Annotated in this window: 52 protein-coding genes (1 of these 52 running past the window's edge); 26 read left to right on the top strand and 26 right to left on the bottom strand. The window is 63.6% G+C overall.

What is annotated here, in order from left to right; genetic code table 11:
- The 3 genes from ACIQUI_RS08645 to ACIQUI_RS08655 form a co-directional block, all read left to right on the top strand.
- Positions 1 to 264 (top strand): transposase (locus ACIQUI_RS08645; protein WP_403197141.1); only part of this gene is annotated, 264 nt, incomplete at its 5' end.
- 196 nt (positions 265 to 460) lie between these two features.
- Positions 461 to 715, top strand: a complete 255-nt coding sequence (gene bamE, locus ACIQUI_RS08650; RefSeq protein ID WP_003249234.1) for an outer membrane protein assembly factor BamE — start codon at positions 461 to 463, stop codon at positions 713 to 715.
- The gene (locus ACIQUI_RS08655) at positions 712 to 1284 is read left to right on the top strand and encodes a lipocalin family protein (RefSeq protein ID WP_403197143.1); all 573 of its coding nucleotides are present in this window, start codon (positions 712 to 714) and stop codon (positions 1282 to 1284) included. The genes bamE and ACIQUI_RS08655 overlap by 4 nt, the downstream gene beginning before the upstream one ends.
- Before the next feature lie 114 nt (positions 1285 to 1398).
- Here the strand turns inward: ACIQUI_RS08655 and ACIQUI_RS08660 are convergent, their stop codons facing one another.
- A complete protein-coding gene (locus tag ACIQUI_RS08660) occupies positions 1399 to 2763 on the bottom strand; it encodes a formimidoylglutamate deiminase (protein ID WP_403197145.1) in 1365 nt (454 codons plus the stop codon).
- A 142-nt stretch (positions 2764 to 2905) separates the two neighbouring features.
- Here ACIQUI_RS08660 and hutC point away from each other — a divergent pair, with 142 nt between their 5' ends.
- From hutC to ACIQUI_RS08730, 14 genes are all read left to right on the top strand, one after another.
- Entirely contained in the window at positions 2906 to 3616 is a 711-nt protein-coding gene (gene hutC / locus ACIQUI_RS08665; protein ID WP_338747539.1) for a histidine utilization repressor, read from the top strand.
- A complete protein-coding gene (locus tag ACIQUI_RS08670) occupies positions 3613 to 4185 on the top strand; it encodes a HutD family protein (RefSeq protein ID WP_403197146.1) in 573 nt (190 codons plus the stop codon). Before hutC ends, ACIQUI_RS08670 begins: the two co-directional genes overlap by 4 nt.
- A gap of 257 nt (positions 4186 to 4442) precedes the next feature.
- The gene (hutU, locus tag ACIQUI_RS08675) at positions 4443 to 6116 is read left to right on the top strand and encodes a urocanate hydratase (RefSeq protein WP_403197149.1); all 1674 of its coding nucleotides are present in this window, start codon (positions 4443 to 4445) and stop codon (positions 6114 to 6116) included.
- Positions 6117 to 6223: 107 nt separating this feature from the next.
- Positions 6224 to 7756 (top strand): histidine ammonia-lyase, encoded by a 1533-nt coding sequence (gene hutH, locus ACIQUI_RS08680; RefSeq protein ID WP_403197151.1) that lies wholly within the window; start codon positions 6224 to 6226, stop codon positions 7754 to 7756.
- A gap of 153 nt (positions 7757 to 7909) precedes the next feature.
- Positions 7910 to 9313, top strand: a complete 1404-nt coding sequence (locus ACIQUI_RS08685; RefSeq protein ID WP_403197152.1) for an amino acid permease — start codon at positions 7910 to 7912, stop codon at positions 9311 to 9313.
- Positions 9314 to 9328: 15 nt separating this feature from the next.
- Positions 9329 to 10534 (top strand): imidazolonepropionase, encoded by a 1206-nt coding sequence (hutI, locus tag ACIQUI_RS08690; protein WP_403197155.1) that lies wholly within the window; start codon positions 9329 to 9331, stop codon positions 10532 to 10534.
- A 10-nt stretch (positions 10535 to 10544) separates the two neighbouring features.
- A complete protein-coding gene (gene hutG / locus ACIQUI_RS08695; protein ID WP_403197158.1) occupies positions 10545 to 11348 on the top strand; it encodes an N-formylglutamate deformylase in 804 nt (267 codons plus the stop codon).
- Between the two features lie 258 nt (positions 11349 to 11606).
- Positions 11607 to 12578, top strand: a complete 972-nt coding sequence (gene pip, locus ACIQUI_RS08700; RefSeq protein ID WP_391126347.1) for a prolyl aminopeptidase — start codon at positions 11607 to 11609, stop codon at positions 12576 to 12578.
- Positions 12575 to 13012, top strand: a complete 438-nt coding sequence (dtd, locus tag ACIQUI_RS08705; protein WP_403197162.1) for a D-aminoacyl-tRNA deacylase — start codon at positions 12575 to 12577, stop codon at positions 13010 to 13012. Before pip ends, dtd begins: the two co-directional genes overlap by 4 nt.
- A 323-nt stretch (positions 13013 to 13335) precedes the next feature.
- Complete coding sequence (locus ACIQUI_RS08710; protein WP_403197165.1) at positions 13336 to 15015, top strand: glucan biosynthesis protein; 1680 nt, start codon at positions 13336 to 13338, stop codon at positions 15013 to 15015.
- Positions 15008 to 17581, top strand: coding sequence for a glucans biosynthesis glucosyltransferase MdoH (gene mdoH, locus ACIQUI_RS08715; RefSeq protein ID WP_403197168.1), 2574 nt, complete (start codon positions 15008 to 15010; stop codon positions 17579 to 17581). Before ACIQUI_RS08710 ends, mdoH begins: the two co-directional genes overlap by 8 nt.
- A gap of 237 nt (positions 17582 to 17818) precedes the next feature.
- A complete protein-coding gene (locus ACIQUI_RS08720) occupies positions 17819 to 18616 on the top strand; it encodes a transporter substrate-binding domain-containing protein (RefSeq protein ID WP_403197542.1) in 798 nt (265 codons plus the stop codon).
- Between the two features lie 111 nt (positions 18617 to 18727).
- The gene (locus tag ACIQUI_RS08725; protein ID WP_391126339.1) at positions 18728 to 19690 is read left to right on the top strand and encodes an ABC transporter permease subunit; all 963 of its coding nucleotides are present in this window, start codon (positions 18728 to 18730) and stop codon (positions 19688 to 19690) included.
- On the top strand, positions 19683 to 20417 hold the full coding sequence (locus tag ACIQUI_RS08730; RefSeq protein WP_403197544.1) for an amino acid ABC transporter ATP-binding protein: 735 nt from the start codon (positions 19683 to 19685) through the stop codon (positions 20415 to 20417). The genes ACIQUI_RS08725 and ACIQUI_RS08730 overlap by 8 nt, the downstream gene beginning before the upstream one ends.
- Before the next feature lie 120 nt (positions 20418 to 20537).
- Here the strand turns inward: ACIQUI_RS08730 and ACIQUI_RS08735 are convergent, their stop codons facing one another.
- From ACIQUI_RS08735 to ubiE, 10 genes are all read right to left on the bottom strand, one after another.
- Positions 20538 to 22115: a methyl-accepting chemotaxis protein gene (locus tag ACIQUI_RS08735; RefSeq protein WP_403197171.1), complete on the bottom strand. Its 1578-nt coding sequence runs from the start codon at positions 22113 to 22115 to the stop codon at positions 20538 to 20540.
- Positions 22116 to 22216: 101 nt separating this feature from the next.
- Positions 22217 to 22924, bottom strand: a complete 708-nt coding sequence (locus ACIQUI_RS08740; RefSeq protein WP_403197173.1) for a 16S rRNA (uracil(1498)-N(3))-methyltransferase — start codon at positions 22922 to 22924, stop codon at positions 22217 to 22219.
- Positions 22921 to 23709, bottom strand: a complete 789-nt coding sequence (gene tatC, locus ACIQUI_RS08745; protein WP_012274575.1) for a twin-arginine translocase subunit TatC — start codon at positions 23707 to 23709, stop codon at positions 22921 to 22923. Before tatC ends, ACIQUI_RS08740 begins: the two co-directional genes overlap by 4 nt.
- Entirely contained in the window at positions 23706 to 24083 is a 378-nt protein-coding gene (gene tatB / locus ACIQUI_RS08750; RefSeq protein ID WP_403197176.1) for a Sec-independent protein translocase protein TatB, read from the bottom strand. The genes tatC and tatB overlap by 4 nt, the downstream gene beginning before the upstream one ends.
- A gap of 3 nt (positions 24084 to 24086) precedes the next feature.
- On the bottom strand, positions 24087 to 24359 hold the full coding sequence (locus ACIQUI_RS08755) for a twin-arginine translocase TatA/TatE family subunit (protein WP_403197179.1): 273 nt from the start codon (positions 24357 to 24359) through the stop codon (positions 24087 to 24089).
- Positions 24360 to 24524: 165 nt separating this feature from the next.
- Positions 24525 to 24860: a phosphoribosyl-ATP diphosphatase gene (locus tag ACIQUI_RS08760; RefSeq protein WP_403197182.1), complete on the bottom strand. Its 336-nt coding sequence runs from the start codon at positions 24858 to 24860 to the stop codon at positions 24525 to 24527.
- A gap of 1 nt (position 24861) precedes the next feature.
- The gene (gene hisI / locus ACIQUI_RS08765; protein ID WP_403197185.1) at positions 24862 to 25254 is read right to left on the bottom strand and encodes a phosphoribosyl-AMP cyclohydrolase; all 393 of its coding nucleotides are present in this window, start codon (positions 25252 to 25254) and stop codon (positions 24862 to 24864) included.
- Between the two features lie 71 nt (positions 25255 to 25325).
- Positions 25326 to 26945: a ubiquinone biosynthesis regulatory protein kinase UbiB gene (gene ubiB / locus ACIQUI_RS08770; protein ID WP_403197187.1), complete on the bottom strand. Its 1620-nt coding sequence runs from the start codon at positions 26943 to 26945 to the stop codon at positions 25326 to 25328.
- Positions 26942 to 27565, bottom strand: a complete 624-nt coding sequence (locus tag ACIQUI_RS08775; RefSeq protein WP_403197190.1) for an SCP2 domain-containing protein — start codon at positions 27563 to 27565, stop codon at positions 26942 to 26944. Before ACIQUI_RS08775 ends, ubiB begins: the two co-directional genes overlap by 4 nt.
- Complete coding sequence (ubiE, locus tag ACIQUI_RS08780; protein WP_403197192.1) at positions 27565 to 28335, bottom strand: bifunctional demethylmenaquinone methyltransferase/2-methoxy-6-polyprenyl-1,4-benzoquinol methylase UbiE; 771 nt, start codon at positions 28333 to 28335, stop codon at positions 27565 to 27567. Before ubiE ends, ACIQUI_RS08775 begins: the two co-directional genes overlap by 1 nt.
- A gap of 124 nt (positions 28336 to 28459) precedes the next feature.
- On the opposite strand from ubiE, the gene ACIQUI_RS08785 reads away from it, so the two are divergent.
- Entirely contained in the window at positions 28460 to 28735 is a 276-nt protein-coding gene (locus tag ACIQUI_RS08785) for a polyhydroxyalkanoic acid system family protein (protein WP_027610027.1), read from the top strand.
- Between the two features lie 12 nt (positions 28736 to 28747).
- Here the strand turns inward: ACIQUI_RS08785 and ACIQUI_RS08790 are convergent, their stop codons facing one another.
- Entirely contained in the window at positions 28748 to 33451 is a 4704-nt protein-coding gene (locus tag ACIQUI_RS08790; RefSeq protein WP_403197194.1) for a hypothetical protein, read from the bottom strand.
- Positions 33452 to 33628: 177 nt separating this feature from the next.
- Between ACIQUI_RS08790 and ACIQUI_RS08795 the strand changes: the two genes are divergently transcribed.
- Positions 33629 to 34048, top strand: coding sequence for a phasin family protein (locus ACIQUI_RS08795; RefSeq protein WP_403197197.1), 420 nt, complete (start codon positions 33629 to 33631; stop codon positions 34046 to 34048).
- 10 nt (positions 34049 to 34058) lie between these two features.
- Positions 34059 to 34835, top strand: coding sequence for a phasin family protein (locus ACIQUI_RS08800; protein ID WP_403197199.1), 777 nt, complete (start codon positions 34059 to 34061; stop codon positions 34833 to 34835).
- A gap of 121 nt (positions 34836 to 34956) precedes the next feature.
- Here the strand turns inward: ACIQUI_RS08800 and ACIQUI_RS08805 are convergent, their stop codons facing one another.
- The 14 genes from ACIQUI_RS08805 to gshB form a co-directional block, all read right to left on the bottom strand.
- Positions 34957 to 35571, bottom strand: a complete 615-nt coding sequence (locus tag ACIQUI_RS08805; protein WP_403197202.1) for a TetR/AcrR family transcriptional regulator — start codon at positions 35569 to 35571, stop codon at positions 34957 to 34959.
- 13 nt (positions 35572 to 35584) lie between these two features.
- A complete protein-coding gene (gene phaC, locus ACIQUI_RS08810) occupies positions 35585 to 37267 on the bottom strand; it encodes a class II poly(R)-hydroxyalkanoic acid synthase (protein ID WP_403197205.1) in 1683 nt (560 codons plus the stop codon).
- A 42-nt stretch (positions 37268 to 37309) separates the two neighbouring features.
- Positions 37310 to 38161: a poly(3-hydroxyalkanoate) depolymerase gene (gene phaZ, locus ACIQUI_RS08815; RefSeq protein ID WP_403197207.1), complete on the bottom strand. Its 852-nt coding sequence runs from the start codon at positions 38159 to 38161 to the stop codon at positions 37310 to 37312.
- Between the two features lie 61 nt (positions 38162 to 38222).
- The gene (gene phaC / locus ACIQUI_RS08820) at positions 38223 to 39902 is read right to left on the bottom strand and encodes a class II poly(R)-hydroxyalkanoic acid synthase (protein WP_403197209.1); all 1680 of its coding nucleotides are present in this window, start codon (positions 39900 to 39902) and stop codon (positions 38223 to 38225) included.
- Positions 39903 to 40170: 268 nt separating this feature from the next.
- Positions 40171 to 40548, bottom strand: coding sequence for a gamma-butyrobetaine hydroxylase-like domain-containing protein (locus tag ACIQUI_RS08825; protein WP_403197211.1), 378 nt, complete (start codon positions 40546 to 40548; stop codon positions 40171 to 40173).
- Between the two features lie 139 nt (positions 40549 to 40687).
- Positions 40688 to 42031, bottom strand: a complete 1344-nt coding sequence (gene hslU, locus ACIQUI_RS08830) for an ATP-dependent protease ATPase subunit HslU (RefSeq protein WP_403197213.1) — start codon at positions 42029 to 42031, stop codon at positions 40688 to 40690.
- Between the two features lie 76 nt (positions 42032 to 42107).
- Positions 42108 to 42638, bottom strand: a complete 531-nt coding sequence (gene hslV / locus ACIQUI_RS08835; protein WP_003249309.1) for an ATP-dependent protease subunit HslV — start codon at positions 42636 to 42638, stop codon at positions 42108 to 42110.
- 213 nt (positions 42639 to 42851) lie between these two features.
- The gene (locus ACIQUI_RS08840) at positions 42852 to 44123 is read right to left on the bottom strand and encodes a dihydroorotase (protein WP_391126286.1); all 1272 of its coding nucleotides are present in this window, start codon (positions 44121 to 44123) and stop codon (positions 42852 to 42854) included.
- Positions 44120 to 45124, bottom strand: a complete 1005-nt coding sequence (locus tag ACIQUI_RS08845) for an aspartate carbamoyltransferase catalytic subunit (protein WP_008099987.1) — start codon at positions 45122 to 45124, stop codon at positions 44120 to 44122. The genes ACIQUI_RS08840 and ACIQUI_RS08845 overlap by 4 nt, the downstream gene beginning before the upstream one ends.
- Before the next feature lie 12 nt (positions 45125 to 45136).
- Positions 45137 to 45655, bottom strand: coding sequence for a bifunctional pyr operon transcriptional regulator/uracil phosphoribosyltransferase PyrR (gene pyrR / locus ACIQUI_RS08850; RefSeq protein ID WP_403197216.1), 519 nt, complete (start codon positions 45653 to 45655; stop codon positions 45137 to 45139).
- A gap of 49 nt (positions 45656 to 45704) precedes the next feature.
- On the bottom strand, positions 45705 to 46130 hold the full coding sequence (ruvX, locus tag ACIQUI_RS08855) for a Holliday junction resolvase RuvX (protein WP_003249316.1): 426 nt from the start codon (positions 46128 to 46130) through the stop codon (positions 45705 to 45707).
- The gene (locus tag ACIQUI_RS08860) at positions 46130 to 46699 is read right to left on the bottom strand and encodes a YqgE/AlgH family protein (RefSeq protein WP_403197219.1); all 570 of its coding nucleotides are present in this window, start codon (positions 46697 to 46699) and stop codon (positions 46130 to 46132) included. Before ACIQUI_RS08860 ends, ruvX begins: the two co-directional genes overlap by 1 nt.
- A gap of 169 nt (positions 46700 to 46868) precedes the next feature.
- Positions 46869 to 47774: a TonB family protein gene (locus ACIQUI_RS08865; protein WP_403197222.1), complete on the bottom strand. Its 906-nt coding sequence runs from the start codon at positions 47772 to 47774 to the stop codon at positions 46869 to 46871.
- Between the two features lie 147 nt (positions 47775 to 47921).
- Positions 47922 to 48875 (bottom strand): glutathione synthase, encoded by a 954-nt coding sequence (gene gshB / locus ACIQUI_RS08870; protein WP_403197224.1) that lies wholly within the window; start codon positions 48873 to 48875, stop codon positions 47922 to 47924.
- A 234-nt stretch (positions 48876 to 49109) separates the two neighbouring features.
- Here gshB and ACIQUI_RS08875 point away from each other — a divergent pair, with 234 nt between their 5' ends.
- The 6 genes in view from ACIQUI_RS08875 to ACIQUI_RS08900 are tightly spaced (at most 47 nt apart) and all read left to right on the top strand, a layout consistent with a single transcriptional unit that may run on beyond the window.
- Positions 49110 to 49511, top strand: a complete 402-nt coding sequence (locus ACIQUI_RS08875) for a response regulator (RefSeq protein WP_391126270.1) — start codon at positions 49110 to 49112, stop codon at positions 49509 to 49511.
- A gap of 47 nt (positions 49512 to 49558) precedes the next feature.
- Positions 49559 to 49924, top strand: a complete 366-nt coding sequence (pilH, locus tag ACIQUI_RS08880) for a twitching motility response regulator PilH (RefSeq protein WP_403197227.1) — start codon at positions 49559 to 49561, stop codon at positions 49922 to 49924.
- Positions 49921 to 50475 (top strand): chemotaxis protein CheW, encoded by a 555-nt coding sequence (locus ACIQUI_RS08885; protein ID WP_403197230.1) that lies wholly within the window; start codon positions 49921 to 49923, stop codon positions 50473 to 50475. The genes pilH and ACIQUI_RS08885 overlap by 4 nt, the downstream gene beginning before the upstream one ends.
- A 47-nt stretch (positions 50476 to 50522) precedes the next feature.
- The gene (locus tag ACIQUI_RS08890; RefSeq protein WP_403197545.1) at positions 50523 to 52562 is read left to right on the top strand and encodes a methyl-accepting chemotaxis protein; all 2040 of its coding nucleotides are present in this window, start codon (positions 50523 to 50525) and stop codon (positions 52560 to 52562) included.
- Positions 52563 to 52571: 9 nt separating this feature from the next.
- Positions 52572 to 57521, top strand: coding sequence for an Hpt domain-containing protein (locus ACIQUI_RS08895; protein ID WP_403197233.1), 4950 nt, complete (start codon positions 52572 to 52574; stop codon positions 57519 to 57521).
- Positions 57514 to 57671, top strand: partial view of a chemotaxis protein CheW gene (locus tag ACIQUI_RS08900; RefSeq protein ID WP_403197235.1) — the beginning only. 316 nt of this gene lie beyond the right edge of the window; 158 of the gene's 474 nt are visible here — the first part of the coding sequence; its start codon is at positions 57514 to 57516; the stop codon falls past the right edge of the window. Before ACIQUI_RS08895 ends, ACIQUI_RS08900 begins: the two co-directional genes overlap by 8 nt.

Raw genomic sequence — 57671 nt, forward strand, 5'->3', positions numbered from 1 at the left:
GTAGTTCAGCAATCGGGAGAGTTCATAGGTCAGAGCACCATCTCGCGTACGGGCGCCTCAAGGCTGCGTGCGGGCTTGTGGATGTCAGGCACTGTCTCAATCAGGCACAACCCTGTCGTGAAGGACCTGGCAGAGCGGTTGAGCAGCCGGCACAAAGCCTACAAACAGATCGTCTGCGCGGCGATGCGCAAGCTGCTGCACCTGGTTTACGGGGTGGTGAAGTCGGGGATACCGTTTGACCCCAAAATCCCTCTTGCGGGGTGAGGGTCAAGACGGTATCTACAGGGGGCGGCTTTTTTATTGGCGGGTGATTAATGCTTTGTGATTAATCGCACAGTAGTGGCCATCCGACCAATGGTGTAGCGGCAAAGGGGGTGGGGTAGGGAACCCGGGAGGGATTTTTGCGTCGAAGGTCACTGCAGGCCACTCGCCTGTTTTCACCTCTCCAGGAGTGTCCTTCATGTCGTTGCGTTCCCTCGCCCTGTTGTCGCTGTGCGTCGTCCTGACTGCCTGCAGCAAGATCAACCAGGAAAACTATTCCAAGATCAAGGCCGGTATGAACAAGGCCGAGGTCGAGCAGTTGCTCGGTACGCCGACCGAGTGCTCTGGCGCGCTGGGTATGAGCAGCTGCACCTGGGGGGACGAGAAGAGCTTCATCAGCGTGCAATACGCCGCTGACAAGGTGCTGATGTATTCAGGGCAGGGCCTCAAATGAGGCGTGTGTACCTGCTGATGGGGGTATGCCTGGCGCTGCTGCTGGGCGGTTGCGCAGGCTCCGTGCACGACCCTCTGGCGCCGAAGACCGCCGGTAATGTCGACCTCAAGCGCTACCAGGGTAAATGGTTTGAACTGGCGCGCCTGCCGATGCGCTACCAGACCGGTTGTGAGCAATCCGAAGCGCACTACAACCTCAAGCCGGATGGCACCTTCGGCGTGCTCAACCGCTGCCGCACCATGGGTGATGAGTGGCTGCGTGCCGAGGGGCATGCGAGCATTCAGGAACCGGGGCATACCGACAAGCTGTGGGTAGAGTTCGATAACTGGTTCACCAAGCTGGTGCCTGGCGTGGCTCGGGGGGAGTACTGGATTCTGTATGTGGACGATCACTACCGCACGGCAGTGGTTGGCAGCCCGGATCGCAAATACCTGTGGATTTTGTCGCGTACGCCGACGTTGCCGGCCTGGGAGCGGGAGAGCCTGCTGTCCAAGGCGCGGCAACAAGGTTATGACACCAGCCGCCTGATCTGGCGGGCGTCCGATCAGCAAATCGTCAAGATGCACTGATTTTCTGGGGTTGCTTTGCAACCCTTCGCGGGCACGCCCGCTCCCACAGGGTTTAGCGCAGAACCTGTGGGAGCGGGCGTGCCCGCGAAGGGCTGCAAAGCAGCCCCAATACACCTACCCCAAAAGCTGGCGCAGTACCTCGGCAAAAGCCCGCGCGCTCTGCTCTTCCTGCGCATGCCGCCCCTGGCGCACCACCCACTGCCCATTAACCATGACATCGCGCACCTGGCGATCGCCACCAGCAAACAGCCAACGGTTAAGAATGGCATCGCCATCCGCCAAGGCGATGTAAGGGTCCTGCCCATCGAGCACCAGCCAGTCGGCACGCTTGCCCACGGCCAGTTCCCCGACCGCTTGCCCCAGCGCCTGCGCCCCGCCTGCCAGTGCCGCGTCATACAACGTGCGCCCAACCATCGGCTGGTCGCCGCGATGCAGGCGGTTGCGCCGTTGATCACGCAGCCGCTGGCCATATTCCAGCCAGCGCAGCTCTTCGACCACGCTCAGCGACACATGGCTGTCCGAGCCAATGCCCATGCGCCCGCCCTGCGCCAGGTAGTCCACCGCCGGGAAAATCCCGTCGCCCAGGTTGGCCTCCGTGGTCAGGCACAGCCCGGCCACCGCGCCGCTGCGGGCCATGGCAGTCACCTCATCCGGCTCGGCATGGGTGGCATGCACCAGGCACCAACGGTGGTCCACGTCCACATGCTCGTACAGCCATTGCAGCGGGCGCAGGCCGCTCCAGGCCAGGCAGTCGTCGACCTCCTTCTGCTGCTCGGCGATATGGATATGCACCGGGCATTGCTTGTCGCTGGCCGCCAGCACTTCGGCAATCTGCCCAGGCGTTACCGCCCGCAGCGAGTGGAAGCACAGCCCCAGTTGTTGCGCAGGTTGTGCGGCCAGCACCTGGGTCAGTTGCGCTTGCAACTGCAGGTACTGTTCGGTGGAATTGATAAAGCGCCGCTGCCCCTCGTTAGGCGCCTGGCCGCCGAACCCGGCGTGGCTGTAAAGCACCGGCAGCAAGGTCAGGCCAATGCCTGTGTCGGCCGCAGCCGCGCTGATGCGGCGGGACAGCTCGGCCGGGTCGGCATAAGCCTTGCCAGCCTGGTCGTGGTGCACGTAGTGGAATTCGGCTACCGAGGTGTAGCCGGCCTTGAGCATCTCGATGTACAGCTGGCGGGCGATGACCTGCAACTGGTCCGGGCTGATCTGGCCGACCAGGCGATACATCAGGTCGCGCCAGGTCCAGAAGCTGTCGTTGGGATTGCCGGCTACTTCCGCAAGGCCTGCCATGGCGCGCTGGAAGGCATGCGAGTGCAGGTTGGGCATGCCGGGCAGCAGCGGGCCGGCCACGCGCTCGGCACCTTCGGCCGAAGCGCCGGGCTCGATCCTGGCCACGTGGCTATCGCTGGCGACCTCGATACGGACATGGCTGGCCCAGCCCGTAGGTAGCAGTGCGCGTTCGGCGAAGTAGGCGGACATCGGTGAAATCCTGTTATTGTTAACTTGTATATACATATACAGGCGTTTGCCTGCCGGGTAAACTGCGGCAAGCTACCGCTCATTCCATTGCAAAGGACTCAACGCCGTGCCGACACCTCCTGTCTCCGCGCTGGTTGCCCAGATGGGCGAGGGCCCGGCGCCGCTGTATGCCCGGGTCAAACAGATGATCATCCAGCAGATCGACAACGGCAGCTGGCCACCCCATCACCGGGTACCCTCGGAGAGCGAACTGGTCAGCGAGCTGGGCTTCAGCCGCATGACCATCAACCGCGCATTGCGCGAGCTCACGGCCGAAGGCCTGCTGGTGCGCATGCAAGGCGTGGGCACCTTCGTGGCTGAGCCCAAGGGCCGTTCGGCACTGTTCGAGGTCAACAACATCGCCGACGAAATTGCCGCGCGCGGCCACCAGCATAGCTGCCAGGTGATCACTCTCACCGAGGAAGCTGCCGGCTCCGAGCGGGCCTTGGCCCTGGACATGCGTGAAGGCCAGCGGGTGTTCCACTCGTTGATCGTGCATTTCGAGAATGGCGTGCCGGTGCAAATCGAGGACCGCTACGTGAACGCGGCAATCGCCCCCGACTACCTCAAGCAGGATTTCACCCGGCAGACGCCTTACGCCTACCTGTCCCAGGTGGCGCCATTGACCGAAGGCGAGCACGTGGTCGAAGCGATTCTCGCCGAGCCGGAAGAATGCCGCCTGTTGCAGATCGAGCGTGGCGAACCCTGCCTGCTGATTCGCCGTCGCACCTGGTCCGGCCGCCAGCCAGTGACCGCTGCACGGTTGATCCACCCCGGTTCCCGTCATCGCCTGGAAGGACGTTTCAGCAAATGAGCCAGTTGCAGTTGTTGCGTGCAAAGGATTACCCGCGCATGCCGTGGAAGAACGGCGGCGGGTTCACCGAAGAGATTACCCGTGACAGTGGCGAAGGCCTGGACGGCTTTGGCTGGCGCCTGTCGATCGCCGATATCGAGGAGTCGGGTGGCTTTTCCACCTTTGCCGGCTACCAGCGGATCATCACTGTACTGCAGGGTGATGGCATGCGCTTGATGGTCGATGGCCAGGCCAGCCGGCCGTTGTTGCCGTTCGATGCGTTTGCCTTCAGCGGTGAGAGCCAGGTCAGCTGCAAGCTGCTGGGCGGGGCGATTCGCGATTTCAACCTGATCTATGCGCCGCAGCGGTACCGGGCAAGGTTGCAGTGGTTCGATGGCACCAGCCGGTTATACAGCTCGGCGTCGACGGTGTTGCTGTTCGCGGCCAGCAATCAGGTCGAGGTGGCAATTACCGGGCGCGAGACGCAGCGCCTGGGGTTGTATGACTGCCTACGGGTAGAAGGCAGCGATGAGTTGTTGGGGCTGGAAGTGCAGGGGCGCTGTTGCCTGATCGAACTCATTTCACGTTGAGATAGCCGGGGCTGCTGCGCAGCCCTTTCGCGACACAAGGCCGCTCCTACAGCGACCGCGTCTGCCTAGGATTACGCGGTCCCTTGTAGGAGCGGCCTTGTGTCGCGAAAGGGCCGCAAAGCGGCCCCGGCTTTTTCAGCCATTCAGCAGATCAGTCCGATTATTTTGGTTGTCCATGCTTGTACATACAAGTAAAGGTGTGTTTGTATATTGACCACGACATACCCGCCCGCGGACGACCGCAGAGGACCTTTCCCGTGACCGACAACAACAAATACCGTGACGTTGAAATCCGTGCCCCACGTGGCAACAAGCTGACCGCCAAAAGCTGGCTGACCGAAGCGCCACTGCGCATGCTGATGAACAACCTCGACCCACAGGTTGCGGAAAACCCGAAAGAGCTGGTGGTGTACGGCGGTATTGGCCGCGCCGCCCGTAACTGGGAATGCTACGACAAGATCGTCGAAACCCTGACCCGCCTGGAAGACGACGAAACCCTGCTGGTGCAGTCGGGCAAGCCGGTCGGTGTGTTCAAGACCCACAGCAACGCCCCGCGCGTACTGATCGCCAACTCCAACCTGGTACCCCACTGGGCCAACTGGGAACACTTCAACGAACTGGACGCCAAGGGCCTGGCCATGTACGGCCAGATGACCGCCGGCAGCTGGATCTACATTGGCAGCCAGGGCATCGTTCAGGGCACCTATGAAACCTTCGTCGAAGCCGGTCGCCAGCACTACGGCGGCAGCCTGAAAGGCAAGTGGGTACTTACCGCAGGGCTCGGCGGCATGGGCGGCGCCCAGCCACTGGCCGCAACCCTGGCCGGCGCCTGCTCGCTGAACATCGAGTGCCAGCAGAGCCGCATCGACTTCCGCCTGGAAACCCGCTACGTCGACGAACAGGCCGCCGACCTCGACGACGCCCTGGCCCGTATCGCCAAGTACACCGCCGAAGGCAAGGCGATTTCCATCGCCTTGCACGGCAACGCCGCCGAAATCCTGCCAGAGCTGGTCAAGCGTGGCGTGCGCCCGGACATGGTCACCGACCAGACCAGCGCCCACGACCCGCTGAACGGCTACCTGCCCGCCGGCTGGACCTGGGAACAGTACCGCGACCGCGCGCAGACCGAGCCGGCTGCAGTGGTCAAGGCCGCCAAGCAGTCGATGGCCGTGCACGTTCAAGCCATGCTCGACTTCCAGAAGCAGGGCGTGCCGACCTTCGACTACGGCAACAACATCCGCCAGATGGCCAAGGAAGAGGGCGTGTCCAATGCCTTCGACTTCCCAGGCTTCGTGCCGGCCTACATCCGCCCGCTGTTCTGCCGCGGCGTTGGCCCGTTCCGCTGGGCGGCTCTGTCTGGCGAGGCCGAGGACATCTACAAGACCGACGCCAAGGTCAAGGAACTGATCCCGGACGATGCCCACCTGCACCGCTGGCTGGACATGGCCCGCGAGCGCATCAGCTTCCAGGGCCTGCCGGCACGTATCTGCTGGGTTGGCCTGGGCCTGCGCGCCAAGCTGGGCCTGGCGTTCAACGAAATGGTACGCAGCGGCGAGCTGTCGGCACCTGTGGTGATCGGCCGTGACCACCTGGATTCCGGCTCGGTTTCCAGCCCTAACCGTGAAACCGAAGCGATGCGCGACGGCTCCGATGCAGTTTCCGACTGGCCGCTGCTCAACGCCCTGCTCAACACCGCTGGCGGCGCCACCTGGGTATCGCTGCACCACGGTGGTGGTGTCGGCATGGGCTTCTCGCAGCATTCGGGCATGGTCATCGTCTGCGACGGCACCGATGAAGCCGCCGAGCGTATCGCCCGCGTGCTGACCAACGACCCGGGGACTGGCGTAATGCGCCACGCCGATGCCGGTTACGACATCGCCATCGACTGTGCCAAGGAGCAGGGCCTGGACCTGCCGATGATCACTGGCTGATCGCCACGCTTTGGCTCGCACCCCGCAAGGGGTGATACTGAACAACAAGAAGGAGCGCGCAGGCACCCGACAACGGGCCTGCGGCTCCACGCGATTGGAGTAGTAACGTGACCGAACTCACCCTCAAGCCCGGCACCCTGACCCTGGCCCAGCTGCGCGCCATTCACGCCGCGCCGGTGCGCCTGCAGCTGGATGCCAGCGCCGACCAGCCGATCAACGACAGCGTTGCCTGCGTCGAGCAGATTCTTGCCGAAGACCGCACTGCCTATGGCATCAACACCGGTTTCGGCCTGCTGGCCTCGACCCGCATCGCCAGCCACGACCTGGAAAACCTGCAGCGCTCGCTGGTGCTGTCCCACGCCGCCGGTGTCGGCGCGCCGCTGGATGACGACCTGGTGCGCCTGATCATGGTGCTGAAGATCAACAGCCTCAGCCGCGGCTTCTCCGGCATTCGCCGTAAAGTGATCGATGCGCTGACTGCGTTGGTCAACGCCGAGGTTTACCCGCACATTCCGTTGAAGGGCTCGGTCGGCGCCTCGGGCGACCTCGCACCACTGGCGCACATGTCGCTGGTACTGCTGGGTGAAAGCAAGGCGCGTTACAAAGGCCAATGGCTGCCGGCCACCGAAGCGCTGGCGATTGCCGGCCTCGAGCCACTGACCCTTGCTGCCAAGGAAGGCCTGGCCCTGCTCAATGGTACCCAGGCTTCCACGGCCTACGCCCTGCGTGGCCTGTTCCAGGCCGAAGACCTTTACGCTGCCGCCATTGCCTGCGGTGGCCTGACCGTCGAAGCCGCGCTGGGCTCGCGTTCGCCGTTCGATGCCCGTGTACATGCCGTGCGTGGCCAGCGCGGCCAGATCGACACCGCTGCCTGCTTCCGCGACCTGCTGGGCGACTCCAGCGAAGTGTCGCTGTCGCACAAGAACTGCGACAAGGTCCAGGACCCGTACTCGCTGCGCTGCCAGCCGCAGGTCATGGGCGCCTGCCTGACCCAGCTGCGCCAGGCCGCCGAGGTATTGGGCATCGAAGCCAACGCCGTGTCGGACAACCCGTTGGTGTTCGCTGCCGAAGGTGACGTGATTTCCGGTGGCAACTTCCACGCAGAACCCGTGGCCATGGCCGCCGACAACATCGCCCTGGCCATCGCCGAAATCGGCTCGCTCAGCGAGCGCCGCATCTCGCTGATGATGGACAAGCACATGTCCCAGCTGCCGCCGTTCCTGGTGGAAAACGGCGGGGTCAACTCCGGCTTCATGATCGCCCAGGTCACCGCTGCTGCCCTGGCCAGCGAGAACAAGGCGCTGTCGCACCCGCACAGCGTCGACAGCCTGCCAACTTCGGCCAACCAGGAAGACCACGTGTCGATGGCCCCGGCTGCCGGCAAGCGCCTGTGGGAAATGGCCGAAAACACCCGTGGCGTGCTGGCCATCGAATGGCTCGGTGCCTGCCAGGGCCTGGACCTGCGCAAAGGCCTGAAGACTTCGGCCAAGCTGGAGCAGGCGCGCCAGGCCCTGCGCAGCGAAGTTCCGCACTACGACCGTGACCGTTTCTTCGCGCCGGACATCGAAAAGGCCGTGGAACTGTTGGCCAAGGGTAGCCTGACCGGTTTGCTGCCGGCGGGTGTGCTGCCAAGCCTGTAATGCCCCCTGGGGCCGCTGTGCGGCCCATTCGCAGCGCAAGGCTGCTCCTACAAAGGCGACGATGCTCTCTTGTAGGAGCAGCCTTGTGCTGCGAAAGGGCTGCAACGCAGCCCCCTGAATCTCACGACCACAAAAACAATTTAAGGACGTGACATGCAACAAGCTCAAGGTCTCAAGCGCGGGCTAAGTGCCCGCCACATCCGTTTCATGGCCCTCGGTTCGGCCATCGGCACCGGCCTGTTCTACGGCTCCGCCTCGGCTATCCAGATGGCCGGCCCGGCCGTGCTGCTGGCCTACCTGATCGGCGGCGCCGCGGTGTTCATGGTCATGCGCGCCCTCGGCGAAATGGCCGTGCACAACCCGGTGGCCGGTTCCTTCGGCCACTACGCCAGCACCTACCTCGGCCCCATGGCCGGCTTCATCCTTGGCTGGACCTACGCCTTCGAGATGGTCATCGTTGCCATCGCCGACGTCACCGCCTTCGGTATCTACATGGGCTTCTGGTTCCCGGAAGTGGCGCGCTGGATCTGGGTGCTGGGCATCGTGTTCCTGATCGGCGGCCTCAACCTGTGCAACGTCAAGGTGTTCGGCGAGATGGAGTTCTGGCTGTCGCTGCTCAAGGTCGGCGCCATCGTGGCGATGATCCTGGCCGGCCTCGGCATCATGGCCTTTGGCTTCAGCCAGGTGGGGACCGGGCATGCCGTCGGCGTCAGCAACCTGTTCGACCACGGCGGCTTCATGCCTAACGGCGTGGGTGGCCTGATCGCGTCGTTTGCCGTGGTGATGTTCGCCTTCGGCGGTATCGAGATCATCGGCGTCACTGCCGGTGAGGCCAAGGACCCGCAGCGGGTCATCCCCAAGGCGATCAACGCCGTGCCGCTGCGCATCCTGCTGTTCTATGTGCTCACCCTGTTCGTGCTGATGTGCCTGTACCCATGGCCGCAGATCGGCAGCGAAGGTAGCCCGTTCGTGCAGATCTTCAGCAACCTGGGTATTGGCTCTGCCGCCGCGGTACTGAACGTCGTGGTGATTTCCGCCGCGATCTCTGCCATCAACAGCGACATCTTCGGTGCTGGCCGCATGATGTATGGCTTGTCCCATCAAGGCCATGCGCCACGCAGCTTCGGCAAGCTGTCGAAACATGGGGTGCCGTGGATGACCGTGGTGGTAATGGGCGCCGCGTTGCTGATCGGGGTGCTGCTCAACTACCTGATCCCGGAAAACGTGTTCCTGCTGATCGCTTCGATCGCCACCTTCGCCACCGTGTGGGTGTGGCTGATGATTCTGCTGACCCAGGTGGCCATGCGCCGCAGCATGAGCCGTGAAGACGTGGCCCAGCTGAAGTTCCCGGTACCGTTCTGGCCTTACGGCCCTGCCATGGCCATTGCGTTCATGGTGTTCATCTTTGGTGTGCTCGGCTACTTCCCGGACACCCAGGCGGCATTGATCGTTGGTGTGGTCTGGGTGGTGTTCCTGGTGGCGTCCTACCTGCTGTGGTGCAAGCCGCGCGCAGGGCAGGGCAAGCCGGCAGCAGAGCCGGTAGAGCTGCACCGCTAGCAAAGGAGATTGTGCATGAGAACCCTCTGGCAGCACTGCCATGTGGCAACCATGGCCGGGGGCCGTTACTCGGTGATCGAGGACGCGGCCATTGTCACCAGCGCCGGCCTGATCGAATGGATCGGCCCGCGCACCGAGCTGGTGCCAATCGATGCTGACCGCACGGTGGACCTGGGCGGTGCCTGGGTCACTCCCGGCTTGATCGACTGCCACACCCACGCAGTGTTCGGTGGCAACCGCAGCGGCGAGTTCGAGCAACGCCTGCAAGGCGTGAGCTATGCCGAGATCGCCGCCCAGGGCGGCGGCATCGCCAGCACCGTGCGGGCCACCCGTGCGGCCAGCGAGGACGCGTTGTTCGCCAGTGCCCGCCAGCGGGTTCAGGCGCTGATGCGCGATGGCGTGACCACCATCGAGGTCAAGTCCGGCTACGGCCTGGACCTGGCCAACGAGCGCAAGATGCTGCGCGTGGCCCGGCGCCTGGCCGATGAGCTGCCGCTGGCGGTACGCGCCACCTGCCTGGCCGCACACGCCTTGCCGCCGGAGTACGCCGGCAGGGCCGATGACTACATCGCACACATCTGTGACGAAATGCTGCCGGCTTTGGCCGCTGAAGGGCTGGTGGATGCGGTGGACGCCTTCTGCGAACACTTGGCCTTTTCGCCAGCACAGGTCGAAAAGGTGTTCATCAAGGCCCATGAACTGGGCCTGCCGGTGAAGCTGCATGCCGAGCAGCTCTCGTCGCTGCATGGCTCCAGCCTGGCGGCGCGTTACCAGGCGCTGTCAGCCGATCATCTGGAGTTCATGACCGAGGAAGACGCCATCGCCATGGCTAAGGCAGGCACGGTTGCCGTGCTGCTGCCGGGCGCCTTCTACTTCCTGCGAGAAACGCAGTTGCCGCCTATGGATGCCCTGCGCCGCCATGGGGTGAAGATTGCCCTGGCCAGCGACCTCAACCCGGGCACCTCGCCTGGCCTGTCGCTGCGCCTGATGCTGAACATGGGCTGCACGTTGTTCCGCATGACCCCGGAAGAAGCCCTGGCCGGCGTCACGCTGCATGCCGCCACGGCACTTGGCCTGGGTGATAGCCATGGCTCGCTGGAAGTGGGCAAGGTAGCCGACTTCGTCGCCTGGCAAATCGAGCGCCCTGCCGACCTGGCCTACTGGCTGGGCGGCGACCTGCCCAAGCGCGTGGTGCGCAAGGGCCATGAAATTTCCAATTGAGTGAGGCACGATGGACAAGGTACTGAGTTTTCACCAGGGCCACCTGCCACTGCTGATCAGCATGCCACACGCCGGCCTGCGCCTGACCGACGCCGTGCGCGACGGCCTGGTCGACCAGGCGCGCAGCCTGCCGGACACCGACTGGCATATCCCACAGCTGTACGACTTTGCCCGCGACATGGGTGCCAGCGTACTAGCGGCGGAGTATTCGCGCTTTGTCATCGACCTGAACCGCCCGGATGACGACAAGCCACTGTATGTCGGCGCCACCACCGGCCTGTACCCGGCCACGCTGTTCGAGGGCGAGCCGCTGTTCAAGGAAGGGCAGGTGCCCACTGAGCAAGAGCGTAAGCAGTATCTGGAGCAGATCTGGCGCCCCTACCACGACACCGTCCGCAACGAGCTGGACCGCTTGCGTGAGCAGTATGGCTACGCGCTGCTGTGGGATGCCCATTCTATTCGTTCGCTGATTCCGCACCTGTTCGATGGCAAGTTGCCGGACTTCAACCTGGGTACCTTCAATGGCGCCAGTTGCGATCCGGCACTGGCCGAGCGGCTGCAAGGCGTCTGTGCCGAAGCCCTGGACTACAGGCATGTGCTAAACGGCCGCTTCAAGGGTGGGCATATCACCCGCCATTACGGCGACCCGGCCAAGCACATCCATGCCGTGCAGCTGGAGTTGGCGCAGAGCACCTACATGGAAGAAACCGAGCCGTTCGCCTACCGCGAAGACCTGGCGCAGCCAACCCGGCAAGTGCTGCAGCGCTTGTTGCAGGTTTGCCTGGCGTGGGGGCGGGAGCGCTACGGGCGGTAGATCCACCACCCGGCCTACTCAATTTCTGCACGTTGACGGGGCCCTTGTGGGAGCGGGTTCACCCGCGAACACCGGCGCAACCGGTGCCATGCACCGCGTTGGATTCTTCGCGGGCGCGCCCGCTCCCACCGGGCGCGGGAGGCGCCTGCCAACCTGGCACGCCGCTTCAAACCATTTCGCAAGCTTGGCCGTGATGCTCTTGGCGCAATTCAGGTTTATGATGGCCCACGGCCGAATAATCCTCACACGGAGTGCGCAATGCAGACCCTGTACCCGCAGATCAAACCCTACGCCCGGCACGATCTGGCCGTGGAAGCGCCGCATGTGCTGTATGTCGACGAAAGCGGCTCGCCAGAGGGGCTGCCCGTGGTGTTCATCCACGGAGGCCCGGGCGCCGGTTGCGACGCGCAGAGCCGTTGTTACTTTGACCCCAACCTGTATCGCATCATCACCTTCGACCAGCGCGGCTGCGGCCGCTCCACGCCGCACGCGAGCCTGGAAAACAACACCACCTGGCACCTGGTCGAGGACCTGGAGCGCATTCGCGAGCACCTTGGCATCGACAAATGGGTGCTGTTCGGCGGCTCGTGGGGCTCAACCTTGGCCCTGGCCTACGCCCAGACCCACCCCGAGCGCGTGCACGGCCTGATCCTGCGCGGCATCTTCCTGTGCCGGCCGCAGGAGATCGAGTGGTTCTACCAGGAGGGTGCCAGCCGCCTGTTCCCCGACTACTGGCAGGACTACATCGCGCCGATTCCCCCGGAAGAGCGCGGCGACCTGGTGACCGCCTTCCACAAACGCCTGACCGGTAACGATCAGATCGCCCAGATGCATGCGGCCAAGGCTTGGTCCACCTGGGAGGGCCGTACCGCTACCCTGCGCCCCAACCCGCTGGTGGTCGACCGCTTCTCCGAGCCGCAGCGGGCACTGTCGATCGCCCGTATCGAATGCCACTACTTCATGAACAATGCGTTCCTCGAACCGGACCAGCTGATCCGCGACCTGCCGAAAATCGCCCACCTGCCGGCGGTGATCGTGCACGGTCGTTACGACGTGATCTGCCCGCTGGACAACGCCTGGGCGCTGCATCAGGCCTGGCCGAACAGTGAGCTCAAGGTGATCCGCGACGCCGGCCACGCCGCTTCCGAGCCTGGTATCACCGATGCGCTGGTGCGTGCTGCCGACCAGATGGCCCGGCGCCTGCTCGACCTGCCCCTGGAAGAAGCATGAGGGGCTTGCTGCAGCGCGTGCGCGGTGCACGGGTAGAGGTGGCGGGGGAAGTGGTCGGGGCCATCGACCAGGGTTTGCTGGTGCTGGTGGCCGTCGAGCCTGAAGATTCCCGCGAACACGCCAATAAACTGTTGCACAAGCTGCTGAACTACCGTGTGTTCAGCGATGAGCAGGGCAAGATGAACCTGTCGCTCAAGGATGTCGGCGGTGGTTTGTTGCTGGTGTCGCAGTTCACCCTGGCGGCAGATACCCGCAACGGCATGCGCCCGAGCTTCTCGACGGCTGCGCCACCGGCCCTCGGCGCCGAGTTGTTCGACTATCTTTTGCAGCAGGCGAAGGCCCGGCATACCGACGTGGCCAGCGGCCAATTTGGTGCAGACATGCAGGTGCACCTGGTGAATGATGGCCCCGTAACATTTATGTTACAAATATGAGGTCAAAAAACCCTTTGTTTATAGGAAAACAAGGGGTTTTGTACGATAAATAGTTGTTCCAGCCTGATGCGTTGTCACGCGACCTGCTGGATAATCGCGCGCTGCATGGACCTGCGTTCGCAGGTTCGTTTCACTCTGACTCGAGCATTGTCTGGATCCGTTTGGGGAATCATTACGCCCTCACGGGGTCGGAACAGTGCTCGCCAACCCGGCATTTGTCGCTGGCCGTTGGTTTCATGATCTGTTTTCGGCGAGGGTTGCTCGTGATTGTTAGTCCCCAAAAAGCATCAAGAATCCCCGGCACCGGGCTGCGCAGGGCCCTGATGGCCAGTGTGGCACTGGTCGGCCTGATGAGCGCGGGCCAGCTGTGGGCATTCAATCTTGACGATGTTGCAGCCAAGGCAAAGGATCTGGCCGGCCAGAAGTACGAAGCACCTAAAAGCAACCTGCCGGCCGTATTCCGCGACATGAAGTTTGCGGACTACCAGAAAATTCATTTCCTGCAGGAAAAGGCCGAGTGGGCCAAGGACAAGACCCCGTTCAAGCTGTCGTTCTATCACCAGGGCATGCATTTCGATACCCCGGTCAAGATCAACGAGGTCACCGCCACCAAGGTCGAAGAAATCAAGTACGACCCGAGCCGCTTCGAGTTCGGTGACGTGCCACACGACCCGGAAACCACCAAGAACCTGGGTTATGCCGGTTTCCGCGTGCTGTACCCGATCAACAAGGCCGACAAGCAGGACGAGATCATGACCCTGCTTGGCGCCAGCTACTTCCGCGTGGTCGGCAAGGGCCACGTGTACGGCCTTTCGGCCCGTGGCCTGGCCATCGACACCGCGCTGCCGTCGGGCGAGGAATTCCCGCGCTTCACCGAGTTCTGGGTCGAGAAACCCAAGCCGGCCGACAAGCACCTGGTGATCTACGCCCTGCTGGATTCGCCGCGCTCCACCGGTGCCTACAAGCTGACCCTGCGCCCGGGCAACGATACCGTGGTCGACGTACAGTCCAAGGTGTTCCTGCGTGACCAGGTCAGCCGCCTGGGTATTGCCCCGCTGACCAGCATGTACCTGTTCGGCCCCAACCAGCCGTCCAAGGTGCTCAACTATCGCCCGGCCTTGCATGACTCCGAAGGCCTGTCGATTCATGCCGGCAATGGCGAGTGGATCTGGCGCCCGCTGAACAACCCGAAGCACCTGGCCGTGAGCAACTTCAGTGTCGAGAACCCGCGTGGTTTCGGCCTGATGCAGCGCCAGCGCGCCTTCAGCGACTATGAAGACCTCGACGACAACTACCAGAAGCGCCCAAGCGCCTGGATCGAGCCGAAGGGTGATTGGGGCAAAGGTACCGTTGACCTGGTCGAAATTCCGACCGCTGACGAGACCAACGACAACATCGTGGCCTTCTGGAGCCCGGAAAAACTGCCCGAAGCCGGCAAGCCGATCGAGTACGCCTACCGCCTGCACTGGACCATCGACGAGCCGAAGTTCCAGGCCGCCGAGCTGGGCTGGGTCAAGCAGACCCTGCGTTCCACCGGTGACGTCAAGCAGTCCAACCTGATCCGTCAGCCAGACGGCAGCGTGGCCTTCCTGGTCGACTTCGCTGGCCCGGCCCTGGCCGCGCTGCCGGAAGACACCGCCGTGCGCAGCCAGATCAGCGTTGACGACAACGCCGAGGTGGTCGAGAACAATCTGCGCTATAACCCAGAGACCAAGGGCTGGCGCCTGACCCTGCGGCTGAAGGTCAAGGAAGCCAACAAGTCGACCGAAATGCGTGCCGCTTTGGTGCGTGACGTGCCGGTCGAAGCTACCAAACCTGCCCAGGAAGCCAAGCAGGACAAGGCCACAGCCAAGCATGCCAAGGCCGACAAGGCCAGCAAGGCCGAGCCGGCTGCCAAGGCCGAACAACCTGCCGCCGATGCGGCACCCACTAACGGGGCCCCGGCCACCACCGAGAAGGTGCTGACCGAGACCTGGAGCTATCAGTTGCCTGCCGATGAGTGACTCAAACGCAAGGCCAGTATCGCTTGGCGAGTACCTGGCTCACCTACCACTGAGTGACGAGCAGCGGGCAGAACTTGCCAGCTGCACCTCGTTCAGCGAGCTGCACCAACGCCTGGCGGCCAACCCGGCCGCCAGCGCTGCCGAGGCCGTGCAGGCCTCGGTTGGCCCGCGCCTGACCGTGGGCAGCGCTGCCGAGCTGGAAGACGCCGAAATGCTCGGCGTCGATGGCAGCGGCCGCCTGTGCCTGAAGATTGCCCCGCCGATCAAGCGCACAAAGGTGGTGCCCGAGCCTTGGCGCACCAACGTGCTGATCCGCATGTGGCGACGCATGACCGGCCGGCCGAATGCGCCGCAGCCACCCAAGCGCGAGCTGCCACCAGCACGCTGGCGCACGGTCGGTTCGATCCGCCGTTACATCCTGCTGACCCTGATGATCGGCCAGACCATCGTCGCCGGTTGGTACATGAAGGGCATCCTGCCGTACCAGGGCTGGTCGTTCGTCGACCTCGACGAAATCCTCAGCCAGTCGCTGTGGGACACAGTGGTGCAGGTGTGGCCGTATGCTTTGCAAACCTCCATCCTGATTCTCTTCGGCATCTTGTTCTGCTGGGTATCGGCGGGCTTCTGGACCGCATTGATGGGCTTCCTCGAGCTGCTCACCGGGCGCGACAAGTACAAGATTTCCGGCAGCAGCGCCGGCAATGAGCCGATTGCGCCCGAAGCGCGTACCGCGCTGGTGATGCCGATCTGCAACGAAGACGTGCCGCGCGTGTTCGCCGGCCTGCGCGCCACGTTCGAGTCGGTGGCCGCCAGCGGTAACCTCGACCGCTTCGACTTCTTCGTGCTCAGCGACACCAACGACACCGACATCGCCGTGGCCGAGCAACAGGCCTGGCTGGACGTGTGCCGCGAAACCAAAGGCTTCGGCCGTATCTTCTACCGCCGCCGCCGGCGCCGGGTGAAGCGCAAGAGCGGCAACCTCGACGACTTCTGCCGTCGCTGGGGTGGCGAGTACAAGTACATGGTCGTGCTCGACGCCGACAGCGTCATGAGCGGCGAATGCCTGAGCAGCCTGGTGCGCCTGATGGAGGCCAACCCGGACGCCGGTATCATCCAGACCGGGCCGAAAGCCTCGGGCATGGACACCCTGTACGCACGCATGCAACAGTTTGCCACCCGCGTATACGGCCCGCTGTTCACCGCCGGCCTGCACTTCTGGCAGCTGGGCGAGTCGCACTACTGGGGCCACAACGCGATCATTCGCATGAAGCCGTTCATCGAGCACTGCGCCCTGGCGCCGTTGCCGGGCAAGGGCGCGTTCGCCGGTGCGATTCTCTCCCACGACTTCGTCGAAGCTGCGCTGATGCGCCGTGCTGGCTGGGGCGTGTGGATTGCCTATGACCTGCCGGGCAGCTACGAAGAACTGCCGCCCAACCTGCTCGACGAGCTCAAGCGTGACCGCCGCTGGTGCCACGGCAACCTGATGAACTTCCGCCTGTTCCTGGTCAAGGGTATGCACCCGGTGCACCGTGCGGTGTTCCTCACTGGGGTGATGTCGTACCTGTCGGCGCCGCTGTGGTTCCTGTTCCTGGTACTGTCGACCGCGCTGCTGGCGACCAACACCCTGATGGAGCCGCAGTACTTCATCGAGCCGTACCAGCTGTACCCGCTGTGGCCGCAGTGGCACCCGGAAAAGGCCGTGGCGCTGTTCTCCACCACCATCGTGCTGCTGTTCCTGCCCAAGCTGCTCAGTATCATCCTGATCTGGGCCAAGGGTGCCGTCGAGTTCGGTGGGCGGGTGAAGGTTACCTTGTCGATGCTGATGGAGATGCTGTTCTCCATGCTGCTGGCGCCGGTCCGTATGATCTTCCACACCCGCTTCGTGCTCGCCGCGTTCCTGGGCTGGGCCGCGACCTGGAACTCGCCGCAGCGTGACGACGATTCCACCCCGTGGAGCGAGGCTGTGCGTCGCCATGGCCCGCAAACCCTGCTGGGCATTGCCTGGGCTGCGCTGGTAGCCTGGTTGAACCCGAGCTTCCTGTGGTGGCTGGCGCCGATCGTTGGCTCGCTGGTGCTGTCGATCCCGGTTTCGGTGATCTCCAGCCGCACGCGCCTGGGCCTGGCGGCCAAGGACGAGAAGCTGTTCCTCATCCCCGAGGAATACGCCACGCCGCAAGAGTTGCTGGCCACTGACCAGTACACCCACGAAAACCGCTGGCATGCCCTGCATGACGGCTTCGTGCGGGCCGTGGTCGACCCGCGGCAGAACGCCCTGGCCTGCGCCATGGCCACTGCCCGTCATGGTCAGGCGGCGCCAATCGAGGCGCTGCGTGCCGAGCGCGTGGCCAAGGCGATGGAGGTCGGGCCGAAAGGGCTGGACCTCAACACCCGCCTGGCCCTGCTCAGCGACCCGGTGGCGCTGACCCGCCTGCACGAGCAGGTGTGGGCAGAGCACAACGCGGCGTGGATCGATGTGTGGCGTGCGTCGATCAAGAACGACCCGCATTCGCCGCTGTTGCCGCTGCACCCGGAGAACGAAGGCCAACCGGCACTCGTCGGCGCCTGACCGGGCCTATTCGCGGGTGAACCCGCTCCCACAGGGGCTGTGCAGTACCTTGTGGGAGCGGGTTCACCCGCGAAGCTTTTCAGGGCCCAGGCCGATTTTGGCCAACAAAGTCCCCCCCAGCGCTAGGTCCCCGGGCCGCCATGCGTTAGCATCCCATTCCGATACGACGCACCGGCCGGTACGGCCGTGCCAACACAATAAGATTCGCTACTTTTCTTGCTAGGGGACTTGGTGATGATCAAGAAATACCTTTCGCGGCTGATGGTCGGTGTAACCGCCCTGGTCGCTGTAACTGCGGCCCAGGCAGGCGCCATCGATGACGCGGTCAAGCGCGGCACCCTGAAGGTGGGCATGGACCCAACCTACATGCCGTTCCAGATGACCAACAAGCGTGGCGAGATCATCGGCTTCGAGGTCGATATTCTCAAGGCCATGGCCAAGTCCATGGGCGTGAAGTTCGAGGCTGTTTCCACCGCCTATGACGGCATCATCCCGGCCCTGCTGACCGACAAGTTCGACATGATCGGCAGCGGCATGACCCTGACCCAGGAACGCAACCTGCGCCTGAACTTCAGCGAACCCTTCATCGTGGTTGGCCAGACCCTGCTGATCCGCAAGGAGCTGGCTGACGAGATCAAGTCGTACAAAGACCTGAACAACGAAAAGTACCGTCTGACCTCCAAGCTGGGCACTACCGGCGAAATGGTCTCCAAGAAGCTGATCGGCAAAGCCAAGTACCACGGCTACGACAACGAACAGGAAGCGGTGATGGACGTGGTCAACGGCAAGGCTGACGCCTTTGTCTATGACGCGCCGTACAACGTGGTGGCAGTAGAGAAGGCTGGTGCCGGCAAGCTGCTGTTCCTCGAAGAACCGTTCACCTACGAGCCGCTGGCCTTCGGCCTGAAGAAAGGCGACTACGACAGCATCAACTTCATCAACAACTTCCTGCACCAGATCAAGCATGACGGGACCTACGATCGTATTCACGACAAGTGGTTCAAGAACAAGGACTGGCTGAAGGAAATGGAATAAAAGCTAGCTTCAAGCCGCAAGTTGCAAGCTGCAAGAAGAAGCGGGTCGGTGCACGGTCCGCTTTTTCTTGCAGCTTGTAGCTTGCGGCTTGCCGCTTTCTGGAGTACCCACGTGATCAAACACAAGAAAGCCCAGTGGCCCTGGCACGGGTTGACCGCCTTGGTGCTGGTGGGCCTGGCAGTCAGCCTGTACCTGGCCACCTCGATGATGTCCTACGAGTGGCGCTGGAACCGCGTACCGCAGTACTTCGCCTACAAGGCAGAAGATACACAACGTGCTGCCGGTTACGGCACCGTTCAGGAAATCGTCATTTCCGGCGATAACGCCCGCGTCACGCTGAAGGACGAAAACGGCGATGAGCAAGTGCTCGACGTGGCCAAGGACAGCCTGCAACTGAGCCGTGGCGACGATGTTGCCGAAGGCGACCAGATCGGTGTAACCCGCCATTGGGCCGCCGGCCCGCTGGCCTGGGGCCTGTGGACCACGTTGTGGCTGTCGGTGGTGTCCGGGGCGTTGGGCCTGGTGATTGGTCTGTTCGCCGGGTTGTGCCGGTTGTCGAACAACCCGACCCTGCGTGACCTGTCGACCGTTTATGTCGAACTGGTGCGCGGCACGCCGCTGCTGGTGCAGATTTTCATCTTCTACTTCTTCATCGGCACCGTGCTCAACCTGTCACGCGAGTTCGCCGGCGTGGCGGCACTGGCGCTGTTCACCGGTGCCTATGTGGCCGAAATCGTCCGTGCTGGCGTGCAGTCCATCGCCAAGGGCCAGAACGAAGCTGCCCGCTCGCTGGGCCTGAACGCTGGCCAGTCGATGCGCCATGTGATCCTGCCGCAGGCGTTCAAGCGCGTACTGCCACCGTTGGCTGGCCAGTTCATCAGCCTGGTCAAGGACACCTCGCTGGTGTCGGTGATCGCCATCACCGAACTGACCAAGAGCGGCCGCGAGGCCATCACCACGTCTTTCTCGACCTTCGAGATCTGGTTCTGCGTGGCAGGCCTGTACCTGCTGATCAACCTGCCGCTGTCGCACATTGCCAGCCGGCTCGAGCGGAGGCTTGCGCAAAGTGATTGAAGTCCGTGACCTGCTGAAAGTCTTCGATACCCGTGGCCATGTGGTGCGGGCTGTGGATAACGTCACCACCCAGGTGGCCAAGGGTGAAGTGGTGGTAGTGCTTGGCCCGTCGGGTTCGGGCAAGTCGACCTTCCTGCGCTGCCTCAACGGCCTGGAGCATTTCGACGAAGGCTTGGTAGCCATCGACGGCCTGCAACTGGCCGACCCGAAGACCGACATCAACGCCTACCGCCGCGAAGTCGGCATGGTGTTCCAGCACTTCAACCTGTTCCCGCACATGACCGTGCTGGAAAACCTGTGCCTGGCGCAGAAGGTGGTGCGCAAGCGCAACAAGGCTGACCGCGAGGCCAAGGCCCGGGCGCTGCTGGAAAAGGTCGGCATTGCACAGAAGGCCAACGAGTACCCGTCACGGCTTTCCGGGGGCCAGCAGCAGCGTGTCGCGATTGCCCGGGCTTTGTGCATGGAGCCCAAGGTCATGCTGTTCGATGAACCGACTTCTGCACTGGACCCGGAAATGGTCGGTGAGGTGCTGGACGTGATGAAGACCCTGGCCCAGGAAGGCATGACCATGGTCTGCGTTACCCACGAAATGGGCTTTGCCCGTGAAGTGGCTGACCGGGTGCTGTTCTTCGATCATGGCAAACTGCTGGAGGATGCCTCGCCGCAGACCTTCTTCGATGCACCGAAGGACCCACGTGCGCAGGCGTTCCTGCGTCAGGTGCTGTAACCGCACCGGCCTCTTCGCGGGCACGCCCGCTCCCACAGATGCTGCACGAATTTTGAGTGCTGTGCAGTACCTGTGGGAGCGGGCGTGCCCGCGAAGAGGCCAGTGCAGGCGGCCTGTTTATCAGAGCCTGAATCGCCCCACCAATCCTTGCAGGTGAGTACCAAGGCGCGCCAGTTCTACGCTGGAGCTTGCCGTCTCTTCACTCGCTGCCGAAGTCTGGTCCGAGATATCCCGCACATTCATCACGCTGCGGTTTATCTCTTCAGCCACTGCCGTCTGTTCCTCTGCTGCCGTGGCAATCTGCTGGTTCATCGCCTGAATCGACGACACGGTGCGGGTGATGGTCTCCAGCGAGCTGCCAGCACGACGGGTCAGCTCGACACTGCTGTCGGTCAACTGGCGGCTGTTGTCCATCACGCTGGCCACCCGCTGGGTACCACTTTGCAGGCCGGCGATCAATTCTTCGATCTCTTCGGTCGACTGCTGGGTGCGTTGGGCCAGGCTACGCACTTCGTCGGCGACCACGGCAAAACCACGCCCGGCTTCACCGGCACGGGCGGCCTCGATCGCCGCGTTCAGGGCCAGCAGGTTGGTCTGCTGGGCCACCGACTTGATCACGTCGAGCACGCTGCCGATCTTGTCACTTTCGGTCTTGAGCTGGTTCATCGCTTCGCTTGAGTTCACCACTTCGCCCGCCAGGCGCTCGATCTGCGCGACAGCTTCGCCCACCACCCGGTCACCTTCACGGGCTTGCTGATCGGCCATCAGGGCCGCTTCCGAGGCCTGCTCGGCGTTGCGTGCCACCTCGTGCACAGTGGCGGTCATCTGGTTCATGGCGGTCGCCACCTGGTCGGTCTCGACCTTCTGGTTGTTGACCCCCGCGCTGGTCTGCTCGGTGACGGCCGACAGCTGTTCGGCGGCACTGGCGATCTGCGTTACCCCGTCACCAATCCCGCCGATCAGCTCGCGCAGGCCTTGGGTCATGCGCTGCATGCTGGCCTGCAACTGGCCCAGTTCGTCGCGGCGCTGCACCGGCAGGCTCTGGGTCAGGTCGCCATTGGCCACGCGCTCTGCGGCGCGCAAGGTCTGGCGCAGCGGGATGATGATCTGCCGGGTAATGGCCCAGGCGGCCAGCAGCCCAAGGGCCAAGGCCAGCGCGGTGGCCGCAGCGAGCAAGGTTTTGGCCTGGGCAGCGCCGGCGTCTCGCACTGCGGTTTGTGAGACTGTCATCGCCTGGCTGGTCTGCAACAGTACCGTGCCTTGCTCAGCCATGCGCCGCAAGGCCTGCTCCGTCCCGTCGGGGTCGGCAGCCGATTGCTTGAGGTCAGCGAACGCTTGCCGATATTGGCGAACCGCTGTCATCTGCTGCTGGAGGCGTTGCTGGTCGTCGGGCTTTTCGATCTGGCCAAGCATCAGCTGGATCTGGCGCTCCAGATCGTCCAACGCTTTTTCCAGCTCTGCCACGGCTACGTTGTCGCGGTTGCGCTCATAGTGCTGGCGAGCGATACGCAAGTCCTGGGTGTACTGATGAATGACCGAGATACTCCCCAGCTTGTCGCCACGCTCGATGATGCTGTCCATGCCGTGCCAGCCGGTCAGGGTGATGGCCAAGGTCAGCAGCAGTACCAGGCCGAAGCCCAGCCCCAGTTTGCGGTTGACGCTCACATTGCCCAGCGATTGGGCTAACCATTGATACATGTACGACTCCCTGGCGACTTGGCAGTACAAATAGTTGTTGTATTGCCAAGGCCATCGGCCTGGGAGGGGGAAACTTGATGGGCGAGAAAGTGACGTTTGCGTCAGAAAATACGCGAAAGCAGCGCAGTGACGGCGGTTTCTACCCGCAGGATACGGTCACCCAGTTGCACCGGTGCCAGGCCAGCCTTGCCTAGCAGGTCTATTTCGTAGGGGATCCAGCCACCCTCGGGGCCGATGGCCAGTGTGACGGCCTGCTCCACGGCGCGCGGGCAGGCAGGGTAGGGGCCGGGGTGGCCGACCAGGCCCAGGGTGCCAGCGGCGATGGCGGGCAGACGGTCTTCGACGAAGGGCTTGAAGCGCTTCTCGATGATGACCTCAGGCAGCACCGTATCACGCGCCTGCTCAAGGCCGAGGATCAGGTTTTCGCGAATGCTCTGCGGCTGCAGGAACGGCGTTTGCCAGAAGCTTTTCTCGACCTTGTAGCTGTTCAGCAGGATCAGCCGTGGCACGCCCAGGGTGGCTACGGTCTGGAACAACCGGCGCAGCATTTTTGGCCTTGGTACGGCAAGCACCAGGGTCAGCGGCAGCTTGGCCGGTGGCTGCTGGTCGAAGGCCACTTCAAGTTCGGCTTCGTGCTTTTCCAGGCGCAGCACCGTGGCCTTGCCCATCAGGCCGTTGACGCGGCCCACGCGCAGGTTGTCGCCCACCGCAACACCGTGGATTTCCTGCATGTGGGTAAAGCGCCGGTCAGCGAGAACGACGCGGTCGGCCGAGACGAAGTCGGCCTCTTCAAGGAGCAACAGATTCACGGTTGGGTCGCTGGTGGTTGGTCGTTGTGGTCGTTGGCTTCTTCGTCGTGGGCGCTACGCTTGCGGATCAGGCTGCCGCACAGCACGCCGACCTCGAACAACAGCCACATGGGCACGGCCAGCAAGGTCTGGGAGAAGATGTCCGGCGGGGTAAGCACCATGCCGACCACGAAGCAGCCGATGATCACGTAAGGGCGGATCTTCTTCAGGTACTTCACGTCGACCACGCCGATCCACACCAGCAGCACCACCGCCACCGGGATTTCGAAGGCCACGCCAAAGGCGAAGAACAGCGTCATCACGAAATCGAGGTAGTTGGCGATGTCGGTCATCATTGCAACGCCTGCCGGGGTGGCGGCGGCAAAGAACTTGAACATCAGCGGGAACACCAGGAAATAGGCAAAGGCCATACCGGCGTAGAACAGCAGAATGCTCGACACCAGCAGCGGAATGGCAATGCGCTTTTCATGGCGGTACAGCCCGGGTGCGATAAAGCCCCAGATCTGTTGCAGGATGAACGGGATCGCCAGGAACAGCGACACGATCATGGTCAGCTTGAACGGCGTGAGGAACGGCGAGGCCACGTCGGTGGCGATCATCGTCGCGTTGGCCGGCAAATGGTCGCGCAGGGGCGCCGAGACCAGCGTGTAGATCTGCTGGGCGAAGGAGAACAGCCCGGCAAAGATCAGGAAAATGACGGCGACGCAGCGCAACAGGCGGGTGCGCAGTTCGGTCAGGTGCGAAACCAGCGGCATGGGCTGGTCGTGTTCCGGATTTTCGCTCATGGGGCTCGCGGTGGTTGAGGCGGTTCAGAAGGTGTGGCCGGGGCGGCTGGAGTATCGACCGGCCTGGCCTCAAGCCCGGCAGGCGGCTGCACGCTTGCGGTGGTCACAGGTGGCTGCGCCGGCGGCGTCATTGGGTTGAGGATGCGCTTGGCTTCCTCTTCCATCTGCAGGATGTGCTCGTTGTGCAGCTGGCGGCGGATGTCGTCGGCGCCGATTTCGCGCTCGACCTCCATCTTGATGCTGTTGAAGCTGCGCTTGAGCCGGCCGATCCAAAGGCCTGCCGTGCGCGCGGCACCCGGCAGGCGCTCGGGGCCGAGCACCAGCAGGGCGACAAGGCCGACGAGCAGCAGCTCGCTGAAACTGATGCCGAACATGGGTCAGTCTTTCCGCTGCGGCTCTTGGGCCGGCTGGGCCTGCCCTTCGATGGTGTGGCCTTGCTGTGGCTGGGCGGTGTTCTGCACCGGCGGCACGGGCTGGGCAGGCGGCGGGGTCTGCTCGGCCGGTTTGGTCTCTTCCTCGTTCATGGCCTTGCGAAAGCCCTTGATCGACTCACCCAGGTCGCTGCCGAAGTTCTTCAGCTTCTTGGTGCCGAACACCAGGACGACCACTACCAGCAGGACGATCCAGTGTTTCCAGTCAAAGATACCCATTTCGTACTCCTGAAAAATGTGTGTACAGCAAATCGTTCCGGCAACGTGGCCCTTGTGGGAGCGGGCACGCCCGCGAACACCGGCGCAGCCGGTGCCATGCACCGCGTCGCATTCTTCGCGGGCGCGCCCGCTCCCACAGGTGCGAGCAGTGCGCCCGAAAATACATCAGGCAGAAGGCTGGCGTGCGGCCTTCTCATCATGCCCGGACAAGCCAAAGCGGCGGTCCAGCTCGTCGAGCACGGCTTGTGGATGCTGGCCCAGCGCGCTGAGCATCACCAGGCTATGAAACCACAGGTCGGCGGTTTCGTAGATGACATCACTGTAATCCTTGCTCACGGCTGCATCTTTGGCGGCGATGATGGTCTCGATCGACTCTTCGCCGAGCTTTTCAAGGATCTTGTTCAGGCCCTTGTGGTACAGGCTGGCCACGTACGAGCTGTCGGGCGCCGCTTGCTTGCGTTGTTCAAGCACTTCGGCCAGGCGGTTGAGGGTGTCGCTCATGTCAGTGTCCTGCGCTGTAGATGGCATCCGGGTCTTTCAGGACCGGGTCGACGACTTTCCACTGGCCGGCCTCGAAGACGCGGTAGAAGCAGCTTTCACGGCCGGTATGGCAGGCGATATGGCCCAGTTGCTCGACCATCAGGATGATCACGTCGGCGTCGCAGTCCAGGCGCAGTTCATGCAGTTTCTGCACATGCCCGGATTCTTCGCCTTTACGCCACAGCTTGCCACGCGAACGCGACCAGTAGATGGCACGTTGCTCAGCGGCAGTCAGCGCCAGCGATTCGCGGTTCATCCAGGCCATCATCAATACGCGTCCGGTCTTGTGGTCCTGGGCGATTGCCGGTACCAGGCCATCGCTGTTCCACTTGATCTCGTCCAGCCAGTCTTTCATTGTCGACTCCAGAACGGCCCGCTCCTGTACCGGGCCCTTTGCGCTAGTGTGCCAGCCACGGGCGCGGCTGGCTATTGGCGCACGATCAGGTAAACGCCCGCGGCCAGCATCAGCCAGGCCGGCCAGGCGGCAGGGGCGGCCAGGCTGGCAGCCTCGGCAGCGCCCGCGGCCAGCACCGCGCCACCACCGAGCAGGCCGGCGCCCAGCAGGCGCAGGGCCCAGCGGTCGCCCTGGCGGCGGCGTTCCGGCAGTTGTGGGTCGTGCAGGTGCGGCTGCGACAGGCGCTCGAGCAGGTCGCGGGCCATGTTGGCCAGGTGCGGCAACTGCTCGACCTGGCCATGAATGTTGCCGAACACGGCCTTGGGGCTGTAGCGCTCGCGCATCCAGCGTTCAAGGAATGGCTTGGCGGTGCTCCACAGGTCCAGGTCAGGGTACAGCTGGCGGCCCAGGCCTTCGATGTTGAGCAGGGTCTTTTGCAACAGCACCAGTTGCGGCTGCACTTCCATGTTGAAGCGTCGCGCGGTCTGGAACAGGCGCATCAGCACCTGGCCGAAGGAAATATCCTTTAACGGTTTTTCGAAGATCGGCTCGCACACGGTGCGGATCGCCGCTTCGAATTCGTTGACCTTGGTGTGTGCCGGCACCCAGCCCGAGTCGATGTGCAGTTGGGCGACGCGGCGGTAGTCGCGCTTGAAGAACGCGATCAGGTTGCGCGCCAGGTAGTCCTGGTCTTCGGCCGTCAGGCTGCCGACAATGCCGCAGTCGATGGCAATGTACTGCGGGCTCCACGGCTTGACCGTGCTGACGAAGATGTTGCCTGGGTGCATGTCGGCATGGAAGAAGCTGTCGCGGAACACCTGGGTGAAGAACACCTCCACGCCACGCTCGGCCAGCAGTTTCATGTCGGTGCGCTGGTCGGCCAGGGTGGCCATGTCGGTCACCGGCACGCCGTAGATGCGCTCCATCACCAGCACCTTGGGGCGGCACAGGTCCCAGTACACCTGGGGCACGTACATCAGCTCGGAGCCTTCGAAATTGCGCCGCAGCTGGCTGGCGTTGGCCGCTTCGCGCAGCAGGTCGAGTTCGTCGTAGATGGTTTTCTCGTAGTCGCCGACGATTTCCACCGGGTGCAGGCGGCGGGCATCGGCCGAGGCGCGCTCGGCAGCCTTGGCGATCAGGAACAGCCAGGCCAGGTCCTGGGCGATGACCGGCTTCAGGCCCGGGCGTACTACCTTGACCACCACTTCTTCGCCGGTTTTCAGGCGTGCGGCGTGCACCTGGGCCACCGACGCCGAAGCCAGCGGCTCTACGTCAAAGCGGCTGAACAGCTGCGCCACCGGGGCGCCCAGCTGTGCCTCGATCAAGGCCACCGCCTGCTTGGGGTCGAAGGGCGGTACACGGTCCTGCAACAGCATCAGCTCATCGGCGATGTCGTTGGGCAGCAGGTCGCGGCGGGTGGACAACAGCTGGCCGAACTTGATGAAGATCGGCCCCAGGTCCTGCAGTGCCAGGCGCAGGCGCGCGCCGCGGCTCAGCTCGGACGGCTTGCGCGGCAGCCAGCGCCAGGGCATCAGCAGGCGCAGGCTCATCAGCCACCAGGGTAGCGGCAGGTCGAACAGCAGGTCATCGAGACGGTAGCGGATCACCACACGCTGGATGCGAAAAAGACGGCGGACGGCGAGCAGCTTCATGCGTTATCGCTGGTATCAAGGGATCGGGAAAGGCGCTTGAGGCGCGCCTCGAGGCGTTCTGTATCGAGCTTCAGTGCATCGAGTTCGCTGAAGGCGGCTTCGGCTTCACGCTTGCCAACCAGGGTGCGGGACTCTTCGGCCAGGTACTCGGAAAGGTTCTGGCTGAAGCGCGCCAGGCCCTGGCGGGTCCAGCGTGCGCGCAGGCGGACATGGCCGGCCAGCATGGCCGTTGCGACCGGGCCAAGCCAGCGTTGCAGCTCGTGCTCCCAGTCCAGCTCAAGGTCCTGTAATACAGCAAACAGGTCGAGCAGCACGGCGCTGTCGCCATGCAGTTCGACCTGCGGGCTGTGCAGTACGGCGGTCTTGTCCCGGGCCAGGGCCAGTTGCGCCAGGCTGCCGGCGGGTGCGCGCAGGCTGCAGTCGACCTCGCCTTGCCAGTGCGCGGCGAGCATCAGGCCTTCTTCATCGGGCAGGATGAACACCTGCAAGGCCGGTTGGCGGCAGTCGATCTCGATGACCTTGCCTTCCAGCGCAGCCAGCCGCGGCAGGGCGGTGCTGTCCATGCGCAGGATGCGGTTCAGGCCATGTTCGACGCTGGCGAGCAGCCCGGCCAGCAGCATCAGGGCTTGATTCCCCGGTGCACGGCAACGATGCCGCTGGTCATGTTGTGGTAGGTGACGCGGTCGAAACCGGCCTCGACCATCATGCTCTTGAGGGTTTCCTGGTCGGGGTGCATGCGAATCGACTCGGCCAGGTAACGGTAGCTTTCCGAGTCGTTGGTGATCAGCTTGCCGGCCAGCGGCATGAAGGCGAACGAGTAGGCATCGTAGGCCTTGGACATCAGCTTGTTGGTCGGCTTGGAGAATTCCAGGATCAGCAGGCGGCCACCGGGCTTGAGCACGCGCAGCATCGAGCGGATGGCTTGGTCCTTGTGGGTGACGTTGCGCAGGCCGAAGGCGATGGTCACGCAGTCGAAGTGGTTGTCCGGGAACGGCAGCTTTTCAGCGTCGGCCTGGACGAACTCGATGTTGCCGGCCACGCCACGGTCAAGCAGGCGGTCACGGCCAACCTTGAGCATCGAGTCGTTGATGTCGGCCAGCACCACCTGGCCAGTCGGGCCGACCAGGCGCGAGAACTTGGCGGCCAGGTCACCGGTACCGCCGGCGATATCCAGCACCCGGTTACCGCTGCGCACGCCCGACAGTTCGATGGTAAAGCGCTTCCACAGGCGGTGCATGCCGCCGGACAGCACGTCGTTCATCAGGTCGTACTTGGCTGCCACCGAGTGGAACACTTCGGCGACTTTCTTCGCCTTCTGGCTTTCAGGGACGTCCTGGTAGCCAAAGTGGGTGGTGGGTTCGGCGTGGTCGCCTTTGCGCTGGTCGTTCATATCGCTTCACCGGAAAAAATTACCGCCATTCTAGGGCGAACGGGCGGATTTGTCTTGGCGGGGTGTGCCAGAGGGCTGGGGCGGGCATAATGCCGATTATGTCTACATCTTCAGGAACACCCGCATGACCCAGATCAGCGTCGAACGCAAACACTCCCTCGGCCGCGATGCCGCCCGGGCCAAGGCCGAAGCGCTGGTCGAAAAGCTCAGCCGCGAATACGACCTCAAGGCCACCTGGAACGGTGACCGGGTTGATGTGGCGCGCAGCGGCGCCAATGGCAGCGTGCACATTGGCGAGGATAGCATCCGCGTGGAGCTGAAACTGGGCATGATGCTGTCGATGATGAGCGGCACCATCAAGGGCGAAATCGAGCGAGCGCTGGACAAGGCGCTGGCCTGAGGCCCGCTGCTGTCAGCTGTCGGGGAACGGGACAAGGTCCTCGATCTGCTCCAGACGCAGGTCACCCCGATAGATCTGATAGCGCTCCGTGGGTGCCAGTGCCCGTTGCAACCGCTCGTCACGGCTCATGGCGTCCGGGAACTTCAAATGCCCTTTGGCAAACCGCCGGGCATTGGCAGTGGCGCTGGTATAGTGGAAATGCGCCTCCCAAAGCTTCTGCCTGGGTTGCAGGCGGTAAATGTCATAGACATCCAGATAGTCGTTGGCCTTGAGCTTCTTGCGGCTTTTGCTGAGCCTGATCTCGACTTCGTCTGCTTCCACCAGGAAACGCAAGGCTTTGCTGTCCGGGTGCTGGGTGCCAAGGTAGGCGCTGGTCAGCAGGCGTTGTTTTTCTGCCTTTACTTCGTCAATCGCCTGCTCCAGCCGGCCGGCCAGTGAATGCCCTTGCTCCGGGCCGGTTCGCAACTGCAGGGCGACCTCCGACATGTCCTGTACATAGAAATCAAGCAGGTCTGCCAGGCTGTTTGGCCCGTCCAGATGGAGGGAGGCGTGGGCGACCCTGGCGGCTTTCTGGGCCAGCAGGTCATTGCCGGTACCACGCAGGCGAGCGTAGTCAGGTGCGGGCACCCGTTCTGGCACGGCTTCCCAATGCTCGCCCTGTTGCTGATAGCGCGATATGGTCTGTTCGGTCAGCGGGTCGGTCTGCACGGTTTCGCTGCCCTCCTCAGCCTCTTCGACGACCAGGGCCCGGCCTCGGCTGGTGCGGATTACCTTGCGCCTGACGGGGCGCACTTTGTGGGTCAGAGATTGTTCGAACACGGCATCTTGGGTGTCGGCCGCCGCAGAAGCGAAGGCAAGGTCATCCTCCGCCAGCTTTATCAGTGCATCGAGCTCGCTGATGTATGCATCGAGCTTGCTGCTGTCCACCGCCGGGATGTCGCGTGACAGCAGATATTCGGCATTGCCCCGTGCCAGCTTGTATTCGCGCAACGCGCTCTCCAGCGGCTCTTTCTGCTCTTCTGGTTTCAGGTTGGCCGCAGCCAGGCTGTCATGGCTCAGCAGCGCTTCATGCAGATGCCTGCTGCGCAGGTTGGTCTGCGCGAGCAGGGTGCTTTCGAAGTTCTCTGCGGTCAGTTGGTCCCTTCTCACGACCAGTTGAACCAGGTCGCTCAGGATCTGGGCGCGGACAATCAGGGTCGAGTAGCGCCGGTGGTTGATGATGGTGTCGAGCTTTTTGCGCTTGCCGGGGAACTGGATCTGCCCGTCTTTCAGTGCCTCGCCAAGGTTCTGGTCGAGGCGTTGGCTGACGTTGAAGACACGTCTATGGATACCCAGTGCTGTCTCGACCTGCTTGCTGTAGTCCAGATACAACTGTGCCTGCTCCTGGCCGAAAGGCAGTTGCACGAGGCGGCGCGACAGGTTTTTGAGCGTTTCATAGTCATTCATGTCGAGCAGCCGGCGCAGCTGCTGCAGGTCGGCGGTCAGCAACTGCTCCCACCACTGGCCACGGGCGAACGAGGCAGCGCCCTTGGGGTCGAACCTGGCGTATTTCGGGTCGCTCATGCTGGCGTAGAGCTGTGCCTGCTCCTGGATCAGCCCAGCCTGTTTTTCGTAGGTAAGTGCCAGTACATTGAGGCTGGCACGCGCCTCGTTGCGCAGCGTCAGCAGTGCCTGGCGCTGTTCGTACAGTTCTTCCGGCAGGTTGTGGAATGCGACGCCGGGGTAATCATCCAGGGACTTCTCGAAGGCCAGGTGCGCCTGGTCATAGGCTTTCACCCGTTCCAGGTAGCCATCGAGGAACGTATCCGTACTGGCGAGTTTCCTGTCATTTGCCGTTCGGCTGTCCAGCATTTTCTGGAAGGCTTCTTTCTTTTCATCGATCAGCGCCTTGGCTGTTTTCGGCATGCCGCCCGGCAAGTGCAGGTCCAGCATCCATTCGCCGTTCCAGCGCGTCAGCCAGGGCCCGTTGCTGCGTTCGCGGTCAGCCATGTAGTAGCCGTCCGGCTCTGCGCCCCAGGTCTGCGACCATTCGCTTTCGCTGACCTGCGGGCCAATGATGCGTACGCTGTTCCAGCGCTCTTCAACTTCAAAGGCGACACCCTGCAATTTTACGTAGTAACGCTCGTCGACCTTGTACAAGCCACGCAGACGGCCGCTGGCCATTGCGCTGTGCCCGTGCAGATTGACCTTCGCACGCAAGGTGTCGAGGGCCGCGCGGGCGTCATGGGGCAGGTTGCCGAGCCGCTGGTTGCGCCCCCATTGGCTGACATTGAGCGCTGCGGGTCGAGGTTGCTCGGCAAGGGCTAGCCAGGTTGTCTGTTCCGGTGGCTGCTTGGCAAATGCCCCGGGGCTGCGGCGTGGCCCAGGGTGAAGTGGCGTTTCGGGTTCAGCTTCGGGGTTGGCAGTCGTTGGCCCATGGGCCAGCAGCATGGCGAGGTTCAGGAGAATGTCGGCCCCGGCGAGCAGCTGTTCTGCGGTGCTGCCGTGGGTCAATGCGGTCAGGTCATTCTTGATGCCGAGCAGGGCTGCGACCAACCAGGCAACCAGGCCGGCAGGCCCTCGCAGCAGGGGCGTGGCCGTGTTGAACGCCAGCCAGGCGAACTGCACGACCAGCGCCCAGCGCTGCTGGGCGTTGGAAACACTCTGCCGTGAAGCCAGCAACAAGAGCAGGTCGGCCCTGGCTTGAAACATCATCGGGTCCAGATCATCGGCCCATGGCGTAAAGGCCAGGGTCACGGGGGCCCTCAACTGTTCAATGGCATCAGCCGCCAGCGCGGAAGTGGGCCCAAGCAGGTGCGCCAGTTCGGTGAGGCGGGCATGCAGGTGCGGGTGGGTGAAGCCGTCATTGGCATAAATGGGCTGGGCGTCGTCATCCAGCCAGGTGAGGATGTCTTGTTGCAGGGCTTGCTCGGTGCGGATGGCCGTCATCAATTGGCTGCGGCTGTCGAACTGCCTGACGGCCTGCGCTTTGGCCATGGGGCGGTAAAGCACCCAGGCCGCAGTGGCCGGCACCTCGATGACGAACATGCCATGCACCTGGTTGGCTTTCGGGCCACCCGGCACGCAATTGAATGCAAGTGGCGCCAGGTTGAGCGGTGCGCTGGTGTCGGCTTTACGGCGGCAAAAGTCGGCGATCGCTTGCCAGGTACGCTCGCTCAGCTGCCCGCCAATCTTTGCCTGTAACGCGCTCAGCAGCAGGGCACCACGCCATTCCTGGGCAAAGCGCCGGCGACGGTTGGCAGTGTCGGCACCGGCTTGCAACTGGTCGTGAACAAATTGCGGATAGTGGCCGCCAACGTCCACGGCATTGATCAGGGCATGGACATAATCAAGGCTCATCCAGCTGCTCTGCGCCTGTTGGTCGGCCAATTGAATGGCCGAGGCGACCTGATCACTGCCCATGGGCAGGCGTGAGATGGCCAGTGTGGTCAGGCTGATGGTTTTCAGGTACTCCAGTGTCGCTGGCCCCGCGGAGGACGTGTGCACCACCTGTGAAATCGTGATCTGTACCTGATCAGGGTTGTACGGCAGCTCGGCTGGATGGTCATCACGCATCTGCTCGCGCAGGCGGCGAGCGGTGAATTGCTGCAAATCTTCGATTCCGTCCAGCGACGATTCACCGTGTACAAGCATGTGCTCTGCCGACAGCTCCAGCAACGCCATGTGGTACTGGAACCGATCTGTCACCGTGGCGTTCTCCAGCCAGCCAGGCAGCTTGATCGCGGGTGTCGATTGCTCGAGTTGGAAGCATGCCGGGAATGTCGATGAAGGATCGCTCAGCCGGCTGAACACCCCCTCCAGATCACTGGCTTTATCGATACCGCCAAGTTGCACGCGGTCTATCTGTTGCAGCATTGCGTTCAGCAGTTGCCGGGCCTGATAGCCGAACGGGTCTTCGGCCAATGCCGTGCAGGCCCAGGACATCGTGTCGAACCCATGGTGCTCGGAAAGCTCGTCGCGCAGGGCAACCGCGAAGGCGCCAAGCCCCTTGAAGCCACGTACAGTGCCAGAGGGCTTGCACCACAAGACCAGATCGCGAGTGTCTTTTTTGCCAGTGACGAGCAGGTCCGGCAGTACTTGCTGAACGGTGTTGCCTTGGGTGTTGAACGAAACCTGCAAACCTTGCACGTTTGCCGATGTGCCGGTTTGCGCGAGCATGGCGTACAGCAAGGTCTTCTGATCGCTATCCAGGCCCTGGCGCTCCAGCGTTGCGAGCAGTGCGGCCTTGAGCAACTGCTGCATCCAGCGCAGGCGGGCGACCTCCGAGTCACCTTCGCAGCTGTTCCAGAAACTGACTTGTGCCTGCTGAAATGCCTCGCAGAGCGTCGCCAGCATATCGTCGAAGGCCGTGTTCAGGTCGGCCATGCGAATGTCGATGGTCGGTGCGGCTTCCTGGGGGCGAAAGATGACAGGTGGGGCCAGGCTGAGCTGGTCCGTGGGCTTGAGCGCCATGGGCTGGCCGGTGAGAAAGTGCTCAAGCAATGTGTCGATCAGGTTGGCTGGTTGTGCCGGTGAGGTTTCACCCGGGCCGGGCAGAATGCTGAAGCCCTCCAGCGACTGCAGCTGCGGATGGTTCTTGCGGGTCCACGGGTAGCGTGCCGCGAGTGCGTCGAAGGCAGCGGCGGCAATGACTTCGCGCAAGCGGGGGCGGTTGGCGAACTGCTTGGCTACCAACTGTCTGAACGAGAGGGGCGGCGTGGTCGGTGACGGGGGCATGGCAAAGGCTCCGGAAAAAGTCAGCCGAATGCTGGAGCGCCAGCCTGGAGCAACTGCGGTAGATAGATCAGTGTGCTGATCTTAGGGTGCAGTTTCTAATTCATCTCCCTACCTTATGCTCAAGCCCAACCTCCATGGGCGGTTCATCCCTCCACTCATGAACATGAGGTACAGAGCATGGCCAAAGTGAATGTGAAGAAGAAGGACGACGCCCAAGGCACCTTGGGCGAGGTGCGCGGCTACGCGCGCAAGATCTGGCTGGCGGGCATTGGCGCTTACGCCCGTGTTGGTCAAGAGGGCTCCGACTACTTCCAGGAGCTGGTCAAGGCCGGCGAAGGCGTCGAAAAACGTGGCAAGAAGCGCATCGACAAAGAGCTTGATGCGGCCAATAGCCAGATCGACGAAGCGGCTGAAGAAGTCAGTCGCGTACGCGGCAAGGTAGAAATTCAACTCGACAAGATCGAGAAAGCTTTCGACGCACGGGTAGGACGCGCCTTGAATCGCCTGGGCATTCCGTCTAAACATGACGTTGAGGCGTTGTCGGTCAAGCTTGAACAGCTGCACGAGCTGCTTGAGCGCGTCGCGCACAAACCATAAGGAGAGCAGGATGGCTGGCAAGAAGAACACCGAAAAAGAAGGCAGCTCCTGGGTCGGCGGGATCGAGAAGTACTCCCGCAAGATCTGGCTGGCGGGGCTGGGAATCTATTCGAAGATCGACCAGGACGGCCCGAAGCTGTTCGACTCGCTGGTGAAGGATGGCGAGAAGGCCGAGAAGCAGGCGAAGAAAACCGCTGAAGACGTGGCTGAAACCGCCAAGTCGTCCACCACTTCGCGCGTGTCTGGCGTGAAGGACCGCGCACTGGGCAAATGGAGCGAACTCGAAGAGGCCTTCGACAAGCGCCTGAACAGCGCCATCTCGCGCCTGGGCGTGCCAAGCCGCAACGAGATCAAGGCCCTGCACCAGCAGGTGGACAGCCTGACCAAGCAGATCGAGAAACTGACCGGTGCTTCGGTTACGCCGATTTCGTCGCGCACTGCGGCGGCCAAGCCGGCAGCCAGCAAGGCAGCGGCCAAGCCACTGGCCAAGACTGCGGCGGCCAAGCCTGCGGCAAAAACCGCGGCGGCCAAGCCGGCAGCCAAGACTGCAGCGGCGAAACCTGCAGCCAAGCCTGTCGCCGCCAAGCCTGCGGCTAAACCGGCAGTAGCCAAACCTGCTGCGGCGAAAAAGCCAGCAGTGAAAAAAGCACCTGCCAAACCGGCAGCTGCCAAGCCTGCAGCGCCAACGGCCAGCGCAGCTCCTGCTGCAACCGCGGCCCCGGCGCCTACCGCCGCGCCGACCAGCAGCACACCGTCGGCTCCAACCGGCACCGGTACCCTGATCTGATACCGCGTCGCCTGCTTCGCGGGCTTGCCCGCTCCCACAGGTAAATCACAGTGCTCCAGAGCCGTGATCTACCTGTGGGAGCGGGCGTGCCCGCGAAGGCCGCACCGCCGAACCAGCAGGCCTACCCCTCCAGGTACTTCACCGCCAACTGCTCCGCCGCCGCCCGTGCCTGGGGCTGCAAATGCGGCGCCACCAGCATCATCACCTGATACACCACAATCCCCACATCCCCTTCGCGCCCCAGCACCCGCTGGTAATCCAGCGAGAACATCAGCGTGAGGGTGATCTGCTCCACCAGTTGCCCCAGCGCCTGGGTCTCACTCTCCACCAGCCCCTGGCCCTTGAGGCTGGCCAACAGCGCCGCCAAGGTACGCTTTAGCGCATTGATCAGGCTGCGCATGCCACGCGCCAGCTTGGGCAGGCGGCCAGTGAGGTTGGACAGGTCCTGGAACAGGAAGCGGTACTGGGCCATGTGCTCGACGATCAGGTGCAAAAACAGCCAGTAGTCCTCGGCGTCCAGGCGCACTTCCAGGGGCGGGTCCAGCAAGGGCATCAGCGCTTCCTCGAAGCGCTCGAACAGCCCCAGCACCAATGGCTCCTTGCCGTGGAAGTGGTAGTACAGGTTGCCCGGGCTGATGCCGAGCTCGTTGGCAATCTCCAGGGTCGATACATTCGGTTCGCCCTGTTGGTTGAACAGTTGCAGGGCGCATTCGAGGATACGGTCGCGGGTCTTCATCCAGTTGTCTGGCTCATCGGGTCAGAACATAGGTGCCTGGCGCCGGGCCGAGCGGTGGATACGTGCTGTTGCCCAGCTCGGTGCGCGGCGCCTTGAGCGGGCCGGAACGCGGGGTGATCCACTCCAGCCACAAGGGCCACCAGCTGCCGTCGCTGCGTGTGGCCTCGTAGAACCAGGCGCGTGGGTCTCCCGGAAGTTTCGGGTTTTCCAGGTAGTAGGCCTTGGGGTTGCCGGGCGGGTTGATGATGCTCTGGATGTGGCCGCTGTTGGCCAGTACGAAGCGGCGCTCGCCACCGAGCAGCAGGGCCGAGCGATACACGGCGTCCCATGGGGTGATGTGATCGTTGCTGCCGGCCACGGTGAAGCTGTCCAGGTCGACCTGCTTGAGGTCGATGGGCGTACCGCACACCTCAAGGCCTGCCGGGTGGGTCAGCGGGTTGTGCTTGAAGAAGTCCAGCAAGTCGCCGTGCAGCGCTGCCGGCAGGCGTGTGTTGTCGGCGTTCCAGTAGAGGATGTCGAAGGCGGGCGGGGCCTTGCCCAGCAGGTAGTTGTTGACCCAGTAGTTCCATATCAGGTCGTTGGGGCGCATCCAGGCGAAAATCCTCGCCACCTCGCCGCCGTCCAGCACACCCCGTTGATACGAGCGGCGCTTGGCGGCCTCGACGGTCTGCTCGTCGGCAAACAGGCTGGCCGGGCTGTCGAACTTGCTGTCGAGCAGGCTGACCAGATAGGTGGCGCTGCGGATCTTGCGCAATTGATGCTTGGCCTGCAGGTGGCCCTGCAATGCGGCCATGGTCAGCCCGCCGGCGCAGGCGCCCATCAGGTTGGGGTCACGGTTGCCGCTGATGCTGCGGCAGGCGTTGAGTGCCTCTTCCAGGGCTTGCACATACGAGGACAGCCCCCATTCGCGGTGGCGCGGGTCGGGGTTGCGCCAACTGACCATGAACACCTGCAGGCCGTTCTTGAGCATGTACTGGACGAAGCTGTTGTGCGCCTGCAAATCGAAGATATAGAACTTGTTGATTTGCGGCGGCACCACCAGCAAAGGCCGGGCGTGCTGTTTTTCACTCATCGGCTTGTACTGGATCAGCTCCAGCAGCTCGTTGCGAAACACCACTGCGCCGGGCGTTGCAGCCACGTTGCCACCGACCTCGAAGGCGCGTTCGTCCACCTGGCGCGGCAGGCCGTCGTTGTGGCGCAGGTCGTCGAGCAAGTGCGCCACGCCACGCACCAGGCTTTGCCCACCCGTGTTCAGCAGCTCCTTGACGGCCAGCGGGTTGAGCAGCGAGTTGCTCGGTGCCAGCGCGTCATTGATCAGGCCGAACAGAAAGTGCGCACGGGCCCGGTCATCGTCATCCAGGTGGCTTTCGTCGATCCACAGGCGGGTCTGTTTCTGCCAGGCCAGGTAGGCCTGCAGGCTGCGCCGGTAGAACGGGTTCTGGCTCCAGGTCGGGTCGCTGAAGCGGCTGTCACGTGGGCTGGGCTGGTAGGGCGAGTCGCCCAGTATCACGCGACCGAGTTGGCCGCCGAGCGCCAGCAGGTGTCGGGCCGTGTGCACAGGGTTGGTCAAGCCGTGGCGGCCCACCCTTCGCAGGGTCGACACCAGGTCGCGCCCACGCAGGCCGAGTATGGCGTTCTGCACGTTCATGCTGGTGGCGGGGAGCGTTCTCGTTCCTTTGGCCGGTTTGTCTGTCATGGCAACACTCCCTCGTCTTACCCGATGCCTGGGCAGCGACAATCAACCGCCAGAGGCGGGGCGCGGGTGCATGACCGCGCGCTGACGTTCTTCCTGGAGAAACTTCATGATGATCGGTGCGACGGCCTCGGCCCGGGTAATCAGGAACAGGTGGCCATCGTCAATTATGTGTAGCTGGGCATTGGGTATCCGCCAAGCCAGCAGGCGCATGTTGACCAGTGGGATCAGCGGGTCGTCGTCGCCGGCCAGCACCAGGGTTGGCTGGTTTATCTTGTGCAGCCAGTGGATGCTGGTCCAGCCCAGGCCGGCGAACAGTTGCCAGTAGTAGCCCAGCTTGCCACCGGAGCGCACCTTGGACGCATGGTGCATGGCCAGGTCCGGGTCGCGGCGGAAGGCACCCCCGTAGATCATTGGCGCAATGCGGATCACATGCGACGGCTGCACGTAGCGCCTGGGGCTGGCCATCATCCACAACACCTTGGGCTTGCCCGGTACCATGACCGCGCCCGCAGCAGTGGCGGCCAGCACCAGTTTCTTGCAGCGTTCCGGGTAATCGTGGGCGAACTGCTGGGCCAGGGCGCCGCCCCATGACACGCCGATGGCGTTGACCTGGCCGTAGTCCAGGTAATCGAGCATGCGCGCGGTCAGCTTGGCCAGGCCAGGAAAACGGTAAGGGTGGCGCGGAGTGGACGAGCCACCGACCCCGGGCACGTCGAAGGCGATGACTTCCAGGTCCGGGTCCAGTGCCTCGATGAACGGAAACACCAGCTCCAGGTTGGCGCCGATGCCGTTGAAGATCAGCAACGGGGTCAGGTGCGGCTTGCCCGGGCGGACGGCGGTGCGAATGGATTGGTCGTCCAGTTCGACGGTCCTGAAGATGTAGGGTTCCGGCATGCGTTCGACTCTGTCGTGAAAAAAGTGCCGTGGCCGCCTATGGCGGCCACGGCAACGCAACTCAGCGCTCGTGAACGTAGGTGCCTGGTGCCGCTTCGCCGGCGGCATAGGCGCGGTTGCCCAGGCGGGTCGGGGCTTTTTTCAGCTCCCCGGCACGTTCACTCAACCAGGTCTCCCAGTGCAGCCACCAGGAGTCGGCGTGCTTGGTGGCGTTTTCCTGCCAGGCCACCGGGTCTCCCGGGCGGTCGGCGCCGGTCATGAAGCGTGCCTTGGGGTTGCCTGGTGGGTTGAGGATGCTCTGGATGTGGCCGCTGTTGGACAGCACGAACTCGATCTTGCCGCCGAACAGGTGCGCCGAGCGGTAGCACGATTGCCACGGGGTGATGTGGTCGGCGGTGCCGGCAACGCTGAAGATGTCGCACTTCACTTGCTTCAGGTCGATGGCTGTGCCGCACACTTCCAGGGCGTCCGGGCGGGTCAGCGGGTTGCTCTTGAACATTTCGATCAGGTCGCCGTGGAAGGCGGCCGGCAGGCGCGTGGTGTCGTTGTTCCAGAACAGGATGTCGAACACCGGCGGCTCGTTACCGAGCAGGTAGTTGTTGACCCAGTAGTTCCAGATCAGGTCGTTGGGGCGCATCCAGGCGAACACCTTGGCCATGTCGCTGCCTTCGAGCACGCCGGCCTGGTAGGAATGGCGCTTGGCCGACTCCAGGGTCTGCTCGTCGACGAACAGCGCGACCTGGGTGTCCATGGTGGTGTCCAGTACGCTGACCAGCAGCGTCAGGGCATTGACCTTGTTCTCGCCGAGGGCGGCATAGTGGCCTACCAGTGCCGTGCAGGTGATGCCGCCGGAACAGGCCCCGAGCATGTTCAGGTCCTTGCTGCCGGTAATCGCCAGCACCGCGTCGACCGCTTGCTTGAGCGCATCAATGTAGGTGGACAGGCCCCATTCGCGCTGGGCCTTGGTCGGGTTGCGCCAGCTGATGATGAAGGTTTGCTGCTGCGAACGCAGGCAGTAGCGGGCCAGGCTTTTTTCCGGGCTCAGGTCGAACACGTAGAACTTGTTGATCTGCGGCGGTACTACCAGCAGTGGGCGGGCACGCACCTGTTCGGTGATGGGGCTGTACTGGATCAGCTCCAGCACATCGTTGCGGAACACCACGGCACCTTCGCTGGTGCCCAGGTTCTTGCCCACTTCGAAGGCATCCATGTTCACCTGGCTGGGCATGCCACCGTTGTTGACCATGTCCTTGGCCAGGTTGGACAACCCGTCAAGCAGGCTTTTGCCACCGGTTTCGAAGAAGCGTTTGACCGCTGCCGGGTTGGACAGGGTGTTGGTCGGCGCCATGGCTTCGGTCATCAGGTTGATGACGAACTGGCCGCGGCTGATGTCCTGGGGTGACAGGTCGCTGTTGCCGATCCAGTCCTGCAGCTCCTTGCGCCAGGCCAGGTAAGTTTGCAGGTAGCGGCGGTACAGCGGGTTGTTGCTCCAGGCCGGGTCATTGAAGCGACGGTCGTCGCTTTCCGGGGCCAGGCTGGATTTGCCCAGCAGCACGTTCTTCAGCTCCAGCCCGAAGTGGGCCACATGCTTGGCGCTGTGCAGCGGTTGGCGCACGGCCTGGCGCAGCACGGTACGTGCCGAGCTCAACAGGTCCTTGCGGCGAATGCCGATGATCGGGTTCAGCCCCAGGGTGTTGTCCGAGGCCTGCCGCTGCAGCTCATCGTTGTTCTTGTTACTCATCTACGACGCTCCGTTGTCCTGAGACGAGTACCGGTTGCTTTGGCCGGCGCGCAGCCCTTGGCCCGGTACTGCTACTCGGGTGACCAGTGATAAGGAACAGCGGTGCTGCGGGGGTTCTGACTGCCTGCAAAATGATGCAGGGAACTTGCCACACCCATTGGTTACCCGACTTTCATGTAATGCGCAAGACAGCCCTTCACTGGGCTGTCTGTAAGTCATTCAAACAGATGAATTTAGAAAATGCGCTCTAAACCCTGCAGGTCTTGCGCTAGAGCATGAGTTTGACCACTGATTCGGCAGGGTCGCGGGATTTTCCGGCCTTGTGCAGTTCGTCGAGGTATTCGGCCCACAGCTGTTCCTGGCGCAGGCATAGCTGCTCAAGGTACTCCCAGGTGAACAGGCCGCTGTCATGGCCGTCGTCGAAGGTCAGTTTCAGTGCATATTGGCCGGCAGGTTCCAGGCCGATCAAACCGACGTTGACCTTGCCGAACTGCAGGATGGGGTTGCCGTGGCCCTGGACCTCGGCAGAGGGGGAATGCACGCGCAGGAACTCGGCGGGCAGGGTGTAGACCTCGCCGGGGGCGTAGGTGAGGCTGAGGGTTTTAGAGGCTTTGTGCAGGTTGATGGCGGTGGGCAGGCGGGCCATGGGCAGAATCTCTTCTTAGCGACAAGCTGCAAGCTTCAAGCTACAAGAAGTGATATTCAAGCCATCAGGGGAAAATCATGCATCGCGGTGCTGCAAGCGACACCGAACAGCTTGTCGCTTGCAGCTTGAGGCTTGTCCCTTACAGGATGTAACGCGACAGGTCTTCGTTCTGCGCCAGCTCACCCAGGTGGCTGTTCACATACGCCGCGTCGATCTGGATCGGCGTTTCGTCATGGGCACTGGCCAGGTCGCCAGCACTGAACGACACCTCTTCAAGCAAACGCTCAAGCAGGGTGTGCAGGCGACGTGCACCGATGTTCTCGGTCTTCTCGTTCACCTGGTAGGCAATCTCGGCCAGGCGCTTGATGCCGTCGGCCTGGAACGCGATGTTCAGGCCTTCGGTCTTCAGCAGGGCCTGGTACTGCTCGGTCAGCGAGGCGTGCGGCTCTTGCAGGATGCGCTCGAAGTCTTCCGGGGTCAGTGCCTTCAGTTCCACGCGGATCGGCAGGCGGCCTTGCAGCTCGGGCACCAGGTCGCTTGGCTTGCTCAGGTGGAATGCGCCCGAGGCAATGAACAGGATGTGGTCGGTCTTGACCATGCCCAGCTTGGTATTGACGGTGCAGCCCTCGATCAGTGGCAGCAGGTCGCGCTGTACACCTTCACGGGACACGTCGGCACCGCCCACATTGCCACGCTTGGCAACCTTGTCGATCTCGTCGATGAACACGATACCGTGCTGCTCGACCGCTTCCAGGGCCTTGGCCTTGAGCTCTTCCTCGTTGACCAGGCGGCTCGCTTCTTCATCGCGAACCATCTTCAACGCTTCTTTCACCTTCAGCTTGCGGGCTTTGCGCTTGCCCTTGCCCATGTTGGCAAACAGGCTCTGCAACTGGTTGGTCATTTCTTCCATGCCAGGTGGCGCGGCAATTTCGACGCCTACGGCATCGGCCACCTCGATTTCGATTTCCTTGTCGTCCAGCTGGCCTTCGCGCAGGCGCTTGCGGAACAGCTGGCGGGTGTTGGAATCGCTGCTGGTCTGCGCGGCCTCTTCGCTGAAGCTGGTGACACGCGCCTGTGGCAGCAGGGCGTCGAGGATACGGTCTTCGGCAGCGTCTTCGGCGCGGTGGCGCACGCGGATGATTTCCTGCTCGCGCAGCATCTTCAGCGCGGCATCGGCCAGGTCACGGATGATCGACTCGACATCACGGCCCACGTAGCCCACTTCGGTGAACTTGGTGGCTTCGACCTTGAGGAACGGCGCGTTGGCCAGCTTGGCCAGGCGACGGGCGATTTCGGTCTTGCCGACACCGGTCGGGCCGATCATCAAAATGTTCTTCGGTGTTACTTCGGCACGCAGCTCTGCCGGGAGCTGCATGCGCCGCCAGCGGTTGCGCAGGGCAATGGCCACGGCGCGCTTGGCGTCGTCCTGGCCGATGATGTGGCGGTTGAGTTCGTGGACGATCTCGCGGGGGGTCATGGACATGGTCAGTACGGTCCTTGGGCAGATGATTCAGCGTGGAAAAACCCCATCACCGGGACGGGGCGCCAGAACAGCTGAATCAGTCGGCCAGGTCCTGCTCCTCGATGGTCAGGTTGTGGTTGGTGAACACGCAGATGTCGCCGGCGATGTTCAGGGCGGTTTCGGCGATTTCACGGGCCGAGAGGTCGGTCTTGTTCAGCAGGGCGCGGGCTGCGGCCTGGGCGTAGGCACCACCGGAACCCATGGCGATCAGGCCGTCTTCGGGTTCGACCACGTCGCCGTTGCCGGTAATGATCAGGGAGGCGTCCTTGTTGGCCACGGCCAGCATGGCTTCCAGGCGGCTCAGGGAACGGTCGGTACGCCATTCCTTGGCCAGCTCGACAGCGGCACGTACCAGGTGGCCCTGGTGTTTTTCCAGTTGGCCTTCGAAGCGTTCGAACAGGGTGAATGCGTCGGCGGTGGCACCGGCGAAGCCCGCAATGACCTGGCCGTGGTACAGGCGGCGCACTTTCTTGGCGTTGCCTTTCATCACGGTGTTGCCGAGGGATACCTGGCCGTCGCCACCCATGACGACTTTGCCGTTACGGCGGACAGAAACGATGGTGGTCAAGGGGAGAGTCTCCACGCAGCGGGGCGAAAGTGCCTGATGCAGACTCATATGGGGGTGGGGGGAAGGATTTCAACCGTGGGGGATGAATGGTCAGTGTTCTCCTGAGCTGGCCTCATCGCCGGCAAGCCAGCTCCCACAGGAGCACCACAGGCCTTGAGAGCAGTGATTTCCTGTGGGAGCTGGCTTGCCGGCGATGAGGCCAGTGGGGGCTACTCAGGCCTCGTGACAAACATGCCCATCGACCAAGGTATAACGCACCGCACCCGGCAGGCAGTGGCCGATGAACGGGCAGTTCTCGCCACGCGAGAACCATTGCTCGCCGGCAACGGTCGAGGCTTGCGGGTCGAACAGCACCAGGTCGGCCGCACCACCCACTTTCAGCTCACCCGCCGGCAGGCGCAGGGCAGCAGCGGGGCCGCTGCTCAGGCGAGCCAGCAAGGTTGGCAGGTCGAGCAGGCCGTCCTGCACCAGGGTCATGGCCAGCGGCAGCAGCAACTCGACGCTGCTGATGCCCGGCTCGGTAGCACCGAACGGTGCCAGCTTGGCGTCGCGTTCGTGCGGCTGGTGGTGGCTGGAAATCGCCTGGATCACGCCCGACTTCACCGCTTCGCGCAGGCCGTCACGGTCAGCCGCAGTGCGCAGCGGCGGCTGCACGTGGTACAGGCTGGAGAACTCGCGCAGCGATTCGTCGGTGAGAATCAGCTGGTACAGCGCCACGTCAGCGGTTACCGGCAGGCCAAGCGCCTGGGCCTGGGCGATCAGCCGTGCGCCACGTGCGCTGGTGATCTGGCTGAAGTGCGCACGCACGCCGCTCTGCTCGACCAGCAGCAGGTTACGCGCCAGGGCCACGGTTTCGGCACTTTCCGGAATGCCCGGCAGGCCGAGGAAGCTGGCCATGGCACCTTCATGGGCCAGGCCGCCGTGGGCCAGGTCGCGGTCCTGGGAGTGGAACACCACGGTCAGGTCGAAGGTAGCGGCGTATTCCAGGGCGCGGGCCAGGGTACGGTTGTTGGGGATTTCCTTCAGGCCGTTGCCGAAGGCCACGCAACCGGTGTCACGCAGGGCCACCAGCTCGGCCAGTTGCTCGCCTTCCAGGCCCTTGGTCAGGGCGCCGATCGGGTAGACCTTGCTGTTGGCCGCTTCGCGGGCGCGGTCCAGGATCAGCTCGGCCACCGCCGAGGTGTCCAGCACCGGTTTGGTCTGCGGCGGGCAGCACAGGCTGGTGACACCGCCAGCCACGGCTGCGCGGGTTTCGCTGGCAATGTTGCCTTTGCGGCTGTAACCCGGTTCGCGCAGGGATACGCCAAGGTCGACCAGGCCCGGTGCGGCGACCAGGCCATCGGCCTGGATCGTGCGGCTGGCGCTGAAGCCGGCCGGGGCGGCGCCGATGGCGGCAATGCGGCCGCCGTCCAGGTGCAGGTCGGTAACCTGGTCCAGGCCAGTCTTGGGGTCGATGACCCGGGCGCCGAGAATACTGATGGTCACTGGGCGTTCTCCTGGTCGAATTGACGTTGCGCGTTCTGCCCGCTCATGGCCATGGACAGCACGGCCATGCGCACGGCGATGCCGTAGGTGACCTGGTTGAGGATCACCGAGTGCTTGCCATCAGCCACGGCCGACTCGATTTCCACGCCCCGGTTGATCGGGCCCGGGTGCATGACGATGGCATCGGGCTTGGCCCCGGCCAGGCGTGCGGTGGTCAGGCCGAACAGGCGGTAGAACTCACCCTCGCTGGGCAGCAGGCCGCCGGCCATGCGCTCGCGCTGCAGGCGTAGCATGATCACCACGTCGACGTCTTTCAGGCCTTCGGCAAGGTCGGTGTAGACCTTCACGCCGTACTGCTCGATGCCGATAGGGATCAGGGTTTTCGGGCCGATCACGCGGATGTCCGGGCAACCCAGGGCCTTGAGCGCCAGCATGTCGGAGCGGGCTACGCGCGAATGCAGGATATCGCCGACGATGGCCACCGAGAGGTTCTCGAAGCTGCCCTTGTGGCGGCGGATGGTGAGCATGTCGAGCATGCCCTGGGTGGGGTGCGCATGGCGGCCGTCACCGCCGTTGATCACGGCAACGTCCGGGCACACGTGCTCGGCGATGAAGTGTGCGGCGCCGGAGTCGGAGTGGCGCACCACGAACATGTCGGCGGCCATGGCTTCGAGGTTGCGCAGGGTGTCGAACAGGGTCTCGCCCTTGCTGGTCGAGGAAGTCGACACGTTCAGGCTGATCACGTCGGCCGACAGGCGCTGGGCGGCCAGTTCGAAGGTGGTACGGGTACGGGTGGAGTTTTCGAAGAACACGTTGCACACGGTCTTGCCGCGCAGCAACGGGACTTTTTTCACGGCCCGGGCACCGACTTCCAGGAAGGAGTCGGCGGTGTCGAGGATCTCGGTGAGCAGTTCGCGGGGCAAACCGTCCAGCGAGAGGAAGTGGCGCAGCTGGCCCTGATCATTGAGCTGCAGCGGGCGCTTGGCGTCGATTGGCGTCATCGCGGGGGACTCTTAAAGGGCGGAGGCGGAGGCGAGGTCCTGGCGCTCGAGGGCGAGCGGTGCGGGTCCGGTCAATTTTACCCGTTCATGGGCCGCCAGCGACAGGGTGGCACCCAGCACATTCGGGCGGATCGGCAATTCGCCGGCATCCAGGTCCAGCAGGCAGACCAGGGTGACGCTGGCCGGGCGGCCGTAATCGAACAGTTCGTTGAGCGCCGCGCGAATGGTGCGACCGCTCATCAGCACGTCATCCACCAGCACCAGGTGCTGGCCTTCCACTTCGAATGGCAGCTCGGACGGGCGCACATGCGGGTGCAGGCCGTTCTGGCTGAAGTCGTCGCGGTAGAACGAAACATCCAGGGTGCCCATGGGGCTGGTGTCGCCCATGGCTTCCTGCAGGGCCTGGGCAACCCAGACACCGCCCGTGCGGATACCGATGTAACGGGGCTCGGTGATTGCCCGGCGCGCCAGGTGGGCGCGAAGATCGACAGCCATCTGCCGAACCAGCTCGGCGGGATTGGGTAGGCTCATTGCGGGCTCCTCGGAAGGGTGCGCCGGGCGGGCCCGGCGGCAGAGATGATCAGGTATTGGCCTCCAGCCAGCCTTGCAGCAACAAGGCGGCGGCAATGGCGTCGACCGGGTTGTCACGGTAGCTGCCGCGCTGGCCGCCACGGGCCATGCGCTCGCCTTTGGCTTCGAAGGTGGTCAGGCGTTCATCGTGGGTATGCACGGGCAGGTTGAAGCGGCCATTCAGGCGGCGGGCGAACTTTTCGGCGCGGGCGCTCATTTCGCTGGGTGTGCCGTCCATGTTCAGCGGCAGGCCGACGACGATGGCGTCGGGCTTCCATTCGGCAATCAGTTTTTCAACCTGGGCCCAGTCCGGTACCCCGTTCTGTGCCTTCAGGGTGCACAGTTCGCGGGCCTGGCCGGTAATGACCTGGCCGACGGCCACACCGATCTGTTTGCTGCCGTAGTCAAAACCCAGCAGTAGGCGTAGTTCAGCCATCAGGCGTGGCCCGCCTGGCTGGTGAGCAGGCTCAGGTTGATGCCCAGGCTGGCGGCGGCTGCGTCCAGGCGCAGGTCACTGGCCAGGCCAAAGATGATTTCCGGGTCGAACGGGGAGTTCAGCCAGGCGTTGTCGGCCAGCTCGGCCTCCAGTTGGCCTGCTTCCCAGCCGGCATAACCCAGCGTGATCAGGCTTTGTTTCGGGCCTACCCCGGCAGCAATGGCCAGCAGGATGTCCTGGGACGTAGTCAGCGACAGCCCTTCCAGTGCCACGCTGGACTGGAAGCTGCACTCGCTGCTGTGCAGCACGAAACCACGGTCGGTCTGCACCGGGCCACCCTGGTAGATCGGCACCTGCAAGGTGCTGGCCGGGGGCGTTTCATCCGGGCGCAGCTGCTCGAGGATGTCGGCCAGGTTCAGCTCCTGCGGCCGGTTGACCACCAGGCCCATGGCGCCATGCTCATTGTGCTCGACGATGTACGTGAGGGTCTGGGCGAAGTTCGGATCGGCCATGTGCGGCATGGCGATCAGGAACTGATGCTTGAGGTAGCTCGGGGCGAGGGTTTTCATGGGGGATAGTGTGGCGCCAGGTGGCGGGGCTGACAAGGTCCGCTTTGTGTCGCTTGTGCCGGCCTCTTCGCGGGCACGCCCGCTCCCACAGGTTCTCCACGAGTTTCCGATCCGGTGTAGATCCTGTGGGAGCGGGCGTGCCCGCGAAAGGGCCGGTGAAGCCAGTAAATCAGTTACTGGACAAACGGTCCCCACGGGCAAAGCGCCAGGTGCGGATGATCTCCAGCCGGTCAAACTCGGCCAGATCCCCGGTAAACGGCGCAAACGGTGCAGCCAGCCTTACGATGCGCTGTGCCGCCTGGTCCAGTACCGGCTGCCCGGACGACTCCAGCACCAGCACTTCATACAGCGAACCATCGCGGTTGATCGACACCATCATCCGCAAATTGCCGTAGATCTGTTGCCGACGCGCTTCGTCGGGGTAGTTCAGGTTACCCACCCGCTCGACCTTCTTGCGCCACTCTTCCTTGTACCAGGCGCCTTTGTCGCGCATGGTCGAAGCGGCGTTCAGGCGGTGGATGCGTGGGCGCTTGGCGTACATCTGCTGTTCGTTGGACAGCTCCGCCTCCAGGCTGGCGATCTGGCTCGACAGCTGCGAGCTGTCGAAGTCTGGCGCGGGCGCTGCCGGCTTGGGCTGTGCCTTGCTTTCCTTGGGCTTGGGCTCGACCTTCTGCGGCTTGGGCGCCGTGCTCACCACTGCCGACTTTTGTGGGGCAGGGGGTGGCACTACCTCGGGCCTGGCCGCAGGCGGTGGGGTGATCTTGTTGATCTTGCTGTCCTGGAACGGCGCCAACTCGGTCGTGGTGGGCACCGCCTTCTTGTCCAGGGTGCCGCTGCCCTGCTGGTTGTCCTGGGCTTGGAAATCGGCCTTCTCCGGCGGCTTCTCGCTCTTGAAGGTGGCCAGGGTGATGTCCATGGTGTGGCGGATTTCGGCGGGCTTGACCACGCTGAAGCCGACGCCAAGGATAAGCGCCAGGTGCACCAGGGCAGCCAGGAACAGGGTAAAGCCGAGCCGGTCCACCGGGCGAACACGGGGAGGCAGCAGGTCGGCGGGGATGTCAGCGGGCAGCGTCATCGGGTATCCACAGTCAGCTTCAAGCTACAAGCCGCAAGCTGCAAGTAAGTGCAGATTGGTGCAGGCCGGCTTTTTCTTGCGGCTTGCAGCTTGAAGCTTGCGGCTGAGCATCATACCCCACTCTACGGTTTTGCTTCGCGTTGGCTGTCAGCGTGCCTTCAGCTTGCGATCAATGGCATCCATCAGCTTGCCACCGATATCGGTGTTGTAGGCGGCATCGATCTCGCGGATGCAGGTAGGGCTGGTGACGTTGATTTCGGTGAGGTATTCGCCGATCACGTCCAGGCCCACGAACAGCAGGCCCTTTTCGCGCAGGGTCGGGCCGACCTGGGCGGCGATCCAGCGGTCGCGGTCGGTCAGTGGGCGTGCTTCGCCACGGCCGCCGGCGGCCAGGTTGCCACGGGTCTCGCCGCTGGCCGGTATGCGCGCCAGGCAGTAATCCACCGGCTCGCCGTCGATCATCAGGATGCGCTTGTCGCCGTCCTTGATCGCCGGCAGGTAGGCCTGGGCCATGATCTGCTGGGTGCCCAGCACGGTCAGGGTTTCCAGGATCACCGACAGGTTGGGGTCGCCAGCCCGGTGACGGAAAATCGACGTGCCGCCCATGCCATCCAGCGGCTTGAGGATCACATCGACATGCTTGGCCGCAAATTCACGAATGATGTCCGGGCGGCGGCTGACCAGCGTCGGCGTGGTGCACTGCGGGAACAGCGTGGCAAACATCTTTTCGTTGCAGTCGCGCAGGCTCTGCGGGCGGTTGACCACCAGCACGCCATCATTTTCGGCCTGCTCCAGCAGGTAGGTGCTGTAGACGAACTCCATGTCGAAGGGCGGATCCTTGCGCATCAGGATCACGTCCAGTTCAGCCAGGGGGCTGTCTTGCTCCTCGCCCAGTTCGTACCAGTGCGCCGGGTCGGCAAACACTTTCAGCGGACGCATGCGGGCGCGGGCCTTGCTTTCGCCCTGATACAGGTCTTGCTGTTCCATGTAGAACAGGCTCCAGCCGCGTGCCTGGGCGGCCAGCAGCATGGCCAGCGAGCTGTCCTTCTTGTAGGAGATGGACGCGATGGGGTCCATGACAATGCCGAGGCGAACGCTCATGGGGTGGTTCCTCTTGGCGGCAGGTGCCGCGATGGCTCGAAAGAAAAGTGGCTCAGGGTGGCGCCGCAAACGCCGCCGGTCAAGGGGCGGCGCAGATGGAATGGCTACCCGGAGTGTGCTAAAAATGCAGCTGCAAGCCTTTAGCTACAAGCCTCAAGAGAAAAGCAGTCACGCGCCGATTGGCTGTTTCTTGTAACTTGCCGCTTGCAACTAAATTCCCACTGGTAGGCGTCTATGGAACAACCCCTGAAGGTGATGGTGATCGACGATTCCCGCACGATCCGCCGCACCGCGCAGATGCTGCTCGGTGAAGCGGGCTGCGAGGTGATCACTGCCAGCGATGGCTTCGATGCCCTGGCCAAGATCGTCGACCACCAACCCAGCATCATCTTCGTCGATGTGCTGATGCCGCGCCTGGACGGCTACCAGACCTGCGCCGTGATCAAGCACAACAGTGCCTTCAAGGACACCCCGGTGATCCTGCTGTCGTCGCGCGACGGCCTGTTCGACAAGGCCCGCGGCCGGGTGGTCGGCTCTGATCAGTTCCTGACCAAGCCGTTCAGCAAGGAAGAACTGCTCGACGCGATCCGCGCTCACGTGCCCGGTTTTGCCGCAAACTATCAACCCGCACCCTGACTGCGCCCCGCCATGGCACGGTCTTACTTTCCTGATGGGGAAACAGCATGGCCCGAGTTCTGATTGTCGACGATTCGCCGACAGAGTTGCACAAACTGACTGCAATGCTGGTAAAGCATGGCCATGAAGTTCTCAAAGCCGAAAACGGTGCAAATGGCGTGGCTCTTGCGCGTCAGGAGAAGCCTGACGTGGTCTTGATGGATATTGTCATGCCTATCCTTAACGGCTTTCAGGCAACCCGTCAGTTGGCCAAGGACCCGGCGACCAGTGCCATTCCGGTAATCGTCATTACTGCCAAAGACCAGGAGACCGATCGGGTCTGGGCATCTCGCCAGGGCGCCCGTGACTTCCTGACCAAACCGGTGGAAGAAGACGCGCTGATTGCCAAGCTCAAAGAAGTGCTGCGGGCTTGACCACCCGCCCGCAAGGCGCGTCGCTGACCGCCTTCGAGTTGTTGCTGGACATCGACCGGCGCTGCCGCCTGCTGGTCGCCGACCAGCCCCCGCAGGACAACCGCCTGCAACAGTGGAGCGGCATCGGTTTTCGGATTGCCGGGCAGTGGTTCGTCGCGCCCATGGGCGAAGTGGCCGAGGTGCTGCGTGAGCCACGCAGCAGCCGCGTTCCCGGTGTGCAGCCGTGGGTCTGTGGGGTGGCCAACCTGCGTGGTCGGCTATTGCCGGTCATGGACCTGAGCAGCTTTTTGGGCCTGGGCCACGCCGCCCCGGGCAAACAAAGACGGGTGCTGGTGCTGGACCACGACGACCTGTTCGTCGGCCTGCTGGTGGACGAGGTACTGGGCCTTCAGCACTTTGCCCTGGACAGCCTGCAACTGTCGCCGCCGCAGCCACTGATCCGTGCCGCCGCACGTTTTGTGCAGGGGCATTTCCCGCGGGAACGCAACTGGGCGATCTTCAGCCCCTTCGCCCTGGCCCAGGCGCCGGGCTTTCTCGATGTGGCGTTATAGGACCTGCGAACGTGAACAAGCCTGCTACCCCCGTCACTGCCACCACCGTGACACCACGTACCCGCAGCATCGCGCAGATCACCGTGCTGTTTCTGATCCTGATTTTGTCGATCATCCTGTTGTTCGCCAATTTTGCCTACTTGAACACCCAGTCCAACTACGACAAACAGTACATCGGCCACGCCGGCGAGCTGCGCGTGCTCTCGCAACGTATCGCCAAGAACGCCACCGAAGCCGCTGCCGGCAAGGCCCTGGCCTTCAAGCTGCTGTCGGATGCGCGCAACGATTTCGAGCGGCGCTGGGGCTACCTGCGCCAAGGTGACAAGTCCACCGGGTTGCCGGCGGCGCCGCCCACCGTGCGTGACGAGATGGAAGCGGTACGCCGCGACTGGGAAAACCTGCGCAAGAACACCGACACCATCCTGGCCAGCGAGCAGACCGTGCTGTCGCTGCACCAGGTGGCGGCGACGCTGGCCGAAACCGTGCCCCAGTTGCAGGTGGAATATGAAAAAGTGGTCGAGATCCTGCTGCAAAGCGGCGCCCCGGCCAACCAGGTGGCAGTGGCCCAGCGCCAGTTGTTGCTGGCCGAACGCATCCTGGGGGCGGTCAACACCGTGCTGGCCGGGGACGACAGTGCGGCGCAGGCAGCCGATGCCTTTGGCCGCGATGCCGGGCGCTTTGGCCAGGTGCTGGAAGGCATGCTCAGTGGTAACTCGGCCATCCAGGTAACCCGCGTCGAAGACGCCGACGCCCGCGCGCGCCTGGCCGAAATCGCCGAACTGTTCCAGTTCGTGGCCGGCTCCGTGGACGAAATCCTCGAGACTTCGCCCGAACTGTTCCGTGTGCGTGAAGCTGCGGGCAACATCTTCAGCCTGTCGCAAACCCTGCTCGACGAGGCCTCGCACCTGGCCAACGGCTTCGAGAACCTGGCCGGCGGGCGCACCCTCGATACCGTTGGCGGTTACGCGCTGGGCCTGCTGGCGCTGGCCTCGATCATCCTTATCGGGTTGGTCATGGTGCGCACCACCAACCGTCAATTGCGTGAAACGGCAGAAAAGAACGAACGCAACCAGCAGGCGATCATGCGCCTGCTGGACGAAATCGAAGAACTGGCCGACGGCGACCTGACCGTGACCGTATCGGTGACCGAAGACTTTACCGGCGCCATTGCTGATTCGATCAACTATTCCGTAGACCAGCTGCGCGACCTGGTTGCCACCATCAACCACAGCGCCGTGCAAGTCGCCGCTGCCGTGCAGGACACCCAGAATACGGCGCGTCAGCTGGCCAAGGCCTCCGAACACCAGGCTGAGCAGATCAGCGAGGCTTCCGAGGCGGTCGGCGACATGGTCGAGTCGATCGACCGGGTTTCGGCGCATGCCTACGAATCGGCCAAGGTGGCCGAACGCTCGGTGGCCATTGCCAACAAGGGCAACGAGGTGGTGCACAACACCATCAATGGCATGGACAACATTCGCGAGCAGATCCAGGACACGGCCAAGCGGATCAAGCGTTTGGGCGAGTCTTCCCAGGAAATCGGCGACATCGTCAGCCTGATCGACGACATTGCCGACCAAACCAACATTCTAGCCCTCAACGCGGCGATCCAGGCGTCGCTGGCCGGTGAGGCCGGCCGTGGTTTTGCCGTGGTCGCCGACGAGGTGCAGCGCCTGGCTGAACGCTCGTCTTCGGCCACCCGTCAGATCGAGGCGCTGGTGCGTACCATCCAGGCCGACACCAACGAGGCAGTGATCTCCATGGAGCAGACCACCGCCGAAGTGGTGCGCGGCGCGCGCCTGGCCCAGGATGCCGGGGTGGCGCTGGCCGAGATCGAAGGGGTATCGCAGAACCTGGCCGACCTGATCCACAGCATTTCTGATGCTGCCCAGTTGCAGACTTCCTCGGCCGGGCAGATCTCCCACACCATGGCAGTGATCCAGCAGATTACCGCGCAAACCTCTGCCGGCTCCGGCGCCACCGCCGACAGCATCCGCCACCTGGCGCGCATGGCCAGCGAAATGCGCCGTTCGGTGTCTGGTTTCACCCTGCCGCCACCTGCGCAAAGCCCAACTGAAACGCCGCGCTGAGGAGTGCCCATGGCTTCTGCTGCTGTAAGCCCCGAGCGCCACGACACGGTGGCGCTGGCCTGGACCAAGGCGGCCATCCTCGACTGCCTGGGCCAGGCGCGCCAGGCGCTGGAACGCTTTGCCGGCGAGCCTGGCGACCTGTCGATACTGGCCTTTGTGGTCGACAACCTGCACCAGGTGCATGGGTGCCTGCGCATGCTCGAGCTGCGGGGTGCAACGCGCCTGGCCGAAGAGCTGGAACTGTTCGCAAGGGCCCTGGCCGACGGCCAGGTAAGCCCGCGGGGTGACTGCCTGGGGGCGTTGTTCCGTGGTCTGGAGCAGTTGCCCTCTTACCTGGAGCGCTTGCGCGGCGCCCGCCACGATCTGCCCTTGGTCATGCTGCCGCTGCTCAACCAGTTGCGCGCCTGCCGCGGCATAGAGCCGCTGGCCCAGGCCAGCCTGGTCAGCGGCGCAGCGCAGCGCTTTGCCGGTTCCGACGACCTGGCCAACCTCGACCTGTCATTGGGCAACTGGCGCGAACAATTGCAGGCCGGGCCGGGCCGCGATGCCCTGCGCTCGGTGGTGACCGCTCTGTGCGACGACCTGATGCGCATCAAGGAGCGCCTGGACCAGTTCGTGCGTGGTGATCGCCAGCACAGCGAGCAGCTCGATGCCCTGCTGGCGCCGCTGCGCCATGTGGCCGATACCCTTGCTGTGTTGGGCTTCCAGCAGCCACGGCGGGTGATCATCGACCAGGTGCTGGCCCTGCAGGCCCTGGCTCAGGGTGAGCGGGCAGTGGACGATGCGGTGCTGATGGATGTGGCGGGTGCCCTGCTGTACGTGGAGGCCTCGCTGAACGGCATGGTCGGCCCGCTGGAAGAGAACGGCCAGGGCGGCCTGCCGGGTTCGGACCTGGCCGAGATCCGCCAGTTGGTGTTGAACGAATCGCTGAACGTGCTGCAGCAGGCCAAGGACCTGATCGGCGATTACCTGGAGTCCGATTGGCCGCGGCAACGGCTGCAACCGTTGCCTGGGCTGTTGCATCAGGTGCGCGGGGCGATGTCCATGTTGATGCTGCCCGCCGTGGCTGAACTGTTTGCCGGCTGCGCGAACTACGTGCAGCGCTGGCTGCAACACCCGGACGCGGAGCCGCCCGCCGAAGAGCTGGCCCACCTGGGCGAGGCCATGAGTGCCGCTGAATGCTACCTGCAATGGCGGGTGGCCGACCCGTTGGCCGATGCCCAGCCTTTCATCGACATGGCCCGTGCAGGCCTGGCGGCGCTGGGCGTGCACTGTACGCAGGCAGATGCCAGTGCAGGCCAGCACGGCAATGGCGATGGCATCGATGACGAGCTACGCGAGGTGTTCCTCGATGAAGCTGGCGAGTTGCTACCGGAAATCGAGCGCCACTGGCTGCGTTGGCGTGCCGACAGCCAGCAGCGCGAGGCGCTGGGGGAAATACGCCGTGCGCTGCATACGCTCAAGGGCAGCGGTCGCATGGTGCATGCCGAGGCGGTGGCTGAACTGGCCTGGGGCGCCGAACACCTGTTGAACCGGGTGCTGGAGGGCCGCAGCGTGCTCAGCCCGGAAGGCGTGGTGGCCCTGCAACAGGTGTTTGTCCATCTGCCCGACTTGCTGGCCGACTTTGCCGCCGGCCAGTTGCCGCAACTGACCGAAATCGAACAGCTGGCCGGGCACCTGCATGCCTTGGCTGAAAACGATGCACCGGCTGCGGCCGATATCGAGGGCCTCGATCCGCAGTTGCTGGATATTTTCCGCAGCGAGGCGCAAGGCCACCTGGCCAGCCTCGACGTTTTCCTGCAGGGTGCCGATGGCCACGACACGCCGGTCAGCGATGGCCTGCAGCGTGCCCTGCACACGCTCAAGGGCAGTGCCGCCATGGCCGGGGTGATGCCGGTCGCCGAGCTGGCCACGGCCTTCGACCGTTTGGTCCGTGAATACAAGGGCCATCAGTTGCCCCTGCAAATGGCCGAAATCGAATGGCTGGAAGCCGCACGTTCGCTGTTCCACCTGGGCCTGGCGCAACTCGACAGCACGCCGCTGGCCGCCATCCACGGTGCGGCGGAACTGATCGAGCAGGTTGGCCAGGCCGTGGACGCTCGCCTGGCCAACCTGCATGACGACCCGCAGCATGCCCGGCGCAGCAAGCGCGACCCGCAGTTGCTCGCCAGCTTCCTGGCCCAGGCCATGGACATCCTGCTGGATGCCGAGTCACTGCTATCGCGCTGGCAGCAACAGCCCGGCCAGCGTGACGCGCTGGATACCCTGCTTGATCAACTGACCACCCTGGGCCACGCCGCGCACCTGGCCGACCTGTGGCAGATGGATGACGTGTGCGAGGCCTTGCTGGACCTGTATGGCGCCGTGGAGGAGGGCAGCCTGCCCGCTGATGCGCGCTTCTTCGCCCTGGTGCAGCGGGCCCACGAAGCGCTGCTGGACATGCTCGACGAGGTGGCGGCCGGGCAGGACATCCCGCCAAGGCCAGAGCTGGTCGACAGCCTGCGCCACCTGCTGGACCAGGCCCTGGCGCCGGAGGCCACGGGCCTGGTGGGCATCGATTCGGTCACACCGTTGCACCCGGACATGGACCTGACGGATACCCTCGGGCTTGGGCTGGCGCATAAACCTTTGCTGCCAGAGGCGGGCGAGCCGCTGCCGGAAGAGGCGGAAAGCCCCGGCGAAGAGCTGCTCGAGGTGTTCCTCGAAGAAAGCTCGGACATTGTCGAAAGTGCCGCCTCGGCGCTGGCGCGATGGCAGGCCGACCCGCGCAACGGTGTCGAGGTGGACAACCTGATGCGCGACCTGCACACCCTCAAGGGCGTGGCGCGCATGGTTGAAATTGCCCCCATCGGTGACCTGGCCCACGAACTGGAGTTTCTCTACGAACTGCTGGCGGCCGGCCGTTTGCCGCCGAGCGCGCCACTGTTTGCCTTGTTGCAGAACTGTCACGACCGCCTGGCACACATGCTCGATGCCGTGCGCCTGGGGCAGCCACTGCATGCGGCCACGGCGCTGATCGACTATATCCGCAACTTCAGCAGTGCGGCCCTGACCGACAGTGCTGCCGGAAAAGGGCCGGTCGAAGCTGCCGCCAGTGAAGCGCCCGCGGCAAGCCCGGAGCGGGCGCCAGGCGACATGATCAAGGTCGATGCCGAATTGCTCGACGACCTGGGCAACCTGGCTGGCGAGCACTCGATCATTCGTGGGCGCATCGAGCAGCAAGTCAACGATGCACAGTTCACCCTCAACGAGATGGAAACCACCCTTGAGCGCATGCGTGACCAGCTGCTGCGCCTGGACATCGAGACCCAAGGGCGAATCTCCAGCCGGCAGCAGTTCGAAGGCGATGCCTATGACGACTTCGACCCGCTGGAAATGGACCGCCATTCCCAGCTGCAGCAGCTCTCGCGGGCCTTGTTCGAGTCTGCCTCGGACTTGCTCGACCTGAAGGAAACCCTGGCCCAGCGCGCTCAGGAGGCGTACAGCCTGCTGCAGCAACAGGCGCGGGTGAACAGCCAATTGCAGGAAGGCCTGACCGCCACCCTGATGGTGCCCTTTGAGCGGCTGGTACCACGCTTGCAGCGCGTAGTGCGGCAAGTGGCCAGTGAGCTGGGCAAGCAGGTGGAACTGGTGGTCGGCAACGCAGAAGGCGAACTGGACCGCAGTGTGCTGGAGCGCATGGTGGCGCCGCTGGAGCACATGCTGCGCAATGCTGTCGACCATGGTCTGGAAAGCCGCGAAGCGCGCCTGGCTGCCGGCAAGCCGGAGCAGGGCACCATCCACCTGAACCTGCTGCACGAAGGCGCCGATATCGTCATCGAAATGACCGACGACGGTGCCGGTGTGCCCCTCGAAGCCGTGCGGCGCAAGGCCATCAAGCGTGGCCTGCTCGACCCTCAGGCGCAGTTGAGCGATCACGAGATTCTGCAATTCATCCTGCGCCCGGGGTTTTCCACTGCCGAGAAGATCACCCAGATTTCCGGGCGCGGCCTGGGTATGGATGTGGTGCACGAAGAGGTCAAGCAACTGGGGGGCTCGATGAGCATCGAGTCGGCCCAGGGCAGGGGCGCACGCTTCCTGATACGCCTGCCGTTCACCGTATCGATCAACCGTGCGCTGATGGTGCATCTGGGCGAAGAGCAGTACGCCATTCCGCTCAACACTATCGAGGGCATTGTCCGCGTGCCGCCGGCAGAGCTTGCGGCGTGCTACCAGCTGGATTCGCCGCGCTATGTCTACGCTGGCCACGAATACGAACTGCGTTACCTGGGTGAGCTGCTGCAAGGCCTGCCACGCCCCGCGCTGTTGGGGCAGAGCGTGCCGTTGCCGGTACTGCTGGTGCATGCCAAGGAGCAATCGTTCGCCATCCAGGCCGACAGCCTGTCGCCCAGCCGCGAAATTGTGGTGAAGAGCCTGGGGCCGCAGTTTGCGGCGGTTGCAGGGCTGTCGGGGGCGACGCTGCTGGGGGATGGCCGGGTGGTGCTGATTCTCGACCTGCTTGGCCAGCTGCGCGGGCAGCAGCGGCGCCTGGCCCGTTTGCCGGGTGGCGGTAGCCAGCGCCAGCTGCTCGGCCCGGCGCCGCGCCGTGCATTGCTGGTGATGGTGGTGGATGATTCGGTGACCGTGCGCAAGGTCACCAGCCGCCTGCTGGAGCGCCACGGCATGAGCGTGCTGACCGCCAAGGACGGGGTCGATGCCATGGCCCTGCTGGAAGAGCACCGCCCCGACGTGTTGCTGCTGGACATCGAAATGCCACGCATGGACGGCTTCGAGGTGGCCACGCGCATTCGCCGTGACGAGCGGCTGAAAGACCTGCCGATCATCATGATCACCTCGCGTACCGGGCAGAAGCACCGCGACCGCGCCATGGCCATCGGCGTCAACGAATACCTGGGCAAGCCGTATCAGGAGTCGCTGTTGCTGCAGAGCATTGCACACTGGAGCCAGACCCATGCTTGAACTGATTTCCGGCCAGCGCAGCAGCCTTACCGGGCTGTTGCTGCCTTTGGGTGACCGCATGCTGGTGTTGCCCAACGTGGCGGTGGCCGAGTTGAGTGGCCAGCGCAACCTGGTGTGCCAGCACGGTGAGCCGGCCTGGCATTTAGGCTG

It is taken from the genome of Pseudomonas sp. NPDC090592, from assembly GCF_044769185.1.
Lineage (GTDB): Bacteria > Pseudomonadota > Gammaproteobacteria > Pseudomonadales > Pseudomonadaceae > Aquipseudomonas.

Coding starts and splice junctions, on each gene's coding strand:
- ACIQUI_RS08685 (WP_403197152.1), top strand. CDS start 7,910: ATGCAACAAGCTCAAGGTCTCAAGCGCGGGCTAAGTGCCCGCCACATC.
- ACIQUI_RS08860 (WP_403197219.1), bottom strand. CDS start 46,699: ATGAAAACCCTCGCCCCGAGCTACCTCAAGCATCAGTTCCTGATCGCC.
- ACIQUI_RS08760 (WP_403197182.1), bottom strand. CDS start 24,860: ATGAGCGACACCCTCAACCGCCTGGCCGAAGTGCTTGAACAACGCAAG.
- ACIQUI_RS08790 (WP_403197194.1), bottom strand. CDS start 33,451: ATGCCCCCGTCACCGACCACGCCGCCCCTCTCGTTCAGACAGTTGGTA.
- ruvX (WP_003249316.1), bottom strand. CDS start 46,130: ATGGCTGAACTACGCCTACTGCTGGGTTTTGACTACGGCAGCAAACAG.
- hutI (WP_403197155.1), top strand. CDS start 9,329: ATGAGAACCCTCTGGCAGCACTGCCATGTGGCAACCATGGCCGGGGGC.
- phaC (WP_403197209.1), bottom strand. CDS start 39,902: ATGAGTAACAAGAACAACGATGAGCTGCAGCGGCAGGCCTCGGACAAC.
- ACIQUI_RS08670 (WP_403197146.1), top strand. CDS start 3,613: ATGAGCCAGTTGCAGTTGTTGCGTGCAAAGGATTACCCGCGCATGCCG.
- ACIQUI_RS08845 (WP_008099987.1), bottom strand. CDS start 45,124: ATGACGCCAATCGACGCCAAGCGCCCGCTGCAGCTCAATGATCAGGGC.
- ACIQUI_RS08660 (WP_403197145.1), bottom strand. CDS start 2,763: ATGTCCGCCTACTTCGCCGAACGCGCACTGCTACCTACGGGCTGGGCC.
- ACIQUI_RS08895 (WP_403197233.1), top strand. CDS start 52,572: ATGGCTTCTGCTGCTGTAAGCCCCGAGCGCCACGACACGGTGGCGCTG.
- ACIQUI_RS08865 (WP_403197222.1), bottom strand. CDS start 47,774: ATGACGCTGCCCGCTGACATCCCCGCCGACCTGCTGCCTCCCCGTGTT.
- pip (WP_391126347.1), top strand. CDS start 11,607: ATGCAGACCCTGTACCCGCAGATCAAACCCTACGCCCGGCACGATCTG.
- hisI (WP_403197185.1), bottom strand. CDS start 25,254: ATGAAAGACTGGCTGGACGAGATCAAGTGGAACAGCGATGGCCTGGTA.
- tatC (WP_012274575.1), bottom strand. CDS start 23,709: ATGAGCGAAAATCCGGAACACGACCAGCCCATGCCGCTGGTTTCGCAC.
- hslU (WP_403197213.1), bottom strand. CDS start 42,031: ATGTCCATGACCCCCCGCGAGATCGTCCACGAACTCAACCGCCACATC.
- ACIQUI_RS08775 (WP_403197190.1), bottom strand. CDS start 27,565: ATGCTGCTGGCCGGGCTGCTCGCCAGCGTCGAACATGGCCTGAACCGC.
- hutG (WP_403197158.1), top strand. CDS start 10,545: ATGGACAAGGTACTGAGTTTTCACCAGGGCCACCTGCCACTGCTGATC.
- ACIQUI_RS08735 (WP_403197171.1), bottom strand. CDS start 22,115: ATGTATCAATGGTTAGCCCAATCGCTGGGCAATGTGAGCGTCAACCGC.
- ubiB (WP_403197187.1), bottom strand. CDS start 26,945: ATGAAGCTGCTCGCCGTCCGCCGTCTTTTTCGCATCCAGCGTGTGGTG.
- ACIQUI_RS08655 (WP_403197143.1), top strand. CDS start 712: ATGAGGCGTGTGTACCTGCTGATGGGGGTATGCCTGGCGCTGCTGCTG.
- ubiE (WP_403197192.1), bottom strand. CDS start 28,335: ATGAACGACCAGCGCAAAGGCGACCACGCCGAACCCACCACCCACTTT.
- pilH (WP_403197227.1), top strand. CDS start 49,559: ATGGCCCGAGTTCTGATTGTCGACGATTCGCCGACAGAGTTGCACAAA.
- ACIQUI_RS08875 (WP_391126270.1), top strand. CDS start 49,110: ATGGAACAACCCCTGAAGGTGATGGTGATCGACGATTCCCGCACGATC.
- dtd (WP_403197162.1), top strand. CDS start 12,575: ATGAGGGGCTTGCTGCAGCGCGTGCGCGGTGCACGGGTAGAGGTGGCG.
- gshB (WP_403197224.1), bottom strand. CDS start 48,875: ATGAGCGTTCGCCTCGGCATTGTCATGGACCCCATCGCGTCCATCTCC.
- ACIQUI_RS08795 (WP_403197197.1), top strand. CDS start 33,629: ATGGCCAAAGTGAATGTGAAGAAGAAGGACGACGCCCAAGGCACCTTG.
- ACIQUI_RS08825 (WP_403197211.1), bottom strand. CDS start 40,548: ATGGCCCGCCTGCCCACCGCCATCAACCTGCACAAAGCCTCTAAAACC.
- ACIQUI_RS08800 (WP_403197199.1), top strand. CDS start 34,059: ATGGCTGGCAAGAAGAACACCGAAAAAGAAGGCAGCTCCTGGGTCGGC.
- pyrR (WP_403197216.1), bottom strand. CDS start 45,655: ATGAGCCTACCCAATCCCGCCGAGCTGGTTCGGCAGATGGCTGTCGAT.
- bamE (WP_003249234.1), top strand. CDS start 461: ATGTCGTTGCGTTCCCTCGCCCTGTTGTCGCTGTGCGTCGTCCTGACT.
- tatB (WP_403197176.1), bottom strand. CDS start 24,083: ATGTTCGGCATCAGTTTCAGCGAGCTGCTGCTCGTCGGCCTTGTCGCC.
- mdoH (WP_403197168.1), top strand. CDS start 15,008: ATGAGTGACTCAAACGCAAGGCCAGTATCGCTTGGCGAGTACCTGGCT.
- ACIQUI_RS08785 (WP_027610027.1), top strand. CDS start 28,460: ATGACCCAGATCAGCGTCGAACGCAAACACTCCCTCGGCCGCGATGCC.
- phaZ (WP_403197207.1), bottom strand. CDS start 38,161: ATGCCGGAACCCTACATCTTCAGGACCGTCGAACTGGACGACCAATCC.
- phaC (WP_403197205.1), bottom strand. CDS start 37,267: ATGACAGACAAACCGGCCAAAGGAACGAGAACGCTCCCCGCCACCAGC.
- hutC (WP_338747539.1), top strand. CDS start 2,906: ATGGGCGAGGGCCCGGCGCCGCTGTATGCCCGGGTCAAACAGATGATC.
- ACIQUI_RS08710 (WP_403197165.1), top strand. CDS start 13,336: ATGGCCAGTGTGGCACTGGTCGGCCTGATGAGCGCGGGCCAGCTGTGG.
- ACIQUI_RS08805 (WP_403197202.1), bottom strand. CDS start 35,571: ATGAAGACCCGCGACCGTATCCTCGAATGCGCCCTGCAACTGTTCAAC.
- ACIQUI_RS08755 (WP_403197179.1), bottom strand. CDS start 24,359: ATGGGTATCTTTGACTGGAAACACTGGATCGTCCTGCTGGTAGTGGTC.